The sequence below is a fragment of the Flavonifractor sp. An10 genome (genome assembly GCF_002161215.1).
Classification (GTDB): domain Bacteria; phylum Bacillota; class Clostridia; order Oscillospirales; family Oscillospiraceae; genus Flavonifractor; species Flavonifractor avistercoris.
In genome coordinates this window covers 55,987-113,657 of the sequence record NZ_NFMB01000011.1, presented here as the reverse complement: position 1 = coordinate 113,657, position 57,671 = coordinate 55,987, and the positions used below count along the sequence as shown (strand labels likewise).

General features: G+C 59.4%; 49 protein-coding genes and 1 tRNA gene (1 of these 50 running past the window's edge). 33 read left to right on the top strand and 17 right to left on the bottom strand.

Features of this window, described 5'->3' with window-relative positions:
* Positions 1-370 precede the first annotated feature (370 nt).
* Together B5E42_RS17685 and B5E42_RS17680 are read left to right on the top strand one after the other, a co-directional pair.
* Positions 371-1,711 (top strand): DUF4143 domain-containing protein, encoded by a 1,341-nt coding sequence (locus B5E42_RS17685; protein WP_087242078.1) that lies wholly within the window; start codon positions 371-373, stop codon positions 1,709-1,711.
* A gap of 157 nt (positions 1,712-1,868) precedes the next feature.
* A complete protein-coding gene (locus tag B5E42_RS17680; RefSeq protein ID WP_087242076.1) occupies positions 1,869-2,396 on the top strand; it encodes an N-terminal phage integrase SAM-like domain-containing protein in 528 nt (175 codons plus the stop codon).
* Between the two features lie 25 nt (positions 2,397-2,421).
* Here B5E42_RS17680 and B5E42_RS17675 read toward each other — a convergent pair whose 3' ends face one another.
* Positions 2,422-3,612: an IS256 family transposase gene (locus B5E42_RS17675; RefSeq protein ID WP_087237682.1), complete on the bottom strand. Its 1,191-nt coding sequence runs from the start codon at positions 3,610-3,612 to the stop codon at positions 2,422-2,424.
* A gap of 317 nt (positions 3,613-3,929) precedes the next feature.
* Here B5E42_RS17675 and B5E42_RS17665 point away from each other — a divergent pair, with 317 nt between their 5' ends.
* The 15 genes from B5E42_RS17665 (at position 3,930) to B5E42_RS17595 (ending at position 19,018) form a co-directional block, all read left to right on the top strand.
* Positions 3,930-4,898, top strand: coding sequence for a tyrosine-type recombinase/integrase (locus B5E42_RS17665; protein ID WP_087242072.1), 969 nt, complete (start codon positions 3,930-3,932; stop codon positions 4,896-4,898).
* A 387-nt stretch (positions 4,899-5,285) separates the two neighbouring features.
* The gene (locus B5E42_RS17660) at positions 5,286-5,471 is read left to right on the top strand and encodes a helix-turn-helix domain-containing protein (RefSeq protein WP_087242070.1); all 186 of its coding nucleotides are present in this window, start codon (positions 5,286-5,288) and stop codon (positions 5,469-5,471) included.
* A gap of 38 nt (positions 5,472-5,509) precedes the next feature.
* Positions 5,510-7,072, top strand: coding sequence for a type I restriction-modification system subunit M (locus B5E42_RS17655; protein WP_087242068.1), 1,563 nt, complete (start codon positions 5,510-5,512; stop codon positions 7,070-7,072).
* Complete coding sequence (locus tag B5E42_RS17650) at positions 7,069-7,818, top strand: hypothetical protein (protein WP_087242066.1); 750 nt, start codon at positions 7,069-7,071, stop codon at positions 7,816-7,818. Before B5E42_RS17655 ends, B5E42_RS17650 begins: the two co-directional genes overlap by 4 nt.
* Positions 7,815-8,972 carry a restriction endonuclease subunit S gene (locus tag B5E42_RS19790; RefSeq protein WP_087242064.1) on the top strand — a complete coding sequence of 386 codons (1,158 nt, stop codon included), beginning with the start codon at positions 7,815-7,817 and terminating at the stop codon, positions 8,970-8,972. The genes B5E42_RS17650 and B5E42_RS19790 overlap by 4 nt, the downstream gene beginning before the upstream one ends.
* A gap of 2 nt (positions 8,973-8,974) precedes the next feature.
* On the top strand, positions 8,975-9,763 hold the full coding sequence (locus B5E42_RS17640) for a hypothetical protein (protein WP_087242062.1): 789 nt from the start codon (positions 8,975-8,977) through the stop codon (positions 9,761-9,763).
* Positions 9,760-12,876, top strand: a complete 3,117-nt coding sequence (locus B5E42_RS17635; protein ID WP_087242060.1) for a type I restriction endonuclease subunit R — start codon at positions 9,760-9,762, stop codon at positions 12,874-12,876. Before B5E42_RS17640 ends, B5E42_RS17635 begins: the two co-directional genes overlap by 4 nt.
* A gap of 251 nt (positions 12,877-13,127) precedes the next feature.
* On the top strand, positions 13,128-13,517 hold the full coding sequence (locus B5E42_RS17630; protein WP_162614016.1) for a sigma-70 family RNA polymerase sigma factor: 390 nt from the start codon (positions 13,128-13,130) through the stop codon (positions 13,515-13,517).
* Between the two features lie 149 nt (positions 13,518-13,666).
* On the top strand, positions 13,667-14,029 hold the full coding sequence (locus tag B5E42_RS17625; protein ID WP_087242056.1) for a hypothetical protein: 363 nt from the start codon (positions 13,667-13,669) through the stop codon (positions 14,027-14,029).
* Positions 14,026-14,235: a helix-turn-helix domain-containing protein gene (locus tag B5E42_RS17620; protein ID WP_087242054.1), complete on the top strand. Its 210-nt coding sequence runs from the start codon at positions 14,026-14,028 to the stop codon at positions 14,233-14,235. The genes B5E42_RS17625 and B5E42_RS17620 overlap by 4 nt, the downstream gene beginning before the upstream one ends.
* The gene (locus B5E42_RS17615; protein WP_087242053.1) at positions 14,232-14,663 is read left to right on the top strand and encodes a helix-turn-helix domain-containing protein; all 432 of its coding nucleotides are present in this window, start codon (positions 14,232-14,234) and stop codon (positions 14,661-14,663) included. Before B5E42_RS17620 ends, B5E42_RS17615 begins: the two co-directional genes overlap by 4 nt.
* A 349-nt stretch (positions 14,664-15,012) precedes the next feature.
* Positions 15,013-15,432 carry a hypothetical protein gene (locus tag B5E42_RS17610; RefSeq protein ID WP_087242051.1) on the top strand — a complete coding sequence of 140 codons (420 nt, stop codon included), beginning with the start codon at positions 15,013-15,015 and terminating at the stop codon, positions 15,430-15,432.
* On the top strand, positions 15,420-17,378 hold the full coding sequence (mobP3, locus tag B5E42_RS17605; protein WP_204244431.1) for a MobP3 family relaxase: 1,959 nt from the start codon (positions 15,420-15,422) through the stop codon (positions 17,376-17,378). The genes B5E42_RS17610 and mobP3 overlap by 13 nt, the downstream gene beginning before the upstream one ends.
* 72 nt (positions 17,379-17,450) lie before the next feature.
* Positions 17,451-17,669, top strand: coding sequence for a helix-turn-helix domain-containing protein (locus B5E42_RS17600; protein WP_087242049.1), 219 nt, complete (start codon positions 17,451-17,453; stop codon positions 17,667-17,669).
* 119 nt (positions 17,670-17,788) lie between these two features.
* Positions 17,789-19,018, top strand: a complete 1,230-nt coding sequence (locus B5E42_RS17595) for a site-specific integrase (protein ID WP_087242047.1) — start codon at positions 17,789-17,791, stop codon at positions 19,016-19,018.
* A gap of 86 nt (positions 19,019-19,104) precedes the next feature.
* On the opposite strand, the gene B5E42_RS17590 is transcribed toward B5E42_RS17595, so the two are convergent.
* From B5E42_RS17590 to B5E42_RS17575, 3 genes are all read right to left on the bottom strand, one after another.
* Positions 19,105-20,889: an ATP-dependent helicase gene (locus tag B5E42_RS17590; protein ID WP_087242045.1), complete on the bottom strand. Its 1,785-nt coding sequence runs from the start codon at positions 20,887-20,889 to the stop codon at positions 19,105-19,107.
* Between the two features lie 5 nt (positions 20,890-20,894).
* Complete coding sequence (locus B5E42_RS17585) at positions 20,895-23,117, bottom strand: AAA family ATPase (protein WP_242967224.1); 2,223 nt, start codon at positions 23,115-23,117, stop codon at positions 20,895-20,897.
* Positions 23,118-23,437: 320 nt separating this feature from the next.
* Positions 23,438-23,513: transfer RNA gene (locus tag B5E42_RS17575), tRNA-Pro, on the bottom strand.
* Between the two features lie 333 nt (positions 23,514-23,846).
* Between B5E42_RS17575 and B5E42_RS19025 the strand changes: the two genes are divergently transcribed.
* From B5E42_RS19025 to B5E42_RS17565, 3 genes are all read left to right on the top strand, one after another.
* Positions 23,847-24,116: a hypothetical protein gene (locus B5E42_RS19025; RefSeq protein ID WP_162614015.1), complete on the top strand. Its 270-nt coding sequence runs from the start codon at positions 23,847-23,849 to the stop codon at positions 24,114-24,116.
* 79 nt (positions 24,117-24,195) lie between these two features.
* Positions 24,196-24,711, top strand: a complete 516-nt coding sequence (locus B5E42_RS17570; RefSeq protein WP_087242039.1) for an NAD(P)H-dependent oxidoreductase — start codon at positions 24,196-24,198, stop codon at positions 24,709-24,711.
* Positions 24,693-25,301 carry a hypothetical protein gene (locus B5E42_RS17565; RefSeq protein ID WP_087242036.1) on the top strand — a complete coding sequence of 203 codons (609 nt, stop codon included), beginning with the start codon at positions 24,693-24,695 and terminating at the stop codon, positions 25,299-25,301. Before B5E42_RS17570 ends, B5E42_RS17565 begins: the two co-directional genes overlap by 19 nt.
* 33 nt (positions 25,302-25,334) lie before the next feature.
* Here the strand turns inward: B5E42_RS17565 and B5E42_RS17560 are convergent, their stop codons facing one another.
* From B5E42_RS17560 to B5E42_RS17525, 8 genes are all read right to left on the bottom strand, one after another.
* Positions 25,335-25,712, bottom strand: a complete 378-nt coding sequence (locus tag B5E42_RS17560; RefSeq protein WP_087242034.1) for a hypothetical protein — start codon at positions 25,710-25,712, stop codon at positions 25,335-25,337.
* On the bottom strand, positions 25,709-26,236 hold the full coding sequence (locus B5E42_RS17555; protein WP_087242032.1) for a YcxB family protein: 528 nt from the start codon (positions 26,234-26,236) through the stop codon (positions 25,709-25,711). The genes B5E42_RS17560 and B5E42_RS17555 overlap by 4 nt, the downstream gene beginning before the upstream one ends.
* Positions 26,237-26,279: 43 nt before the next feature.
* On the bottom strand, positions 26,280-27,473 hold the full coding sequence (locus B5E42_RS17550) for an ABC transporter permease (RefSeq protein ID WP_087242029.1): 1,194 nt from the start codon (positions 27,471-27,473) through the stop codon (positions 26,280-26,282).
* Entirely contained in the window at positions 27,470-28,171 is a 702-nt protein-coding gene (locus B5E42_RS17545) for an ABC transporter ATP-binding protein (protein ID WP_087242027.1), read from the bottom strand. The genes B5E42_RS17550 and B5E42_RS17545 overlap by 4 nt, the downstream gene beginning before the upstream one ends.
* 11 nt (positions 28,172-28,182) lie before the next feature.
* Complete coding sequence (locus tag B5E42_RS17540; RefSeq protein ID WP_087242025.1) at positions 28,183-29,922, bottom strand: HlyD family efflux transporter periplasmic adaptor subunit; 1,740 nt, start codon at positions 29,920-29,922, stop codon at positions 28,183-28,185.
* Between the two features lie 27 nt (positions 29,923-29,949).
* Positions 29,950-30,738, bottom strand: coding sequence for a hypothetical protein (locus B5E42_RS17535; RefSeq protein ID WP_087242023.1), 789 nt, complete (start codon positions 30,736-30,738; stop codon positions 29,950-29,952).
* A gap of 403 nt (positions 30,739-31,141) precedes the next feature.
* Positions 31,142-32,428, bottom strand: a complete 1,287-nt coding sequence (locus B5E42_RS17530) for a HAMP domain-containing sensor histidine kinase (protein WP_087242021.1) — start codon at positions 32,426-32,428, stop codon at positions 31,142-31,144.
* On the bottom strand, positions 32,421-33,125 hold the full coding sequence (locus tag B5E42_RS17525) for a response regulator transcription factor (RefSeq protein WP_087242019.1): 705 nt from the start codon (positions 33,123-33,125) through the stop codon (positions 32,421-32,423). Before B5E42_RS17525 ends, B5E42_RS17530 begins: the two co-directional genes overlap by 8 nt.
* A 197-nt stretch (positions 33,126-33,322) precedes the next feature.
* Here B5E42_RS17525 and B5E42_RS17520 point away from each other — a divergent pair, with 197 nt between their 5' ends.
* The 4 genes from B5E42_RS17520 to B5E42_RS17505 all read left to right on the top strand — a co-directional run bounded on the left by B5E42_RS17520 (position 33,323) and on the right by B5E42_RS17505 (position 36,069).
* Positions 33,323-33,721, top strand: coding sequence for a serine proteinase (locus tag B5E42_RS17520; protein WP_087242017.1), 399 nt, complete (start codon positions 33,323-33,325; stop codon positions 33,719-33,721).
* A 130-nt stretch (positions 33,722-33,851) separates the two neighbouring features.
* Complete coding sequence (locus B5E42_RS17515) at positions 33,852-34,226, top strand: BlaI/MecI/CopY family transcriptional regulator (RefSeq protein WP_087242015.1); 375 nt, start codon at positions 33,852-33,854, stop codon at positions 34,224-34,226.
* Positions 34,223-35,092 (top strand): M56 family metallopeptidase, encoded by an 870-nt coding sequence (locus B5E42_RS17510; protein ID WP_087242013.1) that lies wholly within the window; start codon positions 34,223-34,225, stop codon positions 35,090-35,092. The genes B5E42_RS17515 and B5E42_RS17510 overlap by 4 nt, the downstream gene beginning before the upstream one ends.
* The gene (locus B5E42_RS17505; RefSeq protein ID WP_087242011.1) at positions 35,092-36,069 is read left to right on the top strand and encodes a hypothetical protein; all 978 of its coding nucleotides are present in this window, start codon (positions 35,092-35,094) and stop codon (positions 36,067-36,069) included. The genes B5E42_RS17510 and B5E42_RS17505 overlap by 1 nt, the downstream gene beginning before the upstream one ends.
* 79 nt (positions 36,070-36,148) lie before the next feature.
* On the opposite strand, the gene B5E42_RS17500 is transcribed toward B5E42_RS17505, so the two are convergent.
* The gene (locus tag B5E42_RS17500; protein ID WP_087242009.1) at positions 36,149-37,060 is read right to left on the bottom strand and encodes an SH3 domain-containing C40 family peptidase; all 912 of its coding nucleotides are present in this window, start codon (positions 37,058-37,060) and stop codon (positions 36,149-36,151) included.
* A 71-nt stretch (positions 37,061-37,131) separates the two neighbouring features.
* Positions 37,132-37,422: a hypothetical protein gene (locus B5E42_RS17495; RefSeq protein ID WP_087242007.1), complete on the bottom strand. Its 291-nt coding sequence runs from the start codon at positions 37,420-37,422 to the stop codon at positions 37,132-37,134.
* 246 nt (positions 37,423-37,668) lie between these two features.
* On the opposite strand from B5E42_RS17495, the gene B5E42_RS17490 reads away from it, so the two are divergent.
* Positions 37,669-38,802, top strand: coding sequence for a DUF4317 domain-containing protein (locus tag B5E42_RS17490; protein WP_087242005.1), 1,134 nt, complete (start codon positions 37,669-37,671; stop codon positions 38,800-38,802).
* A gap of 76 nt (positions 38,803-38,878) precedes the next feature.
* Here the strand turns inward: B5E42_RS17490 and B5E42_RS17485 are convergent, their stop codons facing one another.
* The 3 genes from B5E42_RS17485 to rpoB form a co-directional block, all read right to left on the bottom strand.
* The gene (locus tag B5E42_RS17485) at positions 38,879-40,222 is read right to left on the bottom strand and encodes a glycosyltransferase 87 family protein (RefSeq protein WP_141242566.1); all 1,344 of its coding nucleotides are present in this window, start codon (positions 40,220-40,222) and stop codon (positions 38,879-38,881) included.
* A gap of 302 nt (positions 40,223-40,524) precedes the next feature.
* Positions 40,525-44,328 carry a DNA-directed RNA polymerase subunit beta' gene (rpoC, locus tag B5E42_RS17480; RefSeq protein ID WP_204244430.1) on the bottom strand — a complete coding sequence of 1,268 codons (3,804 nt, stop codon included), beginning with the start codon at positions 44,326-44,328 and terminating at the stop codon, positions 40,525-40,527.
* Between the two features lie 22 nt (positions 44,329-44,350).
* Entirely contained in the window at positions 44,351-48,055 is a 3,705-nt protein-coding gene (gene rpoB / locus B5E42_RS17475; RefSeq protein WP_087242003.1) for a DNA-directed RNA polymerase subunit beta, read from the bottom strand.
* A gap of 328 nt (positions 48,056-48,383) precedes the next feature.
* On the opposite strand from rpoB, the gene B5E42_RS17470 reads away from it, so the two are divergent.
* The 8 genes from B5E42_RS17470 to tuf all read left to right on the top strand — a co-directional run.
* Positions 48,384-49,742: a sigma 54-interacting transcriptional regulator gene (locus B5E42_RS17470; protein ID WP_087242001.1), complete on the top strand. Its 1,359-nt coding sequence runs from the start codon at positions 48,384-48,386 to the stop codon at positions 49,740-49,742.
* Positions 49,743-49,957: 215 nt separating this feature from the next.
* Complete coding sequence (locus B5E42_RS17465) at positions 49,958-51,547, top strand: amidohydrolase (RefSeq protein ID WP_087241999.1); 1,590 nt, start codon at positions 49,958-49,960, stop codon at positions 51,545-51,547.
* 64 nt (positions 51,548-51,611) lie between these two features.
* Positions 51,612-52,943: a branched-chain amino acid transport system II carrier protein gene (locus B5E42_RS17460; RefSeq protein ID WP_087241997.1), complete on the top strand. Its 1,332-nt coding sequence runs from the start codon at positions 51,612-51,614 to the stop codon at positions 52,941-52,943.
* Positions 52,944-53,187: 244 nt separating this feature from the next.
* The gene (locus B5E42_RS17455; protein WP_087241995.1) at positions 53,188-53,430 is read left to right on the top strand and encodes a ribosomal L7Ae/L30e/S12e/Gadd45 family protein; all 243 of its coding nucleotides are present in this window, start codon (positions 53,188-53,190) and stop codon (positions 53,428-53,430) included.
* A 74-nt stretch (positions 53,431-53,504) separates the two neighbouring features.
* Positions 53,505-53,927 carry a 30S ribosomal protein S12 gene (gene rpsL / locus B5E42_RS17450; RefSeq protein ID WP_087241993.1) on the top strand — a complete coding sequence of 141 codons (423 nt, stop codon included), beginning with the start codon at positions 53,505-53,507 and terminating at the stop codon, positions 53,925-53,927.
* Positions 53,928-54,126: 199 nt separating this feature from the next.
* Positions 54,127-54,597, top strand: a complete 471-nt coding sequence (gene rpsG, locus B5E42_RS17445) for a 30S ribosomal protein S7 (RefSeq protein WP_191402890.1) — start codon at positions 54,127-54,129, stop codon at positions 54,595-54,597.
* Positions 54,598-54,611: 14 nt separating this feature from the next.
* Entirely contained in the window at positions 54,612-56,717 is a 2,106-nt protein-coding gene (gene fusA / locus B5E42_RS17440) for an elongation factor G (RefSeq protein ID WP_087241989.1), read from the top strand.
* Positions 56,718-56,933: 216 nt separating this feature from the next.
* Positions 56,934-57,671 carry the 5' portion of an elongation factor Tu gene (tuf, locus tag B5E42_RS17435; RefSeq protein WP_087241987.1) on the top strand. The gene runs 465 nt beyond the window's last position, so the window shows 738 of its 1,203 coding nt (coding positions 1-738); it begins with the start codon at positions 56,934-56,936; its stop codon lies off the right edge, out of view.

Sequence of the window (57,671 nt, the reverse complement as noted above, 5' to 3'; positions counted from 1 at the left end):
CCTCTTTGGCCCTTTCCTCTGCTTGGGCAATTCCTCTTTAGAACTTTCTTGCCCTGCTTGTTTCAAGAAACCCTTTCGTCTTTTGGGATTTGTGTGGGATTGGATTCTGTGTATTAAAAGATGTTCCGCCCGGTTTGAGGGGGCGATGACAGGCCAATCACCTCAAAACAGTGGCGCAGAAACTGCGCCGCATAAAACAAAGAAATACGCCCCGGCATGATATGGCTCGCTCGGAAACTGAAAATGTGTATTCGGACCAACAACTCGCTCATAAAATGTGCAGCGCAAAAGAAAACTCGCTCATTTTTTGTGATTTCGATTGATTTCTCCATCGGGTATCGGTATAATGGTGGCGAAGGAGGCGGGTGAAATGCTCTATTTGAAACGAAAGATCGATGCATTCCTGGCCGAATGGAAGGCGAACCCCGACAGAAAGCCGCTGATCGTCAAGGGGCCCCGACAGGTGGGGAAGACCGAGTCGATCAAGCGGTTTGGTGAGATGAATTACCAGAGTGTGATCACCATCAACTTCGTGGAAGAACCAAAGTATAAAATGATCACAGCGGACGGATATAAGGCGGATGATATTATCAAGAATATCTCCAGAATGGATCCGTCTAAACGGTTTATTGAGGGCGAAACCCTGATATTCTTTGATGAACTGCAGGAGTTTCCGGAAATTGCAACAGCGCTGAAGTTCTTCAAGATTGACGGCAGATTCGATGTGATCTGCAGCGGTTCCATGCTGGGCATCAATTACCGGAAAATCGAGAGCAACAGCGTGGGCTACAAGTCTGACTACGAGATGTTCTCGCTGGATTTCGAGGAATTCCTGTGGGCCAAAGGCTATGACGATGCCTTCATCGAAGATATGCTGGAGCATATGCGAAATCTCACGCCCTTCAACGAGGTACAGATGTCGGTGTGCAGCTCGCTCTTCCTTGACTACTGCATCCTGGGTGGAATGCCCGCTGTTGTTCGTGAATTCATTGTAAAAGGTACCTTTGAGGGGTCGCTTGAGATACAGAGACAGCTGATCGCAGACTACAAGGAGGACATTCGCAAATATGCCGAGGGCATCGACCAGACCAGGATCTTGAATGTATTCAACCACATTCCCGTGCAGCTTGCCAAGGACAACAAGAAGTTTCAAATCTCCAAAGTTGCCTCCGGCGCTCGCTTCCGTGACTATAGAGGCTGTGTGGAATGGCTGGATGATGCGGGAATGGTCAATATCTGCTACTGCCTGAATTTCCCGGAGCTGCCGCTTCAGGGCAACTATGACGATACCAAGTATAAAATCTACTTTGCCGACAGCGGCCTGCTTGTGGCCATGCTGGACGAAGAAGCGCAGGAGGATCTGCGGACCAACAAAAATCTCGGCGTCTATAAGGGCGCGCTTTACGAAAATGTGGTTGGCGAAGCACTGGTCAAGGCGGGATACAAACTCTATTACTATAAACGGGACGATTCTACGCTGGAACAGGATTTCTTCGTCCGAACGGCAAGCGCCCTGATCCCTGTTGAGGTGAAGGCCAAGAACGGGACTGCCAAGTCCATGAGGACCCTGATCAGCAGTGAGAAGTATGCGGATATTCACTGCGGCATTAAGTTCACCGGCGGAAACATCGGGTATAGTGATAACATCTATACCTTCCCCTACTTCTGCGCTTTCCTGCTGAAACGCTATTTGGCTGGAGCCAATATCTGATCCCGAATCGAATTCTTGTCATGTGATGAGTATATGACAAGAAGGTCAACAAGCGGCATCGTTTGGAGCGGCCATTCTTCTGCAAACATTCCATTCTTTCCAGTGGCTATTTCTCTCTTTCTGTGGTATTGTTCGGTTGCCAAAAGGAGGCAACAATATGCAGAAAGAAAGTAATCTCACAGTAGGCCGGTGGTGCGACCGCTGGTTCTGCGAGAATCGGGGCAGATGGAGCGGCAGCACCGTGGGCGGATACCGCAACCTGATCTACCGCCACATCCTCCCCGGAATCGGGGGCATCCCGCTGGCAGAGCTGTCAGAAGGCACCGTCACCAGCTTCTATGACAGCCTGCGGAGCCAGGGACTCAGCGCCAGAAGCGTTTGGTGCATTCATCTGCTCCTGCGGCGCTGCATGGATGAAGCAGCCCGTGACCAGCGCGTCCCCTACAACCCGGTGCAGCTCTGCCAGGAGCCACAAGCAGAAGCATATCGAACAACTCCCTTGCGTCTGGGGCAGCTCCAGCGGTACCTGAACGCGGCGGAACAGTTGGGCGCACTCCCCCTCATCTACACAGGACTTTCCAGCGGCCTGCGGCAATGTGAACTCATCACCTTGTCGTGGGCCAATTTTTATATCCGCTGCCGGTACATCCTCAAGGGGTCGTGTCAAGAATTTTTCGCACTTTAGTTCGCAGACTCTGCCGTAAATGAAGTCAGCCAGCAATGGAGGCATCCTCCAAGGTCGCCTCCAGGTGCTTCATGTTCATGTACTTCTTGTTGCCCCACTGAGTACCGGCTACATGGCGCAGCCGGGCACAAACCAGCATTAGAGCTGAGTTGCCGTCCGGGAAGCTGCCAACCACACGGGTACGGCGGCGGATCTCTCGGTTCAGCCTCTCAATCACATTATTGGTACGGATACGGGTCCAGTGCTCACTGGGAAAATCGCAATAGGTCAGCGTTTCCTCAATGCCATTCTCCACCTTCTGGGCGGCCTCTTTCAGTTTCATGGAGCGCAGTTCCTCCACCACGGCCTTGGCCTTTTCCCGGGCAGCTTTCTTGCTCTCCTGAGCATGGATCGCCTTGAGCATTTTGGCTACCAGCTTCACCTTAGAGCGAGGTGTGACCGAGAACACATTACGGTAAAAGTGGACGGTACAACGCTGGTATTTGGCCTCAGGAAACACTTCTCCCACAGCTTCCAGCATGCCAAGGCACTTGTCGCCAACAATGAGCTTCACGCCATCCAGGCCACGGCTATGCAGCCACTGGAAGAAACTGACCCAGCTGGCTTTGTCCTCCTTCATACCCTCGGCAGCGCCAAGAACCTCACGATATCCGTCCTCATTGACCGCAATCGCCACCAGAATAGCCACATTTTCAAACTCTCCACCCCAGTTACGGCGCAGGTAGATCCCATCCACATAGACATACGGATAGCGTCCGCCCTGCAGAGGGCGGTTCCGCCAATCCTCAATGTGGACATACGCTTTCTTGTTCAGCTCACTGATGGTGGAGGGTGAGACCTTGCTGCCCCAGAGGGCCTCGGTGATGTCCTCCACGCGCCGGACGGATACGCCGGCCAGGTACATCTCAATGAGAGCCTCTTCCACGCTGCTTTCCCGGCGGCGATACCGCTCAATGATAGCCGTTTCAAAGGAGATCCCTTTCAGCTTAGGCACCTTGAGGGTGACATCCCCGGAAGTGGTGGTGAGGTTGCGGTTGTAGTGGCCGCTGCGGTAGCCCTGGCGCTGCTCATTACGCTCGTACCGGGCTGCTTGAGTCAATTTCTCTGCCTCAGCCTCCAGCAGCTCGTTGAGGGTTTCCTCTACACTTCCGCGTACAAGTTCCTTGAGCTGCCCCTTGATAACTTCTTCGTTTAGCTGTACAATTTTCTCGGACATGGTTTGCTGTCTCCTTTCGAATGGTGTGTCGCGACTTCATTCTACCAGAGATCTGCAAACCATGTCTCTTTTTATTTTTGCGAAATTTATTCTACCTGACCCCTCAAGGGACAGCGTCTGCTATCCCTCAACAGCAGAGCGGAGCATCTGCTGGAACGGGTACCGGAAACCGGCCGCTATGTGTTCCTCAACCCCAAGACCGGAGCGCCGTATCAGCTCCACGAGTTCTATTATCTGCACAAGCGGATACTCAAACAGGCTGGCTTGCCGTGGGTGGCTTTTCGGAACCTGCAGCGCCAATGCAGGGAGGTGGGGATATGACGTTGCGAGAGTACGTCCTCCGTTGGCAGGAGGTCTACGACAAGAACCAGAGCAGGCCGACTACCTACGCGGCCCATGGTTATCTCTTCAAGAACCACATCCTTCCCGGACTGGGAGAAATCCCGCTCTCTGAATTGACCGTGGAACAGGTGGGAGATTTTCTGGAGGAGCGCAGGCGCTTTGGCGGTCACCGCCCGGAAAGCCCCGAATACCCAGGGCTGGGCGAGCATACCATGCGGCACATCCACCGGCTGCTCCAGCAATGTCTGGACCAGGCGATCCGGGATGGCCTGATGACGGAAAATCCCGCCCGAGCGTTTCACTACCCAAAGCCCAAGAAGGTCAACGCCAATGTGCTGACGCCCGCGGAGGTAGAGGACTATCTGGACGCGGCGGAGCGGCTGGGCCACCTTCCCATGTTCCTGCTGGCACTGACAGCAGGACTTCGGCAATGCGAACTGATTGCTCTGAAATGGAGCGACCTGGATGTAAAAGAGCGGACGCTGACCATCACCGAGAAACGCGCCGTGGAGCGGCGGGAACTGGTGGAGTACGAGGGCGGCACCAGGATCGTCAGTCTAACCCAGGAAGCGGTTGAACTCCTGCGCCTGGAACACGCCAAACACCCAAGAAGTCCGCTCATGTTCATGCACCCAGCCACCCAGAGGCCCTACTCGCCCCAGATGGTGCGCCGGCTACACAATGAGATCATCCAAGAGGCCGGGCTGGATCACATTCGGTTCGCGGATCTCCGGCACACCTGCGCCGTCCTGTCTCTGCAAAATGGCATGGACACGAAAGAGGTTTCTCAGATGCTGGGCCACTTCAGGACCGCAATGACCCGGCAGAACTATGCCCCCTATCTGGCCTGCCCAGTTGCCAAGGACGAGAACAAACCCGCCGAAGCGTCTCAGGAGGAGCTGCGGCAAGCGGCAGATATTCTGGATCACCTCCTGAAATTCTGATGGATATACTGCGGGAGGTGTGGTATAGGTTTGTGTCGCAAGGAGGCGATGACAATGGAAAACGAACTGCTCAAGGGGCTGTATGACTGCTTCTATACCCCTCCGGAGCTTTCCGAACAGTAGAACGGGCGCTCGTTTCGTATCTGAGGAACCGGAATGAAAGAACGAATTGCCACAGCAGCGGCGATTACCGCCAGTTTTGCCCTGTGGGCCGCTGTGTCGTTCTAAACTACAGTGCCACCCGCAAAAAATGCACCGCATAATCAAAGAATACGCCTGTTTATGGGACAACAAGATTTCTATACTCTTATACGAAAAAATATCTTGTCTATATTCAGATAACAGAATATACTATTTGGTAGAAATTTGCGTATAGAGGGATGCTCTATGGAATTTTTAACGACAAAGCAGGCGGCGGAACTGTGGGGGATCTCACCTCGTCGGGTGGCCTTGCTCTGCGCTCAGGGGCGAATCCCGGGGACGGTCAAGGCAGGAAAGACCTGGCTGTTGCCGCCGGATGCGAAAAAGCCCCCTGATCCGCGGTTCCCGAAAGGGGAAAAAGGAAGTCGCTGATCCAATGTGCATCAAAATAAATTTGGGAGGACACCACTGTGGCTGATATCAGGAAAGAGCAGGAGCGGGACGAGCTGCACCGGGCGATCTGGGCCATCGCGGATGAGCTGCGGGGCGCGGTGGACGGCTGGGATTTCAAGAACTACGTGTTGGGCACCATGTTCTACCGCTACATCTCGGAAAACCTCTGCAATTACATCAACGCCGGCGAGATCGAGGCCGGTAATGCCGACTTTGACTACGCCAAGCTGTCCGACGAGGAGGCTGAGGAGGCCCGGGAGGGGCTGGTGCAGGAAAAGGGCTTCTTCATCCTGCCCAGTGAGCTGTTCTGCAACGTCCGCGCCAGGGCGGCTGGGGACGAGAACCTGAACGAGACGCTGGAGACGGTCTTCCGTCACATTGAAAGCTCCGCCCAGGGCAGTGAGTCCGAGGGCAGCTTTGCCGGACTGTTTGACGACTATGACGTGAACAGCAACAAGCTGGGTGCCACCGTGTCCAAGCGGAACGAGAAGTTGGTGAAGCTCCTCAACGGTGTGGCCGATATGAAGCTGGGCGACGTGAAGGACCACCAGATCGATGCCTTTGGCGACGCCTATGAGTACCTGATGACCATGTACGCCAGCAACGCCGGAAAATCCGGCGGCGAGTTCTTCACACCGGCGGACGTGTCCGAGCTGCTGACCCGCCTGGGCACCGTGGGCAAGACCGAGGTCAACAAGGTCTACGACCCCGCCTGCGGCTCCGGCTCTCTGCTGCTGAAGGCGGTGAAGGTGCTGGGCCGCGATGCCGTCCGCAGTGGCTTCTACGGCCAGGAGATCAATATCACCACCTACAACCTGTGCCGCATCAACATGTTCCTCCACGACATCGGCTTTGACAAGTTCGACATCGCCTGCGAGGACACTCTGACCAATCCCCAACACTGGGACGATGAGCCCTTTGAGCTGATCGTCTCCAATCCCCCCTACTCCATCAAGTGGGCTGGGGACGACAACCCCCTGCTGATCAACGATCCCCGCTTTGCCCCCGCCGGGGTGCTGGCCCCCAAGAGCAAGGCAGATCTGGCCTTTATCATGCACAGCCTCAGCTGGCTGGCGTCCAACGGCACCGCCGCCATCGTCTGCTTCCCCGGCATCCTGTACCGGGGCGGTACGGAGAAGAAGATCCGCCAGTACCTGATCGACAACAACTTCATCGACTGCGTGATCCAACTGCCCAGCAACCTGTTCTTCGGCACCAGCATCGCCACCTGCATCATGGTGCTGAAAAAGAACAAGGCGGACAGCAAGACCCTGTTTATCGATGCCTCCGGCGAGTGCGTCAAGGTGACCAACAACAATAGGCTGACACCGGAGAACATCAAGCGCATCGTGGACACTTTCGCCGTCCGCGCCGAGGTCGCCCACTTCTCCCACCTGGCCGCCTATGAGGAGATCCGGGAGCAGGAGTACAACCTGTCCGTCTCCACCTATGTGGAGCAGGAGGACACCCGGGAGGTCATCGATATCACCGCGCTGAACGCCGAGATCGAGAGGATCGTGGCCCGGGAGCAGGTGCTGCGGGAGGAAATCGACAAGATCATTGGAGAGATCAAAGCATGAGAGGTGAGCAGGAAATCAACTGCCTCACAAGGGTAAAGCAAAATTTGGGCAGAAATTCGGTGCATTACTTTTGCAGTGACCCGCAAAAGATTATTCGTATTTTGAAAAGTGCAAGGCCCAATCCCGCACAGAGCAACTTTCCGGACTTTTTGTTTGAAAACGGCTTTATTGAGCACTTTCAAATCAACGCGTCGAGAGAAACAAGGAAAGGCGCGGAACATAGACAGAGGCAAGCACAGTTTTGTAAGGAGGCGGAACAGCGATTCCAAAGAATGGGCCGCGAGTTGAACGATGCCCCGCCCGCAAATAGCCTGACTCGTGAAATTTGTGAAATGGAAGCGCCGCCATACAGTTATGAGATGTATGAAGCATCGTTTCGAAAAAACTGGCAGCATCATATTAATTCACTTCAAAAGTATATCGGTTGCCGTGATGTCGGTATTTTCCTGGTGGAGTATCAGGGGCCGCTTTTTAAGACAATGCAGTACGGCAGGTTCACAGGCTTTTATCATTTGCATCAAGATGCCCCAATGCTGCGGTATACGGCAGCGTACCAAGACATGCTTTCCTATGTGATTTTTACGGATGGTCAAAATTGTGAAGTGATCGAATTAGAACTTATACCCGTTTTACTGGAACAAGTGCCTTGCGATATTCAATTTGAACCGGGGCGATGGAAAGAACATCATATCAATCTGGCCATCGATATGACGATAGATGGAAGCGAGCAGGAGGCTCTTACATGAGTAGATTGGAAGAACTGATCCAGCAGCTTTGCCCGGATGGGGTGGAGTATAAATACTTAGGCGATGTATGTTCCTATGCCACGGAGCGGATTGATGCGGCAGAAGTAAATGCGGACAATTATGTTGGCGTTGAAAATTTGTTGCCAGATAAGCAAGGGAAAACAGTTGCCAGTTATGTGCCAAGCGACGGGCGTTGGATTCATTTCAGGAAAGATGATATCCTGATTGGCAATATCCGGCCTTATTTGAAAAAGATTTGGCTTGCCACACATGATGGCGGCACAAATGGGGATGTTTTGGTCATACAGATAAAGAACAAAAATATTCTGCGGCCGCAATTTCTATACTACATTCTTTCGTCTGATTCTTTCTTCAACTATGATATGCAGAATGTAAAAGGTGCAAAAATGCCGCGAGGGGATAAAAGTGCAGTGTTGCGATACTCCATCCCCCTCCCCCCGCTCCCTGTCCAGCAGGAGATCGTCCGCATCCTGGATTCCTTTACGGAACTCACGGCGGAACTCACGGCGGAACTCACGGCGGAACTCACGGCGAGGAAGAAGCAGTATGCGTATTATCGGGACGAGTTATTTAGAACCGCTAAAGATGCAAGCGTTCATTATCTAAATGAAATTTCAGATAACTGCGATAATCAAAGGAGACCAGTGACAAGCGGAAATCGAATCGCCGGAAAATATCCCTACTATGGAGCATCCGGAATCGTCGATTATGTTGATGATTATATTTTTGATGGAGATTATCTGCTGATTTCGGAAGACGGAGCCAATCTTTTAGCAAGAAGTACGCCGATTGCCTTTTCGATTGCGGGAAAAAACTGGGTAAACAATCACGCTCATGTCCTTCATTTTGATACATACGATACACGAAGATATGTCGAAATTTATTTGAATTCTATTGACTTGTCGTCATATATCACTGGAGGGGCACAGCCAAAATTGAACCAGAAAAACTTAAATAAGATACCGATTCCCCTGCCTTCACCGGATGAACAACACCGTATTGTCTCCATCCTCGACCGCTTTGACGCCCTCTGCAACGATCTGACCAGCGGCCTTCCCGCCGAAATCGCGGCCCGGAAAAAGCAGTATGAATACTACCGGGACAAACTGTTGAGTTTTAAGGTGAAGACATGACGATGCAATATGAAAATATGAAAATCGGCAGTCTGCCAGCCGGCATGATTATAGATAACTTTATTCACGGAATTGATCCCTATCGCTACAGCGACTATCTGCTGGAAATCGTCAATGCGACACCTTTCTTTTTAGAAAGATCCAAGGGCGAAGTCTATGTCAGCCCTTCCAGCGAGGCCCATGGAGAATGTGACTGCATTTCTCCGCATTATCAACTGGATTTCAAATTGATTGCCAGCGGATCAAAATTGCAGGAGAAAAGTATTTTTTCTTCTCAAATCTTTTATGAGGCCGGTGTAACCTATTACTGCGGTTCCAGAGTTGATGACAACAGTAAAAATTATCACCCAATCCAGTCCACAAGGATTTTTGCCGCGCTGCGTCCGCTGTCTCTGGATGATCTGCTGCACATTCGGGGGCAGGAGTTTTGCGATGATCAAGTGGAGCGTGACATTGTTCAGTTGATGAAAACTCTGGAAACCAATAAAAATCTGTTTCTATTCTTCCCTTACAATATCTATTTCGATAAAAACGATAATATTTTGTTGGGACAGAATATTGCCATACAGGCCATAGAAGCAGATTTTCGCCAGGTGTTGACATACCGTGCCCAACTTCGCCCAACCAAGGATACCTATGTTTGTTTTCTCTATGCGCATCGATTCATTTTAACCACTTGGAAGGATGGCTCTCTGCTTTTTCTTGATGCGGTTCCCATAGAAAAAAGTCCGCTTTTTATGAAACTGAAGGACTTTTCGGAAGATATGCTCTCTGGAGATATGTTAAAATGACTTCTTTCAATATTGTTGCCGCCACAACCGAAAACACCGTGGTCACCTCCTATGAGCCGGTGAAAAAACGCTCCGACCGCTACCAGAGCGAGGCGGCGCTGGAGCGGGAGTTCATCCAGCTACTCACCCAGCAGGGCTATGCGTATCTGCCAATCCACCAGGAGGCCGACCTGATCGCCAATCTGCGCCGTCAGCTGGAGGCTCTGAACGATTACCAGTTTACCGACAGCGAGTGGGAGCAGTTCTTCCAGAATGCCATTGCCAACCCCAACGAGCACATCGTGGAGAAGACCCGGAAGATTCAGGAGGACTTCGTGCAGGTACTCCGCCGGGACGACGGCACCTCCAAGAACATTTCCCTCATCGACAAGAAGAACATCCACAACAACCGCCTCCAGGTCATCAACCAGTATGAGGTGAACCAGGAGCAGGGGGCCAAGCATGACAACCGCTACGATGTGACGGTGCTGGTCAACGGCCTGCCCCTGGTACATATCGAGCTCAAGCGCCGGGGCGTGGCCATCCGGGAAGCCTTCAACCAGATCAACCGCTACCAGCGGGACTCCTTCTGGGCGGGGTGCGGCCTGTTCGAGTATGTACAGATCTTTGTCATCTCCAACGGCACCAACACCAAGTACTACTCCAACTCCACCCGGTTCAACGCCATCCGGGAGGCGTCCTCCGGCAAGGCCAAAAAGCAGAAGACCAGCAACAGCTTTGAGTTCACCTCCTTCTGGGCGGACGCCAACAACAAGGTGATCCCCGACCTCATCGACTTCACCCGCACCTTCTTCGCCAGGCACACCCTTCTGAATGTGCTGACCCGGTACTGTATTTTTACCTCTGAAAATATGCTGATGGTCATGCGGCCCTATCAGATCACCGCCACCGAGCGGATCTTGAACCGCATCGAGATCGCCAATAACTACAAGAAGTACGGGACCATCCAGGGCGGCGGCTACATCTGGCACACCACCGGCAGCGGTAAGACGCTGACCTCCTTCAAGACGGCCCGGCTGGCCTCCCAGCTGAATTATATCGACAAGGTGCTGTTTGTGGTGGACCGGAAGGATCTGGACTACCAGACCATGAAGGAATATGACCGCTTTGAAAAGGGGGCCGCCAACAGCAACACCTCCACCGCCATCCTGAAAAAGCAGTTGGAGGACGACAACGCCCATATCATCATCACCACCATCCAGAAACTGTCCACCTTCATCAAGAAATACCCGGCCCACGAGGTCTATCAGAAGCATGTGGTCATCATCTTCGACGAGTGCCACCGCAGTCAATTCGGAGATATGCACACGGCCATCGTGAAGAATTTTAAGAAATACCATCTGTTCGGCTTCACCGGCACCCCTATCTTTGCTACCAATACCCGGGCCGCCGGCGGGGCGCAGTTCTTCACCACCGCCCAGACTTTCGGCGACCAGCTCCACACGTACACCATCGTGGACGCCATCAACGACAAGAATGTGCTGCCATTCCGGGTGGACTACATCCAGACTATGGACGCCGAGCCGGACATTGACGACAAGGCGGTCTGGGACATCGACCGGGAAAAGGCCTTCATGGCGCCGGAGCGCATCGAACTGGTGACCCGGTACATCCTGGAACACTTCGACCAGAAGACCTATAGAGGGGACAAGACCTATCTGTTCCATACCCTCACCAACATCGCGGAGGTGGCCTCCAGCAAAAATGGCGCGGTGGATGAGATCAAGCAGAAACAGCGCCTCAGCGGCTTCAACTCCATCTTCGCGGTGGCCTCGGTGGACATGGCCAAGCTCTACTATCAGGAGTTCAAAAAGCAGATGGCAGCCGACCCCACAAAGAAACTGCGGGTGGCGACGATCTACAGCTACGGGGCCAACGAGGAGGAAACGGACGGCATCCTGGACGAGGAGAACAGCGAGGACACCAGCGCCCTGGATCAGAACAGCCGGGACTTTCTGGACGCCGCTATCCGGGACTACAACGAGATGTTCCACACCAACTACTCCACCGACAGCGACAAGTTCCAAAACTACTACAAGGACGTCTCCCTGCGGATGAAGAACAAGGAGCTGGATCTGCTGATCGTGGTGAATATGTTCCTCACCGGGTTCGACGCCACCACTCTGAACACCCTCTGGGTGGACAAGAACCTGAAGATGCACGGTCTCATCCAGGCCTTCAGCCGCACCAACCGTATCCTGAATTCCATCAAGACCTTCGGCAACATCGTCTGCTTCCGCAACCTGCAAAAACGGGTGGATTCTGCTATTGCGCTGTTTGGCGATCGGGAGGCCGGCGGCATCGTCCTGCTGCACAAGTTCGATGATTACTACTACGGCTACACCACCCAGGACGGGAAGGACAAGCCGGGCTATGTGGATATGATCAACGAACTGACAGAAAAGTTCCCGCTGTCCGAGCCAAGAATCGAGGGGGAACAGAATCAGAAGGATTTCATTGCCCTCTTTGGGGCCATCCTTCGGATGCGGAACCTGCTGCTATCCTTTGACGACTTCAAAGGCAGGGAAATGATCTCCGAGCGGAATCTGCAGGACTATCTGGGCCGCTATCAGGATCTGCGGGACGAGTGGGTAAACCGTGCAAAAGGCGAGAAAGAAGACATTACCGATGATATCGTCTTTGAGATCGAGCTGATCCGCCAGATCGAGATCAACATTGATTATATCCTGATGCTGGTGAAGAAGTACCACGATTCCCACTGTGATGACAAGGAGATCCTTGTTACCATCCAGAAGGCGGTGGATGCCAGCCCCGAACTGCGGAGCAAGAAGCAGCTCATTGAGACGTTTATCGCCGGTATCAACGACGTGGATGATGTGATGGCGGAGTGGCAAGGCTTTGTGGCAGCAGAGCGGGAGAAAGAACTGGTCCAAATCATTCAAGAAGAAAAACTCAAGGATCCGGAAACGCGAAAGTTTCTGGAGAATGCCTTCCGTGACGGTGAGATCAAGACCACCGGTACGGACATTGATAAGCTGATGCCGCCAGTATCCCGGTTCGGCGGAGGCGGCGCCAGAGCCAAAAAGAAGCAGGGGGTGATTGAGAAGTTGCAAAAATTCTTTGAGAAGTTCTTTGGGCTGGGAAAAGGATAGCAATTGTCTATTGAATGTCCCCCTGCGCTTGACAGGCAAGAACATTTGTTCTATACTAAGCATAGGCGAAAGCCAAAACTCGCAGCTTTCCGGTGAGGTCCACACCCCGGTGGGACCTCAGACATTCATGGGCCTCGTAGGGCACCACAACCACCCTAAACGAAGGGAACCTTCCATGAAGGTCTTCAGTATTTGGCGCTGTGCCGGCAGCGCGGGTGTGCGCCTTTCCGTGGAAAGCGGAAAGGATGCAAATGAACGACTCTGTCGTGATTACCTATAGTGGCCAGCAAGTATCAGTGCCAAGGGAGGTCGCAGACTTCCTGGAGCAGGATCGGAAGCGGGAACAGGCGCAGGATAAGCAGGACCAAAGGCACCTGAGTAAAAGTGAGTTTGAAACGGTGCTGTCCGGCTCGGAATGTGTCAGGCGTCCCGTGGAGGATACTGTACTCCGGAACCTCCAGCTGGAATGTCTGCGGAAAGCCGTCGATGGTCTTGGCACTCAGGGCCGGGATCTGGTCGAGCTCCGATATGGCCAGGGATTGACTGTGGAGGAGATCGGGACGATCTACGGCGTGTCCAAGGCGGCGGTATCAAAGCGGCTGAAAAAGCTCCACGAACAGCTGAGGGGCTCTGTCATTTGACAGAGCCCCTCAACTTTTTTTATTTTTCTGGTTTACAAACCGCCTGTGAGTGTCCTGATAAGTAGAGGGTGATTTTCCGGTACTCGGAAACCTGACCTTGGCCGTAGTCAGGAAAGCCCAGATCAAAGTACACAGGAGGAGCGATGACGATGAATTTATTTGGTGCAAGGCAAAAACAACTGCTTAGTTTCCTGACCGCCAACGCGGAGAGAGAAACGCTGGACTATGTCCTTCAGGGGATGAAGGAAGTCTTGAGAGAGGACATGCCGGAGGAGGACGTGGTGCGGGCTTATCTGCAAAATCCGGACGAGCCCATCTCACTCAGCGCGGAACAGCAGATCGTGGCGATGGACAAGCTGCTGGAGTGTGCGGAGGTCAATCTCCGAATGCTCTGCGACCTGATCCGCTACCAGCAGCTGAAGGACGCCAGGGTGGTCAACTCCGTGGAGGAGTTTCTCTGTCTGGTACGTCCTGACGCTGCCCGTGATGTCCAAGAGGAGGATGCTGATTGAAAGAATCCGAATACAGATCCTACGATGACCTGCCGCTGTTCCTGAACTCGGCAACGGTGGCAAAAGTCCTGGGCGTGTCTCCGTCCAGTGGGTATGAACTCATGCACCAACCGGATTTTCCTGTACTACATGTAGGCAACTGCATGGTGGTGCCGAAGGACAAATTCATTCAGTGGGTGGAGGAGTATACAGGAGGTGCTATATGAAGTTCCACCAGTGGCCTAAACGAGATCCCGACAAAAACTATTTCAAGGTCCCCAATGAAGTATTTCACATTGGTCTCAGTTACCCGGAGATCTCCATCTACTGCTATCTGCTGAGCATCGAGGACAGAGAAACCTACCAGTGCTACCCCAGCTACAAGACCATCGGCAAGGCGCTGGGTATGAGTGAGAACACTGTGAGCAAGTATGTGCGCAGCCTGGAGGAGAAAGGTCTCATCCGCACCGAGCCGACGATGGTGCGGAGCAAAGACGGCAGGCCCCTCAACGGAAACCTGCTTTACACCATCCGTCCAATCCAGACGGCAATCGAATTGTTCTACGAGCGGCAGTTCCAGCAACTGGAGGAGGATGCCGCCCGTCAAAGAGCGGCGGAACGCCTCGCAGAATTGGCCCGTGAAAGCCCCGCGTGAGCGCCTGTGGGCCGCTGTGTGGCCTCCTTCGAGGAGGGGCAGAGTCCCTGCCCCCTCCCTGCTGGTTCGGGCCGGCGTGGGCCGGTTGTGGGAGGCGCTGCGGCACAAGGCTTCCGGCCCTTTTTGCACGGAACCGAGGGACGAAAGAAAAAGCAGGATAAACGCCGGGGTCGCCGGTGGCTCCTCCGGCCGGTTACTTCGCCCCGCAGTGCGGGTCGTTACGGGGTTTTGCGGTGTATCAAAAGTGGGGTCAAAAACAGCCAGCGGGGATCACGTTTGTGGTCACAATCCCCAAACCCCTACTGCCATAACGAAAAAATAGGGGTCACGCCCCGGAAAGGAGCAGTTTATGGGCAAAAAAGAGAGATTCGCCTTCTATCTCACCCCGGAAAAGAAAGCCATTCTGGAGCGCCGGTTTCAGGAGGACGGGAGCCGGAGCATGACCGCCTTCGTCGAGCGGGCGGTGGACTTCTATCTGGACTACCTCAGCGCCAACGATGCCGGTCTGTTTCTCCCAACGTCTATCAAGTCGTACCTGGACGGGCGGCTGGGACAGCTGGAGGAGCGGCTGTCCTCCATCGCTTTCCGGCAGGCGGTGGAGCAGGACATGGTGGCCGGTATCCTCGCCGACGCGTATCAGTTCAGCGGCGATGATCTGCGCCGGCGGCGGGCGGAGAGCGTCAACAACGTGAAGAAAACCAATGGCCGTGTCTCGCTGGAGCAGCGGGTGCGTGGTGCCTGGGAGGAGGGCGATGAGTGGCAGGATTGATTCTGAAAAGCCCTTACCTGAAGTGTGACGGCGGAAACTCTGTCAGCGGTTATCTGCGGTACATTGGGACCAGAGAGCGAGTGGAACTGCTCCCGGATGACCGTCCTCCCACCAGAAAGCAGGAGCAGTTGGTCAGAAAATTGGTGAAGGATTTCCCGGCGGCGAAGGAGCTGGGTGAGTATTTGGACTACGAGGCAAAGCCCACCAAAGCCCACGCCTCCGCCTTTATCACTCGAGCATTGGAGGAAAATTGGTCCCAAGTTCAGCAATCAGACGGCTACATGAAGTACATTGCCACCCGGCCTCGTGCGGAACGGCTGGGTGACCACGGACTCTTTGGTGATGAAGATGCTGTTGATTTGGAGAAAGCCATGCGGGAGTTGGATCAGTACACCGGGAATGTGTGGACGCACATCATCTCCCTGAAACGGGAGGACGCCGCACGCCTCGGTTACGACAATGCCAAGGCGTGGATGAACTTGCTCCGGGCCAACCGCAACGACATTGCCGCCGCCATGAACATCCCGCCGAACCACTTCCGCTGGTATGCCGCCTTCCACGACGAGGGGGAACATCCCCACGTCCACATGATGGCGTGGTCAACGGTGCCCGGTGAGGCATACCTGACGCGGGATGGCATCCGCAAGATCAAATCCACATTGACTAACCAGATCTTCCGCCAGGAGATGCTCCACACCTACGAGCAGAAGTCACAGTCGAGGGACGAACTGGTGCGGGAAGCCCGCCGGGCCATTCGAAAACTCACACAAGAGATGGCCAGGAGCATCTGCACAGAGCCTGCCATCGAGCAGAAGATGGAGCAGCTGGCCGGACAGCTGGAAACGGTCAAGGGCAAAAAGTCCTACGGATACCTCCCCAAGTCCGTGAAGAAAACCGTGGATGAGGTAGTGGACAATCTGGAGGAAATACCAGCGGTGAAAGCCTGCTACGAACAGTGGTGTGTCCTCCAAAATGCAGTCGACAGCTACTACCACGACAAACCCAGAGAGAAGAAAAAGCTGTCCCAAGAGAAAGAATTCCGGCAGATCAAAAACGCTGTCATCCGGGAGGCGGAGCGCATCCGGCTGGGGGAGATCACCTTCGAGGACGCTGACCTGACCGGCCACGACGAACCGGAGCAAGTACGAAGCGAATCCTATGCCTGCCGGGAACTGCGACATATTGTCCGTGATGACACTCTCTCCCTGGGCGACCGGGACGGAGCAGTGGAGGAATTGGAGCGGCTGGCAGAGCGCGGCGACGCCCACGCCCAGTACCTCATGGGGCAGCTCTATCGGGACGGCCCTCTGCTGATCCCGGACAGCAGCAAGGCAAAGCACTGGCTCACCCGGGCGGCAGAGCATGGTTTGCCGGAGGCACAGTACGCCCTTGGCAAGCCGCTCCTCTCCGACGATTGGGAGGTGCGGGACACGGACGAGGGCATCCGTTGGCTGAGACAGGCGGCGGAAAACGGAAGCCACTTCGCCGCCTACCAGCTGGGGAAAGAATATCTGACCGGCCAGGCAGTGACCGAGGATACCTCCAAGGCAGCGGAGTGGTTTACCCGGTCGGCGGAGGCGGGCAACCAGTACGCCCAATACATGCTGGGCAAGTTGTACCTGACCGGGCAGGGAGTAGCCCAGGATCAAGCCCAGGCAATGGCGTGGTTCAGCCGCTCCGCCGCCCAGGGGAACCAGTACGCGCAGTTCTTCCTGGAGCACCAGAACAGTCTCCGTCCACCCTCCGTCATGCTGGCGGTCACCCGTCTGCTCTACCACATGAGCCGGATCTTTGAGGATCACTCCCTGCCCCATTCCAGTACCGGCCTGCAGGTGGACAGCAAACTGAGAAGAAAAATCCAGGCAAAGAAAATCGCTATGGGCCACAAACCGGATGACCACGAGGAGGAGCAGAACCAGGGCGGGATGGTCATGGGCGGGATGTGAGTCCCCTCCAAGAATTGCGCCGCAAATCAAAGAATAAAACCCCTTCCGCCGGAAGGGGTAGAAAGGAATCCGATGAAACGATCCAAGTACAGCTCATTCAACGAACTTCCCCTGATGCTGACCGTGCAGGATGTGGCCGATGTGCTGGGCATCGGGCTGGCCCACGCCTATGAGGTGGCCCACCGGAAGGATTTCCCCACCATCACCCTGGGCAGCCGGATCATCGTCCCCCGTGATAAGTTCATGGCGTGGATCGACGAACAGGCAGCCAAAAAGACGGAAATATTTTAGTGGCTATTTCAAAGATTCTATGGTATTTGTTTGTGTTGCAATAAGCGCCCGCAGGCGCAATACATGCGAGCAACCGAGCGCAGCGAGGCGTTTAGCGAGTCGTAAAGGAGGGATGAACGATGGCAAAGAAACGAGCAAACGGCGAGGGCAGCATCCGTAAAAAGCCTAACGGCCGCTGGGAGGGCAGATACACCCAGGGCATCGACCCCAGCACCGGCCGCGCCATCCAGAAAAGCGTGTCCGCCCGGACGCAGGCCGAGTGCAAGGAGAAGCTGGCGAAAGCCATCCGGGACAACCGGGGTATCCCGGTGAACCACAACGGAGACTACACCGTGGCGGAGTGGTGCAGGCTGTGGTTTGAAACCTACAGCAAGCTGGTGATCCGGCCCAACACCGCAAAGACCTATGAGAACATGATCGAAAACCACATCGTACCAGCTATTGGAGGAGTCAAGCTCAAGCGGCTCACCGCCATCCAGATCCAGAAGATGTACAACGATTCCAAAACCAGCGGGCGGGTGCAGCGCTTCGGGAAAGCGGCCGACACGGCCCTGTCTGGAAGCACGGTGCGGCGCATCCACATGGTGCTCTCCTCGGCGCTAAAGCAGGCGGTCAAGGAGCGGATCATTCCGTATAATCCCTGCGACAACTGCCGCATCCCGCCCAAGGAGAAAAAGGAGATGGTCATCATCCCGCCGGAGAAGCTGGGGGTATATCTCAGCGAGGCGGAGAAGTACGGCGTCCTGCCCATGTTCTATCTGGAGCTGTCCAGCGGCTTGCGGCGTGGGGAGCTGCTGGCCCTCCGGTGGGACGACCTGAATGTGAAGGACCGCATCCTCTCAGTAAGCAAGCAGGTCACCCGGATCGACGGGGAACTGGTGGTGACGGAGCCGAAAACCAAGAACTCCGTCCGCAAGGTAGCGCTGTCCCAGCAGGCCGTGGATATGCTGGTGCAGGAGCATGAACAGCACCCGGACAACCCCCTCCTGTTCCCGTCGCCCCGCACCGGCGGGTACTGGAGTCCGGACGCGGTGTCCAGGATCAACCGGAAACTGCTGGCGCAGGCCGGCATCGAGGAGCGCGTTCGCTTCCATGATCTGCGCCATACTTTTGCCACGATGGCCCTCTCCAGCGGTGTGGATGTAAAGACCCTGTCCAGTATGCTGGGCCACTACAGCGCCGGGTTCACCCTGGACACCTATACGCACATCACCAACGATATGCAGCGAGGAGCAGCGGAGAAGATCGGTGGTTTCATGGAAATGGCTACAGCCAAGCCGATGCCGGAACCGACTGACCCGCCGGAGGAGAGCCGGTGCAAGGTGATACCGTTCGAGAGAATTGGATAGGTAAGAAAAGGGGTTCCCTGGATCACTTGTGTGATCCAGGGAACCCCTTTAAGAGGTGGTAAAGAATGTGGTAACTGGAATGGAATTTATTCATCATTTCGACTATTTTGGAATTCCTGCAATGCAACCCAGAATGGTGAAGGCTCTTTACTAAACCATCGACCATACTTATCTTGCAAGTTTCTTGAACGAATGAGAATGCACGCTTTCCTTGCACGACTAACTGACACAAAACAAAGCCTTCTGGCTTCTGCAAGTTTTCTTGGAGTTTTATCATAGTAAATTGGAAAGCTGTCTTTTTCCATTCCAGGCAAGATTACAACATCAAATTCGAGTCCCTTGGAACTGTGCCTTGTCGTTAATATAACTTGATTTTCTGGAATGCCAAGCCGTGTTAGAAACATTATTGTTAGCTGTTCATCGTGGCTTTGTGCTGTTTCAAGTAACTTGTTGAAATTATCAATCTCATCAGGATATCGTTCTGAACCAGTAAAAGTAGTAGTAATGCCCACTGCTTTGTCAAGATAGAGTAGCCATTCTAATAGATTGTCCGTATAAATCTTACTCGCAGTTAAAGCTTGATAAATGGCCTTTTTAAACAAGATGTAGTCATCTTTGCTAATAATCCGCTTTTCAGAAATGAAAGAATTCCAAGCTGAGCAAATCTCATCAAATGAGACAGAAGCCTTATCCGAAATCCACTTTGCACAGTTTTGAATCCAAACAATAAGATCTGTTAATCTAAAAGTCTGACGAGCAATATATACAGGGATATTTTTCCTGGAACATTCCTGCGCTAATTCTGCTATTTGTTTGTTATTAGCGAGCAAAACTGCTATTTCATGGTACGGAGTACCTTCCGCACGAAACTGACATATCTGCTCAATTACTTTGTCATATTGTTCATCCATCCCAGCTGAACATTCGACAAATTCCAATTTGGCATGGTAGTCTCGAAGTTTTCCAGAAGCAATATATCCCCGGCTACTGTTGAGGATGTATTCTGAGGCATCCACTATTGCCTGTGAGCTTCGATAATTATTTTTTAGATGAATGCAGGAAACATCTTGTCGTTGACTTAATTCTATTAGGTAATCTGGAGCTGCTCCTTGGAAGTCATAAATTGATTGATCTGCGTCCCCAACAGCAAAAACCTTGATTTTTGTGAGATTTAACAGTGTTAAAATAAGTTCGTGGAGAGGTTTGCCTAAGTCCTGATATTCGTCGACAATAATCCAAGGATACTTAGCCTCAAGTGCTTTGCGGATATAAGGCTCATTGTTAATGAGTTCTACAGATTTTTTTACCATACTGATAAAATCAAGATAGCCGTTTTCTATCAGTAGTTCTTCAAAAGAGATGGCGGCCTTTAGAGCAATATCGTAGCTTTCTATCGCAACGCGACTAATTCCTTTGATGTTTCTTGTGCGCTCTTTATCTACATCATCGAGTTTTGGATTCCCCTCATAATTTTGAGCGTTAAAAAGATGACTCTTTTCGGCTTTGGAAATGATTCGGATAGGCAGAGGTATTTTGTATTGAGGATATAAAGCTGCGAAAGGAATAATGATCTCCGAAAGGCAAAAGCTATGAACCGTACCAAGAAAAACGTTCTTGCGCTTTTCCAACCCTAACTTTACCAACCGGCTTTTGAATTCTCGGACAGCCTCTGTACTATATGTTAAGCATGCAAGTCCACGAGGGGAATAAATTCTCTCAGATAATAGTTGTATAACTTTTAGGGTCAGAACAGTTGTTTTTCCGCTTCCGGGTCCGGCAATCACAACTGTGCTTTTTTCGGCTTTATATGCTGCAAATTGCATATGGTCTTTGCTTATTTCATGTAATTTCGTTTCAAAATAAGCATTCACTACATTCACCTGACTTTTGCAACAATCGTATCGATCGCATTTGATACATAATCTGGAACCATTGATGCAGATACATAATTAGCCAACCGTTGAGAAAAACGGCCTTTTCCAATCCCACTATAGGTTGACTCTATTTTGGAAAGGCATTTGTCATACCTGCCAGCGCGGAGTTCAGTGGCGAAATTATCCCTCTGAGTCTGGCCACCTTTTGTTAGTTGATCAAAAACAGAACATAAAACAGTTTGGTCTTGTTCAGTGGACTTTTTGAAAATATCCACCTCAAGTGTGTATTCGCCAATAAAGGTGCCAAAGGTTTCGAAGTATTTGCGTTGATGATTGTAATCCCAATTAGTATACTCAGGATCAACATCGCTTCGATGCAGTTGATAAATACGATCGAGCCCATCAAACCCTTTGCCTACATGGCTTGCATCTTCGATATCACTAAAATGCTTTTCTTTATCAACCATATGATAATAATCACCATCTGTAATAATTACATATGGGATACCAAGCACATCGGCAAAGTGACAATATGGTGCAAAATTTGTAGAGTTTATGTTGCAAACCACTACACCCAGACGATCGAGGTCGTATCCTTTGGCTTTTGAAAAACCGGGAACCAAATATTCTTCGGAAATTCCTTCCACAAAAATGATGCCTTTAGCGGTATAAAGCTCTCCTCGTTTGACATCAATGTAGCGCGTCAGATCTGAATAATCGTCTGCAGATAAAGCAATGTTCGCTGTTGTGTTTACCTTGGTTCCATCTTTTGTAGTAATCAGATGAACAAGAGATGTAATAGGTGCAACTGAAGATATATGCGTTGAGTGAGTTGTAATCATCACGGAGGTATTAGTTTTATTCATAATATGGCGATAGAGGAGTCGTTGATAAATCGGGTGGAGATGCGATTCGGGCTCCTCAACCGCAAGAATGGTGGTACCATTCGCGGTTGGAACACAATCCGAAAAGAATGCATATAAACTATCATATAATGTTGCATCTTGTAGAGCCGTCAGGTTTAAGGTGTAGCCATCAGGGCTGGCGGATTTTTCATAACTTCTTTCAAGTAACCCCTCATGATCCTGTTCTAACAATTCATGGTACAAATCGCCAGATAGAAAAGTCCTAATTGTATCATCTTCTATAAGTAGTAAAATCAAAGCTACATAAAGGATATTATTGATTCCTAAGCTGGTGTTGCCTGTTTCTCGGCTGTTAATAAGAGGTCGTAGTGCATAAAGAAGTTTAGTCGCATCAATATTCATTGTTTTTAACGAAACATTAAATTCATCTGCACTAAAGGACACCATGTCATTCAATAACCGCTGCAATCTACTCTCCAAATCATTTACTTGACCAATTTGTAAAGTATCTGCGCCTTTTTCATCAAGAGCCTTCGATATCTCTGAAAGCACATCTTTGCTAATGGTATATTTTTGTTTAATAATTTGAGTTAGAGGGGAAGTTCGGGAACTTTTCATCTCTGCCTCAACATCACGGATGGCTTTTATCACACGAATGTTAAGTATTTTTCGATCTTCATATGTAAAAGCTCGATTTTCATCATTTCCCTTATAGATGATGTAACTATAGTCTGGTTTCGTAGCGTCTTTTTTGAAAAATTTATAGCTGATTTTTAGCGTTTCTTTTCCGCCTACTATTACCGACGCATCAGCCAGCTGAGCAAGTAAATTTTTGTTGTCCTCAAAATTTGCGAGATAAATCTCGATTAATATATGTTGGCCATCATCCATAGGGTTTTCTATGCCATCCCAAAAATCAGATTCTTCAAGCATTCGGTCTTTTTCGGAAAGCGTTGGATCAAGAATCAATTGAAGTGCATAAAGAAGATTGCTTTTACCAACTGCGTTTTCGCCAATTAATACCTGCTTTTCGCCAAGAGAAAAATCCACTGAATGAAAATTTCTGAAGTTTTCGATATGAACTCGACAAATATACGGTTGTGTTTTCATCCTGTTTACCCTCTTTTGAACGATTCTCCAATTTCTTATTCCAGCAGAAGTATCAATAAAGTACTTCCTACTGCATATGTCACAGTGAAGATATACACTATGATCTCTAAAGCCCGGAATATTGTCATGTTCTTCAATGATTGTTCCTTTTCCACAAGGACATTCGTATTCATAATATTCGGTGTCACCGACACCTGCACCGTATCCTGAATGCTGTTCATATTTAGCAATAATTCTCTTGGTCCGCATATACATTTGCCCCTTTTTGCAAAAAAGCCGCATAGGAATACACCCATACGGCTACCTTGGTGGCGCAAAGGATCACCGTAGAACTATTATAGTGGATAAGGCTGGAAAACTCAAGAATTTGTCGTATCCACAACGAGAAAACAGCAGTCACGCCAATTAGGGATGGGTTAGGGATTTGGCGGTTTCAGCGGCTGTCCTCGTTCGTGTGTCCACCGCATTTCCGCCCCTTGAACCGTCGCTGAACAGCAATCGGCAAAACTGCAAAAGCAGAACAAAAAGTGCAGAAAAACCGCCTGAAAAGGCGGTTTTTCTGCCAAAGATGGTCGGAGTGCGGGGACTCGAACCCCGGGCCTCCTGCTCCCAAAGCAGGCGCGCTACCAACTGCGCAACACCCCGATATGAAGTTGTGGGACTGTCCGGGCGGTTTCTCCCAAAGCAAGCGCGCTACCAACTGCGCTACACCCGGTTATGGAATTTTCTGATTGTGGTCAAATATGGGGTCAACGCCGGTTTTTGACCAATTCCCGGCGAGGGGTAAAACTCCGTCAGACTTAGCGTCCCAGAGTTTTCCGGGATTTTAAGAAAGTGCGGCTCGAACTCCGGCCTCACGCTCCCAAATCACGTGCGCTACCAACTGCGCTACACCCGGTTATCTGTTTTTGGCAGAAAAGCAGAATTTAGCAGTACCTGTGAAAAATACCTGTGGAACATGGACAGGGGCACCGCGGCATGTACGCCGGAGGCGACATGTTGACTGGGCGCTTTCAATATCATAGCATGGAAGAGAAGAAAAAGCAAGGATTTCCACCTGCAGACCACAGTAGATTAGAAAAAGCCGGATCCGCGAACAAAAAAGCGGCGCGTGCCGGCAGACAACCCTGCCGCACCCTGCGCAAATATGCGGCCAAAGCCGGAGGAGAGGTCAGCGGCCCGGGTTCAAAAAGAGATGAGCCGAAAGATTTGTGCAATACGCAGGGAAGGCGTGATCTGGGATATTAGGCCCCATAAGGGCGCGGTTTTATGATATACTAGATGACAGACGGGGTGCCGGAAGAACCCACGGGAAAAAGGAGCGGATATGAAACTGATTTTAAGCGACAGAACGCTGGCGCTGCCGGAGTGCGGCTCCGACGTGGAGTGGATCGATCTCTCCAAGCTGGACATTGCAAACTGCGTCGGCTGCTTTGGCTGCTGGACAAGGACGCCTGGGAAGTGTGTGATCCGGGACGACGCGGTGAGGGTCTACCCCCGCATCGCGGAGAGCGGCCAGGTGATGTATATCAGCCGGATCCGGTACGGGGGCTATGACACGCCCATGAAAACCATGCTGGAGCGGGCCATTCCCATCCAGCAGGCCTTTATCCGGCTGGTGGAGGGGGAGACTCACCACGTTCAGCGCCGGGTGGTTCCCAAGCAGGCGGTCGTCATCGGCTATGGGGCGCGGTCTGACACGGAGCGGGCGCTGTTCCGCCGGCTGGTGGCGCGCAATGCCCGGAACATGAATTTTGCGCGCCACCGGGTCGTGTTTGCCGCGGAGCAGGATCTGGAGCAGACCGTCAGGGAGGAGGTGATGGCATGGGAAGCGTCATGCTGATAAACGCAAGCCCCAGGGCGCCCAAATCCAACTCCAGGCGGTATGCCGAGCTGTTTGTCCAGGCCTGGCCGGGTGAGAGCGCCTGCTTTGCCCTCACAAAGACCAACCACCCGGAGCTCTGCGGGGAGCTGGAGCACTATTCCGACCTGCTGCTGGTGTTTCCCCTCTATGCGGACGGCATCCCCGTGACGCTGCTGAACTTCCTGAAAACGCTGGAGGAGCATCCGCCCCGGCACAGGCCCACGGTGTCTGTCCTCATCAACTGCGGCTTCCTGGAGCCCGGTCAGAACGACGTTGCGGTGCAGATGGTGGAGCTGTTCTGCGGGCAGAACGGGTACCCCTTCGGCTCTGTCCTGAAAATCGGCGGGGGAGAGGCCATTCTCGACACCCCCTTTCGGGGGCTGGTTCGCCGGAAGCTCCGGAAGCTGGCCGGCGCCATATCCGCCGGGCGGCACCGGAGCCTCCAGGTGACCATGCCGCTCCCCAAGCGGCTGTTCCTCCGGGCTTCCACGGCCTACTGGACGGACATGGGGGGGCGCGGCGGCGTCACCAGGGAGCAGATGGCGACCATGGAGATTGAAGGAAGATAGTCAAAACCTCCGGCTTAGCCGGAGGTTTTGACTTTACTGTGGAAGCGGGCCCACGGAGACTGTAAGCTCCTCCTGAGGGCGGTTCAGGTACTGCCGGGACTCCTCCAGGCGCCGCTCCATGCGGGCGGTCTCGATCTGGAGGGTTCTGCGGTTCTTCCCCCGGTTCATGGACAGGTAGAGGCGGTACCGATAGTGGAGGGACTCGGCCTTGGGGGGAAAGCGGATCTCCTCCCCGCCGATGATGTTTCCCTCCAGCTCGTTCCGGCAGATCTCATCATCCAGCAGCGCCATGTACAGGGCCCGCCGGGTGTACTCCTTCAAGGGCATGCGGTAGGTTCGCCTGTACCAGGCCAGCCCGCCCAGGCAGAGGGCCAGCGCCCCCAGGCAGACGGCTTTTTTCCCACGGCTCATCGCTCGTTCCACCTCCTGACCCGCTGGACGGGCTTGCCGGTCTTCTCCGCCAGGAAAGCCCGGAACTGCTCCGGGGCGGCGCCCTCCAGGCCGGCCTTGGGAAGCGCGTGGGCGTTGGCCTTCCCCAGGAGCAGAATGAAGTAATCCCGGGTCTCTAGGGGAAGGAGGATCTTGTCATACTGCCACTTTGCCTCCGCGCCGAGGAAGGTCACCACGTAGCAGTCGGGGTAAAAGACGGTGCGGCTCACCTCGCATCCGGGAACCTGGCGCCGATGGGCGAAAAAGGCGTTGATCGCGTCCTGCCGGAGCTGAATCACTACCAGCAGGGCGATGAAGACCGCGTAGAGGGCGGCGCTCGGCGGCTCGTCCAGGGAGAGCCAGAGGGAGACCGCCATCAGCGCCACCACCACCCAGAGGTAGATGCGCACCAGCCGGTCGAAGCGTCGGCGGAGGGTCTTGCGCGCCGCCAGGGACATGGCGGCCAGGGTCTTGCGGTCGTAGTTGGTTTTACACGTGATTTCCATAAGCATCTCCTGTCTGTCTTTGTTGGAGAAAAATTTGCCGGGCTCAGTCGGCCCGGAGGGCCACCACGGGCTGGAGCTTGGAGGCCTTGGCGGCCGGATACATGCCGAAGCCCACCCCCATTGCCACGGAGAACAGGAAGGCGCCGGCGGACATGGGCAGATCCGGCAGGATCACCGCCCGCAGGATGAGCTGCCCCGCGATCAGGGTGCCGGCCACGCCGAGGGCGATGCCCAGCAGGCCGCCGATGCCGCACACCACCGAGGCCTCGATGAGGAACTGGGCCAGAATGGACTTGCGGCGCGCGCCGATGGCCTTGCGGATGCCGATCTCCCGGGTACGCTCGGTGACGGTGACCAGCATGATGTTCATGATGCCGATGCCGCCCACCAGCAGGGAGATGGAGGCGATGCCGCCCAGCACCATGCTCATCATCCGGTTCTGATCGTCGGAGGCCTTGGCGTCCTGGTTCTCCGAATAGACGCTGAAAAAGCCCCGCTCGGTGTCGATCTGCCCCTTGAGGAAGCCGGACACCCGGGAGGAGACCTCTGCGGTGGCGGCACTGCTGGCGGCCCGGACGGTGAAGGCGTCCAGGGTGCTCTGGCGGTTGAGCAGGCGGTTCAGGGTGTAGGGCACCACCGCCATGTTGTCCATGGAGTACTCTGAGTCGGGATCCTTGGCCCTGTAGACCCCCACCACCTCAAAGGGGTGGCCGTGGAGGAGCACCGTCTTGCCCACCGGGTTCTGATAGTTGAACAGGTACCGGGCGGCCCGCTCTCCCAGCACCACCACCTGCTGGCCGGACTGGACGTCCATCTGGCAGAGATCCCGGCCCTTCTCGATCTGGAAGTTGTTGCACAGGGAGAACTGGGCGCTGCCCAGCTTGATGGTGGGGGAGCCGTTCTCCATGTCCTCGGTGTTCTTGTCCCGGTAGATGATGGGCCCCTCGGTGGTGGCGTCGGGGGTCACCCCCAGCACCAGGGGCCCCAGGCTGAGGCAGTAGTCATAGAGGGTCTGGGAGATGTCCCTGCCGCCCCACTGCTGGGCGGAGACGGTGATGCGGTTGTTGCCCAGCCGCTCATAGTAGGCTCTGAGCTGCTGGTTGGAGCCCCGCACCACCGAGACCATGATGATCACCGCCGCCACGCCGATGATGATGCCCAGCATGGTGAGCAGGGAGCGCACCCGGTTGGAGCGGATGGACTTGAAGGCCATCCGGAAGGACTGTTTCAGGTTCATAGGGCGATCTCCTCTCTGGGGCAGTCCACCACGATCTGCCCGTCGGCGATGCGGATCACCCGCTCCGCGGCGGCGGCCACCTTGTTGTCGTGGGTGATGAGCAGGACGGTGGTGCCCTGCTCCTTATGGAGCTGGCGGAGGATGCCCAGCACCTGCTCCCCGGTTTTGGAGTCCAGGGCGCCGGTGGGCTCGTCGGCCATGAGGATGGGGGCGCCGGTGGAGATGGCCCGGGCGATGGCCACCCGCTGCTGCTGGCCGCCGGACATCTGGGAGGGGTAGTTGTGCACCCGGTCGCCCAGGCCCACCCGCTCCAGGGCCTCCCTGGCGATCCTGGCCCGCTTTTCCGCCCCGACTCCCTGGTAGATCAGGGGCAGCTCCACATTTTCCAGGGCGTCCAGGGCGGGGATCAGGTTGTAGCCCTGGAAGATGAAGCCGATCTCCACGTTGCGGATGTGGGAGAGCTCGTCGTCGTTCATCCTGCTGGCCAGCTTGCCGTTGAGGTGATAACTGCCCCGGGTGGGGAGATCCAGGCAGCCCAGCACGTTCATCAGGGTGGACTTGCCCGAGCCGGAGGCGCCGATGATGGACACGAACTCCCCCCGGCCGATGGACAGGGTGACGCCGTTGAGGGCCCGCACCTCGTTCTCCTTCCCCTCGTTGTAGATCTTGTAGATCTGTTCCAGCTGGATCAGGCTCATGGGGCACCTCCTCACATCATGTCGAAGGAGCTGCCCGACTCCACCAGCTTCTGGGTGAAGACCTCCATGCCCTCCTCCACGCCGCTCTTGATCTCCACCTGGGCGCTGTTGGACAGGCCGGTCTCCACCGGCACGGCGTAGAAGCCCCGGGGGATCTCCACCCCGTCGCCCAGATCCACGGCGTTGTCCGGGCGGCGGTCGGCCTTCACGAAGAGGCAGCTGCCCTGCTCGGTGTACTGCACAGCCTGGGCGGGCACCACCAGGCAGTCCTCCGACTGGGCCAGCACCAGCTCGTACTCGATGGACATGCCGTTGAGCATGGCGCCGTCCCCGTTGTCCACCTTCACCACGGCGGGGAAGAAGGAGACGCCGTTTTCCGACTTGCCGGTGAGGCTGACGCTCTCCACCGTGCCCTCGAAGGTGTTCTCCTCACCGCCCAGGCCGGTCTGGGTGATGGTGCAGGTCATGCCGGTTTTCACCCGGCTCACATTGCGCTCGTCCACCTGGATATCGATGCGCATCACCGACGTGTCCGCCAGCAGGATGCCCAGCTGGCCGGCGTCCGCCTTCTCCCCCTGCTCCAGCAGGCAGGTGAGCACCGTCCCGGTGATGGGGGCCTTGACGGCCATGTCCGCTTCCTGCTCCAGGGCCTTTTTCACCTTGTCCCGGGCGGAGGCCAGGGTCTCCTGGGCGCTCTCCACGGCGGTGCGGGCGCTGTCCACGCTCTCCCGGGCGGAGGTCACGGACTCCCGCTTCTCCTCCAGCTGCTTGTCCAGCTCATCCGGGCCCAGCACCAGGATGGCCTGGCCCTTCTTCACCGGCGCGTGGTTGTGGAGGAAGCTGGTCTTGAGGGGGCCGGGCACCTTGGCGGTCACCTCCCGGGTCTCCTGGTAGGCCAGCTTCCCGTTCTGGTAGGGATAGACGGCCTGGCCGCCCACGGTCAGCCCGGCGGAGGCCGCCATGCCCTCGGTGAGGGTGCCGGGGTTGTCCAGGGCCACCACCACCTCAAAGCACTTGGAGCCCTCGGGGGTGACAAATTCCACCTTGTTGATCTCGCTGATCTTCCCCGGTACGGAGGCCATCACCGCCGGGATGGACACGGCGGCCTCCTGGCCCACCCGGAGCTGATCCAGATAGGCGTAGCTGTAGTACAGGGACAGCTTGAGCCGGTTGGAGCTGACCAGGGTGGCGATTTTCTGCCCGGCGGTGATCTCCGCGTCGGGCAGGAGGGAGGCGGCCTCCACCAGCTTGCCGTCAAAGGGGGCGGTGACCGTCAGATCGGCCTTGGACGCCAGGAGCTTCTGGTACTCCTCCTCGGTCTCGGAGAGCTGCTTCTGGGCGGCCTGGAGGCGCTCCGCCGCGGCGGTGACCCCCTTCTCCGCCTCGGTCAGGCTCTTCTTGGCCTCCTCGGTGGCCTTCTGGGCCTCGGCGGGATCCAGCTCGTAGAGCACCGTCCCCTTTTCCACCCGGTCGCCCTCCTTCACGTGGAGAGCCAGCACGGTGGCGCTCACCGGCGGGTTGAGGGACACCGACTCCCGGGCGGAGGCCGCGCCGGAGCCCTTTACCGTGCTCTGAATGGTGTCCCGGGTCACAAGATCCGTGACGATCTGCTCCCCGCCTCCGCCGCCGCCCAGCAGGCGCACGGCGCCGAAGCCCCCCGCCGCCAGTACGGCGGCGGCCAGGGCCAGGGGGAGAATCCGACGGGGCAGCCCCTTGGCCGGGGCGCCCTCCTTCTTTTGCAATAACCGCATTGCGTATCGTCCTTTCTGTATGGTCTGTCAGGCGGGCTGTCCGCCCTGTGCCTCGGCCTCATACTGGGCGAAGAAGGCCTCGGCATGCTGGAGGCGGTACTGGTGCCCCTGGCGGATGAGCAGCAGGGGGCTGGAGCGGGCGGGATAGCGGAACAGGTGGGGGAGATCCACAAGGCCGTCCCCGTCGGCCAGGCCGCTCCTGACGCAGGTCTCATAGGGGACAGAGGCGATCTCCCCGCTCCACTTGACGGAGAAGGCGGGCTCCACCATCCACATGTCCTCGCCCAGGCCGGGATAGCGGTGGAAGAAGCCCCGGCACCAGGCCCGCAGCTGTGCCTCCGTCCGCTTGTTCAGCTCCCGGGTGCCGCAGCGGGCCAGGGCCCGCTGTATGATCTCCTCCCGGTTCAGAAGCCGGGGCTCCCCCACCTTGAAGTCCAGCAGCTGATAGCCCTCCCCGGCGCTGTTGGCCCGGATGTAGTGGAGCATGCCGTGAATGGCCTCCCTGGCCGCGGCCTCGGGGGTGAGGCTCCGGGAGCCGTCCACCAGGAAAAAGGGCTCCGGCGGGGAGAGGGGCTGGGCCACGGGACGGACGGCCTGGTCTGCCAGCCGGGGGTCTGTCCAGTCGGGGCTGGGGCGGTGCAGAAGCTCCCACCCCCGCCAGCTGGAGGGCTGCTCCGCCACCTGGCGGATGATCCCGGCCTGGGCCTCCTTGTCCAGGGGACGGGGCTCCCACTGGCCCCACACCACCCACAGGCATACCCCCAGCAGCACCGCCAGTATGGCGGGGAGCAGGAGGAAATAATCTCTGCGTTGCATCTTCTACGCACCCTTTCCCAGGTATTCTCCCGGGACACGCCGCCCCGGTATGGCAACAGAATACATGCAGAATCTTAAATCCCGGTGGGGTGCAAATCTTAAAAAACCTTAATTGTGGGCAGAAAAACAGCGTCCCCGCCGGGAACCCGGCGGGGACGCACAGCGTGCCGAAAAGGCCTCGCAGAGTTCGCGCCCGCAGGCGCGAAAAATTGAAATCTGTTTTCTCCGGCGACATGTGCGTCGGAGAAAACACTTCTCAGGCCGCAAGTGTGGAATTTGTCCGCTTGAAGCGGACAAATCCTGCGCGCGGCGGACTGCATCCCTCTCGAAAAAGTGGCAAAGCCACTTTTTCGACAGTCTCCAGCGTCCCCGTCGGAAACCCGGCGGGGACGCTGACGTGGTTCTATTCTGCTGAATCTGCCTCCCGGGCCGCCTTGGGCAGCCAGACGGTGGTGCGGTACTCCTCCCCCTGCCGGGTGATCTCGATCCGGCCGCCGTTGCGCTCCAGCAGGGCGCGGACGGTGGGCAGGCCGATGCCCCGGCTGTCGGAGCGGCGGATCTTCCCGGGCCGGTTTGCCAGCTCCACCGCCACCAGCTCCCCCTCCTCCCGTACCGCTAGGCGGATGGGGGCGGCGGGATCGGCGTATTTCTTCAGGTTGGAAAACAGGTTGTCGAACACCCGGCAGATGTCCTCCGTTCGGATGTACAGCCGGTAGTCCCCGTCCGGCACCGGCGGCTCCAGCGCGAAGCCGGCATCCGCCAGATCAAAACACTGCTCGGCCAGCAGCTGGCCCAGAAACACCGGGCCGTCCACGGCCTCCCGCCCCTCCTCCGGCGCGGGTTCCTCCCGCACCTGGAAATGGCGGAACATCTCGTCGGACAGGGCGCGCATCTGCAGGGCCTTGTCAGCGGCCCGCCGCAGGTACTCCGCCCGCTCCCCCTCGTCCCGGAACTTGCCGTGCTGGAGGATGTCCAGATAGCCCATCAGCTTGGTCAGGGGGGTGCGCAGATCGTGGGAGAGGGAGGTGATCAGCGTGCTGTTGGCGCGGATGGCCTGGTTTTCCCGCGCCATCTGCTCCAGCACCGCCAGGCGCATCTCCTCGATGCTGCGGCCCAGCTCGGCCAGCTCGTCCCGCCCCCTGGACACCACCTGGTAGGACAAATCGCCGCCGGCCAGCACCTCCATGTCCCGGGACAGCCGGGTGATGCGCCGGATGAGCAGGGCGGTGTAGGGCATCAGGATCACAAAAAAGCACAGGGCCGCGCACAGCAGGGAGAGGAGGCGGCATGCCCCGTCGTAGTAGAAGTAGTTGGGCATGGGGTAGGCGTAGAGCAGCCCGTCGGCACAGGCGATCACCCGCCCGCCGTAGCCCTCCAGCGCGTCGGTGTCCAGGCTGGAGTCCGCCAGGCCCTCCAGGTAGAGCTCCACCTGGGGATGCTGCCGCGTCCAGTCGGTGTCCCGCAGGGCCTCCTGCACGCTCAGGCTGTGGGCGCTCACATAGCTCTGGAAGTCCTCCGCCGCGCCGCCGTAGCGGTCGTACCAGTAGGACTCGAAGCCGGCGGACTGGAGCAGCCCGGGCAGGGCCGTGTCGTACAGCAGGGCGCGCAGGGCCAGGGCCGCCGCCAGGGCCGCGGCCGCCACCGCCAGGAATTTCAGCCCCAGGCGGGAGGGGCGGTGCCGCTTAGTCAATGCGATACCCCTTTCCCCATACGGTCTTGATCAGCTCCGGGTTCTGGGGATCCTCCTCCACCTTTTCCCGCAGCTTTCGGATATGCACCATCACCGTGTTGCTGGAAGGGGCGAAATAGGGCTCCTCCCACACGCTCTCATACAGATTCTGGGCGGAGAAGATCTTCCCGTGGTGGAGCAGCAGCAGGCGCAGCAGCCGGTATTCCTTCTCCGTCAGGTTGAGCTGCCGCCCGGCCCGCCACACCTCGTTGCGCGTCCGGCACAGCCGCAGGCCCCGCCACTCGGCGTACCCCTCGGCCTCGTCCTCCGCCTTCCCCTTGTACACGTGGTAGCGGCGCAGCAGGCCCTTCACCCGGGCCATCAGCTCCGGATAGGAAAAGGGCTTGGCCAGGTAGTCGTCCCCGCCGGAGGAGTAGCCCATGGTGAGATCCGAGTCCTGGGTCTTGGCGGTGAGGAACAGGATGGGCACATTCCACCGCTCCCGCAGGCGCAGGCACACCTGGTAGCCGGAGATGCCCGGCATCATCACGTCCAGGATCACCAGATCCGTATCCGGCACAAATTTGGCCAGGGCCTCCTCGCCGCTGGCGGCCTCCGTCACCAAAAAGCCCTCGCTCTCCAGCAGCACCCGGAGCACGTGGCGGATCTCCTCCTCGTCGTCCACCACCAGGATGCTGGTCTGCCGATCAGGTGCCATGGCGCCCCCCTCCTCCGTCCGAATTGGGGCGGGACAATCCCGCCCGCCCCATTGTACTGGATCCGGCGGAGCAAATCAACGCCGGGCAAGATTAAAAATCCGTTAAATCGCCTTCGTCCCCTTGCGCCGCCGGGCAAAACGGGGTAGAATAAGGCCAGCAAAACCAAGCGAGCCACACCGTAAGGAGGTTTTTGAATATGGCTTTTTTGGATGAACTGCGAGACCGCGCGATGGATCTGGGCCGGGCCGGCGTGGCCAAGTCCAAGCAGCTGGCGGAGATTACCCGCCTCTCTCTGAACAACGCCAGCGAGGAGGACGCCATCAAGAAGGCGTATGTGGAGATCGGCAAGCTCTACTATGCCGAGCGGGGCATGGCCCCCGAGGCGGCCTACGTGTCCCTGTGCGAGAAGATCACCGCCGCCAAGATCAATATTGAGGAGAACAAGGCCCGCATCGCCGAGCTGAAGGCGGAGAGCGGCGTGTCCGACGCCGATGTGCCGCCGGTGAAGACCGACGTGCCCCCTGAGGAGCCGGTGGAGAGCGACTTCGTGCCCCCCGCGGACGAGGCGTCCGACGACGACAAGCCCCAGGAGTAAAGCGTATCACGCAGGGCGCCCGCCAAAGCGGCGGGCGCCCTGCTTTTCCTGTAACCAAACTGTAACTGGACAAAGATCCACTTCAAATGTAGTATATTCTTATCTACTACATTTGAAGTGAGGAATCACCATGAGACGACTGCCGGACACCGAGCTGGAGGTCATGAAGGCCCTGTGGGCCTCCGGGCCGGATACGCCCAGAGCGGCGCTGGAGGCCGCCCTGGCCCCCCGCCGCTGGGCCAGCAACACCATCAACACCTATCTCACCCGCCTGGCGGACAAGGGCTTTGTGGCCGTGGAGCGGGCGGGGCGGGGCAACCGCTACACCGCCCTGGTAAGCCGGGAGGACTACCTGGCCTACGACAGCCAGGCGGTGCTCTCCCGGCTGTACGGCAGCTCCCCCCGCAACTTTGTGGCGGCCCTGGCCAGGGGCGGCCTGAAACGGGAGGACGTGGCCCAGCTGCGGGAGCTGCTGGATCAGCTGGAGGGGGAGGAGGGGAAATGACGGAGTTTCTCGTCCGGCTGGCGTGCCTCACCCTGGGGGGCGGCGCGGCAATCCTGCTGCTGCTCCTGCTCGCCCGGCTCACCGGACGGCGGTACGGCGCCCGGTGGCGGTGCTGGATCTGGCTGCTGCTGGCCCTGCGGCTGGCGGTGCCCGTCCCTCTGCTGCCCAACCGGCCCGCCCAGGCCGCCCCCATCCAGTTCACCGCGCCCCGGGATCCGGTGATCTACCACTACGCGCCCACGGCGGCGGAGACAGGGCAGGGGCAGACGCCGCCCGCTGCCACGCCTCCGGCGGGTACGGCCGCCGATGCGGCAGCGCCGGCGGAGGGCTTCTCCCTCACCCTGGGGCAGGTGCTCTTCGCCCTCTGGCTGGCGGGCGGACTGGCGGTGCTGGGGTGGAACGGGCTCTCCCATCTTCGGTTCCGGCGCTGGCTGGCCCGGTGGGGCCGCCCCGTGGAGTCGCCGGAGCTGCTGCGGGCCTACAACGCCCTGGGGGATGCGCTGGGGCTGAACCGCCGCCCTAAATTGACTGTGTGCCCTGGGCTGGGGGCGCCCATGCTGGCCGGGCTGTTCCGGTCGGCGCTTTTGCTGCCCGAGGGACAGGTGTCGGGGGAGCTGCTCCACTACGCGCTGCTTCACGAGCTCACCCACTACCGGCGGCGGGACATCTGGCTCAAGGCCCTGATGCTGTGGGTGTGTGCCGTCCACTGGTTCAACCCCCTGGTGTGGCTCATGGCCCGGGCGGTGGAGCGGGACACCGAGCTGGCCTGCGACGAGAGGGCCGCCGGCCGCCTGACCGCCGGGGAGCGGGCCGAATATGGCCGGGCCATTCTGGAGGCCGCCGCGGCCGGAAAGGAGCGTATGTGATGGGCATACCCAAAACCGTTCTCTCCACCCGCATGACCGGGTCGGCGCGGGAGACCGAGGGCCGCATCCGGGCCCTGTATCAGCGCCGCCGGAGGCCCGCCGCTGCCCTGGTGGTGCTGGCGGCCCTGGCCGCCGCCCTGTGCGGCGCTCTGGTGAGCTGTCAGACCCCGCCGGACAGCCCCTTCGCCTTCCGCGTGGGGGGCCGGTGGCATGAGCTGGGCACCACGGCTGACGGGCTGCTGGGCGGAGATGCGGAGGTGACCGAGGATGCCGCCTATGATCTGGCGGGACAGCCCATCGGCCGCCTGCTGCGCTATGAGGACGACGGGAGCACCCGGCTGATGTACGTCTATGCCCCGGCCAACGGGGAGTGGCGGCTGCAGTCCCTGGACACCGCCGACCCGTCCGTCCGGCTGGCGGGCGGCATCGGCGTGGGCTCCACGGCGGAGGAGGTGCGCGCCGCCCGGCCGGAGCTGGAGGAGAATCCAGACGGCTTCCTGTTCCAGACCCCGGTGGAATTTTACCGGGGCGGCCCGCTGGACGCCGTCTGCCGCCTGTGGACGGCGGACGACGTGGTGACTGAGCTCAGGCTGGATCTGCCCAGTGTGCAGACCGAGTATGAGGTGGGGGTATCCGTGGGCCTGGCCGGCACGGAGCTCATGGCCATCCCCTGCGGCCTGCCCCGCATGGAGTGGGGGGAGGCACCGCAGTCTGACACCGGGGACTCCTTCTCCATGGAGGTGGAGGCGGCGGCGGGGATGCCCCTCCCCCTGAACTGGGGGGACGCCGTGGAGCAAACCCTGCTCATCTACCGCTGGACGGACGGCGAAAACCGCCTGTACCGGCAGCTGGAGGCCCCGGAGGAGGTGCCGGGGCTGGAGCCCGGCACCTACCTGCTCCGCCTGTGGTTTTCCCTTCCTCAGCCGGACGGGCTCAGCTATCCCTGCGCGGTCTCCTATGTGCTGACAGTCCGATGACAGCAAACCGCCCCGCTTGCTTTGCAAGCGGGGCGGTTTCTCTCTCTTTCCCGTTTTCTGATCCAGCCTGCCAAGGAGATCAGAAGATCCGGCGGGCGCCCACGTAGACGTTGGCGTAGTGGCCGCTGGTCAGGGTGTCAATCTTAACGGTGTATGTATTGGTGGAGGCGTGGATGAACTGTCCGCCGCCGATGTAGATGCCCACGTGAGAGGCGGCCTTGGAGGTGTTGTAGCGGAAGAACACCAGGTCGCCGGGCTGGAGCTCGCTCTTGGACACCGAGGTGCCGTTGGAGAGCTGGCCGGAGGCGGTGCGGTTCAGGGTGTAGCTGAAGTGGCGGTACACATAGCTGGTGTAGCCGGAGCAGTCGAAGCTGCTGGGGCCGTTGCCGCCGTACACATAGGGGGTGCCCAGATACTGCTTGGCGTAGTCCACCACCTGCTGGCCCAGGCCGCTGCTGGCGGCCACGGCGGTGCTGTCGCCGCGGGAGCCGGCGGAGTCCTTGCAGGTGACCATGTAGTCGCTGCTGACATAGCCGGACAGGCCGCCGGAGGTGGTGATCTTGTACCAGCCGTTGTCAATGCCCACAATGTTGACCACGGAGCCGTCGTTCAGGGGATAAACCACATCATAGTCGGTGCCAGGCCCGCTGCGGATGTTCAGGGTCGCGCCGTCGGTCTGAACCAGGCCGTAGCCGATGGTCACATCGGCCTTGGTGGCCACGTCCAGGTACTCGCCGGACATATACCCCTCCACGGAGTTATAGTCCACCTTGTACCAGCCGTCGCCGGTATCCTCCAGCACCACCACGGTGTCGCCCTTGGCGGCGGTGGCCAGGATGGTGGAGTCGGTGGTGGCCTCATCCCGGAGGCGGAGGGCATCGGTGTTGACGGTGCCCACGCCCACGCTGGCGGCGGAGGCGGAAACCACACAGACGGTGGAGATGGCAACGGTAAGCAGCGCGGTGCGCAGCAGCTTGGCAGGCGTTATCATGGGTAGATTCCTCCACTTTCAAAGCTTTCCCCGCCGGAGCGGGGCTTTGTCTTTTCTTTCGTGAGGGGGCCTCAGGCGCTGGCCAGGGCCCGATCCAGCCAGACAGAGGCCACATCCATGGCGGCGTACAGGCTGTCCTTCTCGGTTTTCTTCACCACCCGGTCCCGGCTCTTCAGATCGGGATCGGTGAGCTGGAGCTGGACGGACACCTTGGTGGCCACGTCCATGTCCTTCTCCTTCTTCTGGGAGAGAATCTGGAGCATGATGATATATTTCTGGGCCATGCTGCCGTAGTAGATCAGGCTGTCCTTCCGGCGGAGGGGGTGGCCCTTGTAGGTGAGGGTATTGTTCTGATTTGCCATTGCGGCCTCCTTTGAGGATTTGTTACGATTCTTAAAAACTGTAACCAAATTGTAACACATTGTTTCCGTTCCGTCAACCGCTTTCCCGGAGTTTTTTCAGGAAATGTCTCCTAAAAGCGGACAAGCCGGGGTTCTGTCCGGGATCGGGGGACAGCGTGTCGAGGGAGAGAGGGCTGACAAACGGGAACAGATGTGCTATAATCGGGGCTGTCGGACTATTCTGAGGAAACAAGCGAGGCGATACCGATGAATCAAAAGGAAGTCAGCGAGCTGCGCCGCCGGTTCAAGCCGGAGAAGAGCGCCATCAGCCGCATCTACGGATGTTATGTCAACAGCAGCCGGGAGATCATCTCCTATCTGGACGCGCCCCTGGGCACCATGCCGGAGGAGGAGGCGGAGAAGTACCTGGGCCTGCTGAAGAAGGCCCTGTCCGGCGCCCTGGGCCGGAACCTGATCGACATCGTGTTCTCCACCCGGCAGGTGGCGGACAGCGAGGAGCACCGGCTGCTCACCGCCCTGCGGGACTGCCAGCTGAAGGACAGCGCCCTGCGGCAGAGTTTTTATGAGAAGCTCATCGGCACCCTGGAGCTGGAGGAGAGCAACTACCTGATCCTGCTGGCCCACGACGTCTACGACGTGCCCCACCGGGCCAAGGACGACACCGTGGACGGCTCGGACACCGTGTTCTCCTACTTTGTCTGCTGCGTCTGCCCGGTGAAGGAGGGCAAGCCGGAGCTGGGCTACTTCTCCGGCGACAACGAGTTCCACACCTGCACCCCCTGCCGGGTGGTGGCGCCGCCGGAGCTGGGCTTCCTGTTCCCGGCCTTCGACGACCGGGCGGCCAACCTCTACAACGCCCTGTTCTACGCCCGCAAGCCCGATCAGCTCCACCAGGAGGTGATCGACGCGGTGTTCCATACCGAGCCGCCCATGTCCGCCGCCGAGCAGCGGGAGGCCTTCCAGGGTGCCCTGACCGACGCCCTGGGGGAGGCGTGCAGCATGGAGGTGGCCCAGGCCGTCCATGAGGGCCTGCGGGAGCGGATCCTGCGGCACAAGGAGGAGAAGGATCCCGAGCCCCTGACCATCTCCCCCGGCGAGGTGGGGGCGCTCCTGGCCGACTGCGGCGTGGGGGAGGACAAGGTGTCCGCCTTCCTGGAGCAGTGCGGCCAGCGCTTCGGGCAGGGGGCGGCCCTCAGCCCGGCCAACCTGATCGACAGCGGCAAGTTTGAGCTCAAGACCGCCGCCGCCACCCTCTCCATCGACCCGGAACAGAGCTATCTGGTGGAGCGGCGTACCATCGACGGGCGCAATTATCTGCTCATCCCCGTGGAGGGGGACGTGGAGCTCAACGGCTTCGGCGTCCGCACCGCCCGGGACTGATCCACAGCCATTTCTATTATATAGGTAAGGATAGCACGGCGCGCCCACCGCTTCAAGCGGTGGGCGCGCCGATTTTTCAGGTTTCCGGGGCAGGGGGCCGCCGGCGGAGCTGCACGGCGAAGGCGGCGGCGGTGAACACCAGGGCCCCCAGCATGAGGCTGCCCTCGCACAGCATGGGATAGAGCTTCCCGCCCAGGGCAATGATGCGGGTGTAGGCCTCCCGCAGCACCACCACATAGGCGCCGAAGGAGGACAGCTGCACCAGCAGGGCGGCGGGGGAGAAGCGGGGGGCGGCGCAGGCCCAGGCCAGGGAGAGCACATCGGCCAGGAAGAAGTACCGCTCGTGCATGTGGGGCAGGAAGAAGGGCACCCCGACGGCCAGAAGCACGGCGGCGGTGAGGAGCACCCGGTCGTCCGCCCGCCGGCGGAGCAGCCACAGCGCGGCAATCACCGCCAGCGCCAGGGCGAAGGCGATGAGGATGCCCAGCCGGGCCGCGGCGGCGGTGTCCACCTGGGCGTCGTAGGGGAGGAAGGCGTATAGGTTGGGGGCGTTCAGGTTCAGGTAGTCGGAGTACTCCGAGGCCTGGCCGAGATACACCCCCAGAATGTCCCCCAGGGGCTTGCCCAGCAGCAGGGCGGGCACGCAGGTGGCGGCATAGGCGGCGGGGAAGCAGAGCAGGGCGCGCAGCGGCACCCGCCGGAGGAGCACCAGTGCCCCCCACAGGGGGAGGATAAAGACGGTCTGGAGTTTGCAGGAGAAGGCCACCCCCAGCAGGATCAGGGAGGTATAGGGATGTCCCTCCAGGGTGGAGGAGAGGGCGTGGAGCACCAGGGCGCCGTACAGGGCGTCGCACTGGCCCCAGAAGGCCCCGTTGGTCACCACCGTGGGCAGCAGCAGGAGCAGGCAGAAGCACAGCAGGGGACGGTTCTTGTCCCCCGGGGTGAAGTGGCGCACCAGCCGGAAGCCGCCCCAGGCCAGAATCCCGTCAAAGAGGATGGAGAACAGCTTGATCAGATACAGATCCGGGATGGGCAGGTAGGAGATGGCGGCCAGGAAGTAGAGGTAGGGGGCGTTGTAGTTGCCGATGGGCAGCTTCACGGCGGCAAAGCCGCCGCTGTCCCGGAACGTGGCTGCCCACTGGGACAGGAACATCTGGTAGTCGGCGGACTGGTAGTCCAGCAGCAGGGCCCGCAGGAAAACCGCCAGCCCGATGGGCAGCAGGGCGGCCAGCATCTGCTCCCGGCCCAGGCCCAGGCGGCGCAGCAGCCAGAGGGCCAGCCCGGCCAGGGCCAGCAGGAGGAGATATACGGCGGTGTGGGCGGCCGGCCCGCCCAGGGATAGCGCCCCGGCGGGCAGCAGGCCCAGCCCCAGCAGAAACAGCCCGGCCCCCGCCCAGGGGAGCACGGTGGATCGGTTCATAGACAGAATACCTCCCGGCAATAGGAGAATGAGGCTGTCGAAAAACCCTCCCGCCGAAGGATGCGGAGGGAAGAATAGTGTGAAAGGCTGCCCCGCAGGGCGTTTCGGAGCGCAACCGCCGCAAAGCGGCGGCACTTGGCGCGGAGATGAACCGTCAGGGTTCCCTTTCGCGTTGGATCAAACAACTTTTTGAAACTTTCTTTAAAGTTTCAAAAAGTTCAGCAGCCTGTCGAAAAGACTTTTTCGACAGGCTGAGTGGCCCGGGGCGTGCCCCGGGCCACTTGAAACGGATGGGATCGGAATCAGAACTCAGGCTGCTCCTCGATGACGGAGTCCCCGGTCTCGGCCAGAGGCTCGACAGCCTCAGCCTCCACCACGTCCTCCTCCTCCGGAGCGGCCTCGCCGCTCTGGGCATCGCCCTCGTCGTCCATCTGGTCGTATTTGCGGTAGATGGACAGGCCGGAGCCGGCGGGGATCAGCTTGCCGATGATCACGTTCTCTTTCAGGCCCAGCAGGTGATCCACCTTGCCCTTGATGGCGGCCTCGGTGAGCACCTTGGTGGTCTCCTGGAAGGAGGCGGCGGACAGGAAGGAGTCGGTGGCCAGGGAGGCCTTGGTGATGCCCATCAGCAGGCGGGTGCAGGTGGGCAGCTGGAGCTCCATGCCGTCGTTGGTCTCCCCCGCCTCGATGCGGGCCCGGACGTCGGCCACGGCGTCCTCAAACTCGATGAGATCGATGGTGGAGCCGGAGAGCAGCTGGGAATCGCCGGCGTCCTCCACCCGCACCTTGCGCATCATCTGGCGGCAGATGACCTCGATGTGCTTGTCGTTGATGTCCACGCCCTGCTGGCGGTAGGGCTTCTGCACTTCCTGAATCAGGTAGTCGTACACGGCGTGGATGCCGCGCACCCGCAGCACGTCCTGAGGATAGAGGGCGCCGTCGTTCAGGGCGAAGCCCTTCTCGATCACGTCGCCGTCCTTCACCCGCAGGCCCGCGTAGGGCAGCAGATAGGTGACCACCTCGCCGTCGTCGGCGGTGATGGTGACGTTGCACATGGAGTTGCGCTTGGCCTCCTCCAGGGTGACCCTGCCGCCCACCTCGGCCAGCTGGGCCATCTTCTTGGGCTTGCGGGACTCGAACAGCTCCTCAACACGGGGAAGACCCTGGGTGATGTCGCCGCCGGCCACGCCGCCGGTGTGGAAGGTACGCATGGTGAGCTGGGTGCCCGGCTCGCCGATGGACTGGGCGGCGATGATGCCCACGGCCTCGCCCTCGCCAACGGGCTCGCCGATGGCCAGGTTGATGCCGTAGCACTTGGAGCACACCCCGCTGCGGGCCCGGCAGGTGAGCACGCTGCGGATCTTCACAGAGTGGATGCCGTGGGCCTCCAGCAGCTTGGCGTCGGCCTCGGTCATCATGGTGTGGTGGTCGATGAGCACCTCGCCGGTCTGGGGATCGCAGATGTCCTCCACCGGGTAGCGGCCCTTGAGCCGCTCGCCGAAGGTCTCGATCACCTGGCCGTTCTCCACGATCTCGCTGACGGTGATGCCGTCGTCGGTGCCGCAGTCGTGCTCGCGGATGATGACCTCCTGGGACACGTCCACCAGACGGCGGGTCAGGTAGCCCGAGTCGGCGGTACGCAGGGCGGTATCGGCCATGCCCTTCCGGGCGCCTCGGGAGGAGATGAAGTACTCCAGCACGGACAGGCCCTCACGGAAGTTGGACTTGATGGGGATCTCGATGGTGCGGCCGGAGGTGTCGGCCATCAGGCCGCGCATGCCGGCCAGCTGACGGATCTGGGCGGAGGAGCCGCGGGCGCCGGAGTCGGCCATCATCCAGATGGGGTTGTACCGGTCCAGGCCGGCCATCAGGGCGTCGGTCACGTCCTTGGTGGTCTTCTCCCAGGCCTCCACCACCAGGCGGTACCGCTCCTCGTTGGTGAGGAAGCCACGCTTGTACTGCCGCTCGATCTTGACGATCTCCTTCTCGGTGTCGGCGATCAGGCCGTACTTCTTCTCGGGGATGGTCATGTCGTAGATGGAGACGGTGAGGGAGCCGCGGGTGGAGAACTTGTAGCCTCGGTTCTTAATGGTGTCCAGCACGCCGGCGGACACGGTGAAGCCGTGCTTGGTGATGCACTTGTCGATGATCTTGCCCAGCTGCTTCTTGCCCACGATGAAGTTGACCTCGGGGTCAAACATCTGCTCGGGGTCGCTCCGATCCACAAAGCCCAGATCCTGGGGGATGCCCTCGTTGAAAATCAGACGGCCCACGGTGGTGCGCACCAGCTTGTGGCGGGTGACGCCGTCCACCTCGGCGGAGCGGCGCACCAGGATGGGCACGTGGAGCTCCAGCTCGCCCTCGTCGTAGGCCAGGCGGGCCTCGGTGTCGTCGGCAAAGACGTGGAGCACCTCCCGGGGCAGCTGGCCGTCCTCGGTGTCGGCGCAGATGCCCGCGTAGGTGGGGATGTCGTCCAGAGAGCCGGGGTTCTTGACCCAGATATAGGAGTCGGGGGTGATGGTGCCCTCGGCCAGGGCGGCCTTCACCGCCGCCACGTCGTCGTAGGTCTCCTCGGCGGTGTGCTCGGGATACTTCTCATAGGTCAGGTAGTAGGAGCCCAGCACCATGTCCTGGGTGGGCACGGTGACAGGGCCGCCGTCCTGGGGCCGCAGCAGGTTGTTGGCCGAGAGCATGAGCACCCGGGCCTCGGTCTGGGCCTCGGCGGACAGGGGCACGTGGACGGCCATCTGGTCGCCGTCGAAGTCGGCGTTGAAGGCGGTACACACCAGGGGGTGGAGCTTGATGGCCCGGCCCTCCACCAGCACCGGCTCGAAGGCCTGGATGCCCAGGCGGTGGAGCGTAGGCGCACGGTTGAGCATGACGGGGTGATCCTTGATGACAAACTCCAGGGCGTCCCACACCTCGGCCCGGCCCTTGTCCACCATCTTCTTGGCGGACTTGATGTTGTTGGCCAGGCCGTCCTCCACCAGCTTCTTCATGACGAAGGGGCGGAACAGCTCGATGGCCATCTCCTTGGGCAGGCCGCACTGGTAGATCTTCAGCTCGGGGCCCACCACGATAACGGAACGGCCGGAGTAGTCCACGCGCTTGCCCAGCAGATTCTGGCGGAAGCGGCCCTGCTTGCCCTTGAGCATGTCGGACAGGGACTTGAGGGCACGGTTGTTGGCGCCGGTGACGGCCCGGCCGCGGCGGCCGTTGTCGATCAGGGCGTCCACCGCCTCCTGCAGCATGCGCTTCTCGTTGCGCACGATGATGTCGGGGGCGTTGAGCTGGATGAGGCGCTTGAGGCGGTTGTTCCGGTTGATCACCCGGCGGTACAGGTCGTTCAGGTCAGAGGTGGCGAAGCGGCCGCCGTCCAGCTGCACCATGGGGCGCAGCTCGGGGGGGATCACCGGCAGCACGTCGATGATCATCCACTCCGGCTTGTTGCCGGACAGGCGGAAGGCGTCCACCACCTCCAGCCGCTTGACGATGCGGGCCTTCTTCTGGCCGGAGGCGTCCTTCAGCTCGGCCCGCAGGGAGGTGGACAGCTCCTCCAGATCGATGTCCTGGAGCAGCTTCTTCACCGCCTCGGCGCCCATGCCGGCCTCGAAGTCGTCCTCGTACTTCTCCCGCATGTCGCGGTACTCCTTCTCGGAGAGGATCTGGTTCTTGGCCAGGGGGGAGAAGCCGGGATCGGTGACAATATAGCTGGCGAAGTAGAGCACCTTCTCCAGGATCCGGGGGCTGATGTCCAGCAGCAAGCCCATGCGGGAGGGGATGCCCTTGAAATACCAGATGTGGGACACGGGGGCGGCCAGCTCGATGTGGCCCATGCGCTCCCGGCGCACCTTGGCACGGGTGACCTCCACGCCGCAGCGGTCGCAGATCTTGCCCTTGTAGCGGATCTTCTTGTACTTGCCGCAGTGGCACTCCCAGTCCTTGGTGGGGCCGAAGATGCGCTCGCAGAACAGGCCGTCCCGCTCCGGCTTGAGGGTGCGGTAGTTGATGGTCTCCGGCTTCTTTACCTCACCGTAAGACCACTCGCGGATCTGTTCCGGGGAGGCGATGCCGATCTGGATGGCTTCAAATTCAGCGTAACTCATGTGTTTGCTCGTCCTCCCTTACTTATTCCATATCGTCGTCATCGGAGTAGTCGTCCGAATAGTCGTCGTCCAGCCCCTCGTCGTCGGAGACGGCCAGATCGTCGTCGTCGCTGCCCTCCTTCAGGGTGTAGCCCGCGGCGGCGAACTCCGACTCCCCGCCGGCGTTGTAGCCGTAGTAGTCGTCATCGTCGTCGTGGTACTTGCCGCCCTGGTAGTTGTCATCGTCGTCGTCCTTCAGCTCGATCTCGTTGCCGTCGTGATCCAGCACCTTGATGTCCAGGCACAGGGACTGCAGCTCCTTGACCAGAACCTTGAAGGACTCGGGCACGCCGGGCTTGGGTACGTTGTGGCCCTTGACAATGGCCTCGTAGGTGCGCACGCGGCCGGTGACGTCGTCGGACTTGACGGTGAGGATCTCCTGCAGGGTGTAGGCCGCGCCGTAGGCCTCCAGGGCCCACACCTCCATCTCGCCGAAGCGCTGGCCGCCGAACTGGGCCTTGCCGCCCAGAGGCTGCTGGGTGACCAGGGAGTAGGGGCCGGTGGAGCGGGCGTGGATCTTGTCGTCTACCAGGTGGTGGAGCTTGAGGAAGTACACATAGCCCACGGTGACGGGGTTGTCAAACCGCTCGCCGGTGCGGCCGTCGTACAGCCAGCTCTTGCCGTCGGGCCGCAGGCCGGCCATCTTCAGGGTCTCGGCGATGTCCTTCTCGTCGGCGCCGTTGAAGACGGGGGTGGCCACCTTCCAGCCCAGGGTCTTGGCCGCGTAGCCCAGGTGAACCTCCAGCACCTGACCGATGTTCATACGGGAGGGCACGCCCAGGGGGTTGAGCACGATGTCCAGGGGGGTGCCGTCGGGCAGGAAGGGCATATCCTCCTGGGGCAGGATGCGGGAGACCACGCCCTTGTTGCCGTGGCGGCCGGCCATCTTGTCGCCCACGGAGATCTTCCGCTTCTGGGCGATGTAGACCCGAACCACCATGTTGACGCCGGGGGAGAGCTCGTCGCCCGCCTCCCGGGTGAAGACCTTCACGTCCACGATGATGCCGCTCTCGCCGTGGGGCACCTTCAGGGAGGTGTCGCGAACCTCCCGGGCCTTCTCGCCGAAGATGGCGCGCAGCAGCCGCTCCTCGGCGGTGAGGTCGGTCTCGCCCTTGGGGGTGACCTTTCCCACCAGAATGTCGCCGGCGCGTACCTCGGCGCCCACGCGGATGATGCCCCGCTCGTCCAGATCCTTCAGGGCGTCCTCGCCCACGTTGGGGATGTCCCGGGTGATCTCCTCGGGGCCCAGCTTGGTGTCGCGGGACTCGGTCTCGTACTCCTCGATGTGGATGGAGGTGAACACGTCCTCCTTCACCATCCGCTCGTTGAGCAGGATGGCGTCCTCGTAGTTGTAACCCTCCCAGGTCATGAAGCCCATGAGGATGTTCTTGCCCAGGGCGATCTCGCCGTTGTTGGTGGAGGGGCCGTCCACGATGACCTCGCCCTTCTCCACCCGCTGGCCGGCGTTGACGATGGGCCGCTGGTTGATGCAGGTGGCGTGGTTGGAGCGCAGGTATTTAATGAGCTTGTAGTCCCCGGTGCGGCCGCTGTCATAGCGGACGGACACGGAGGTGGCGTCCACCTTGGACACCACGCCGTCCTCTTCGGCCAGGATGGCCACCTCGGAGTCGATGCAGTTCTTGTGCTCCTGGCCGGTGGCCACGATGGGGGCCTCGGTGGTGAGCAGGGGTACGGCCTGACGCTGCATGTTGGCGCCCATCAGGGCACGGTTGGCGTCGTCGTTCTCCAGGAAGGGGATCTGGGCGGTGGCGATGGAGAACATCATCTTGGGGGAGATGTCCATGTAGTCCACCTGATCCCGATCCACGTCGATGATCTCGTTGCGGTGGCGGCAGGTGATACGGGGGTTCTTCAGGCAGCCGTTCTCATCCAGAGGCTCGGTGGCCTGGGCGATGGTGTACTCGTCCTCCATGTCGGCGGTCATATACTCCACCTGGCCGGTGACGCGGCCGGTGGCCCGATCCACCTTGCGGTAGGGGGCCTCGATAAAGCCGTACCGGTTGATGCGGGCATAGGCGGACAGGTAGGAGATCAGGCCGATGTTGGGGCCTTCGGGGGTCTCGATGGGGCACAGGCGGCCGTAGTGGCTGTAGTGGACGTCACGCACGTCGAAGGAGGCCCGGTCACGGCTCAGGCCGCCGGGGCCCAGGGCGGACAGGCGGCGCTTGTGGGTCAGCTCGGCCAGGGGGTTGGTCTGATCCATGAACTGGCTCAGGGGGGAGGAGCCGAAGAACTCCTTGATGGCGGCGGTGACGGGGCGGATGTTGATGAGGCTCTGGGGGGTGACGATGTCCAGATCCTGGATGGTCATCCGCTCCCGGATCACCCGCTCCATACGGCTGAAGCCGATGCGGAACTGGTTCTGCAGCAGCTCGCCCACGCAGCGCAGGCGGCGGTTGCCCAGGTGGTCGATGTCGTCGGCGGAGCCCACCCCGTGGGCCAGGCAGTTGAGGTAGTTGATGGACGCCATGATGTCGTCCACAATGATGTGCTTGGGGATGAGATCGTCCATGCGGTCGCGGACGGCCTCCTTCAGCTCCTCGCCGGAGAACTCCTGCAGCAGCTCCTGCAGGACGGAGAAGCGCACCCGCTCGGTGACGCCGCACTCGGCGGGGTCGAAGTCCACAAAGTGCTTCATGTCCACCATGTGGTTGGAGAACACCTTGATCTGCGTGCCCTCCAGATCCAGCACGGCCTCGTTGACGCCCTTGGCGTCCAGCTCCCGGGCCTTCTCCCGGGTGAGCACCTCGCCGGGCTCGGCCAAAATCTCGCCGGTCATGGGATCCACCACCGGCAGGGCCAGGGTCTGGCCCGCCAGCCGGGCCCAGATGGCCAGCTTCTTGTTGAACTTGTACCGGCCCACCGCGGACAGGTCGTACCGCCGGGGGTCGAAGAACAGGGCGTTGAGCAGGCTCTCGGCGGAGTCCACCGTGGGGGGCTCGCCGGGGCGCAGCTTGCGGTAGATCTCCAGCAGGGCGTCCTCGTAGGTCTTGCAGGCGTCCTTCTCCAGGGTGGCCACCAGCCGGGCATCCTCGCCGAACAGCTCCAGAATCTCCGCGTCGGTGCGGGGGCCCACGGCGCGGATCAGGCAGGTGATGGGCAGCTTGCGGTTCTTGTCGATGCGCACATAGAACACGTCGGAGGGGTCGGTCTCATACTCCAGCCAGGCGCCCCGGTAGGGGATGACGGTGGTGGCATAGGTGACGGCCCCCGCCTTGTCCTCGGTGCGGGAGTAGTAGATGCCGGGGGAGCGGACGATCTGGGAGACGATGACCCGTTCGGCGCCGTTGATGACGAAGGTGCCGCCCTTGGTCATCAGGGGGAAGTCGCCCATGAAGATCTCCTGCTCCTTGATCTCCTCGGTCTCCTTGTTGCGCAGGCGCACCCGCACCTTGATGGGGGCGGCGTACGTGGCGTCCCGGGCCTTGCACTCCTCCACGGAGTACTTGGGGGGCTCATCCATGGAGTAGTCGATGAAAGACAGCTCCAGGTTGCCGGCGTAGTCGGTGATGGAGGCCACATCCTTGAACACCTCCCGCAGTCCCGTGTCCAGGAACCACTGGTAGGAGTTCTTCTGCACCTCCAGGAGGTTGGGCATATCCAGGATCTCCTCGTGGCGGGCAAAGCTCTTGCGGAGGGTCTTGCCGTAGTAGACGTCCTTGACCATCTTAGAAACAACACCTCGTTTTCGTAATGGGGAGTCCGCTGGGGGGCAGGGGCTCCCGGCTGCTGCGGCTGCTTCGTGCGTCCGTGTCCGGGCGGCGGAGGGAGATACACACCCGGCTGCGTGGATAAAACGTGAAAAATTTCTCTTGCGCTTTTCCGGAGCCCGTGGTATAGTGGGTACAACATGGGGCAGGATCGGGAAAACGCCTTTGAAACATAAGAGCGTTTCAGTATACCATGTATGTATTGGAAAAGTCAACTGCTTTTTAAGAAAATCTGGAGGAATCCAGATTTTTTTCTTATTTTCTCCGGGCAGGGAGGCGAAGCGCATGCCGGAACCGTACAGAGACCCGTATATGGATCAGATCCGGGCGATCATTCAGGTGTGTGAGGACACCGACGGGATCCTGATTGTGGATCGGAACGGGATCATCCGGGATCACCGCATTGCCATGAACTACTATTGGAAGGCGGAGGAGACGGTGGGCCGCCACATCCGGGAGCTCTATCCGGAGCTGGACGAGGAGAGCAGCACCATCCTCCGCGCCCTGCGCACCGGCCGGGCCATCTACGACCAGCGGCAGGAGATTGTGAACAGCCGGGGGGAGCGGGTGGTGCTGGATGCTACCACCATCCCCATCTCGGTGGACGGACAGGTGGTGGGGGCGGTGGACTGCGCCCGCTTCTATGTGGTGGGGCAGCGTATTGTCCGCGGCGGCCGCCGGGGCGGCCTGTCCACCCTGGATCGGATTGTGACCTGTTCGCCGGTGATGGAGGAGCTCAAGCGCCGCGTCCGCTCCGCCGCCCAGCTGGACTCCCCGGTGCTCATCTATGGGGAGACGGGCACCGGCAAGGAGCTGGTGGCCGAGGCCCTCCACACCGAGGGGCGGCGGTGCGGCCAGTCCTTCGTGTCCCAGAACTGCGCGGCCATACCCACCAACCTGCTGGAGAGCATGTTCTTCGGCACGGAGAAGGGCAGCTATACCGGCGCGGTGACCCACAAGGGCCTCTTTGAGGAGGCCAACGGCGGCACCCTCTTTCTGGACGAGATCAACTCCATGGACATCTCCCTCCAGGCCAAGCTGCTCAAGGCCCTGGAGGAGAAAAAGGTGCGCCGTCTGGGCGGCAGCCGGGACATCCCCTTTGACGTGCGCATCGTGGCGGCGGTGAACGAGCCGCCGGAGGAGCTGCTCCGCACCGGCCGCCTGCGGGAGGATCTCTTTTACCGCCTTGGGGTGGTGCGCCTGCTCCTGCCGCCCCTGCGGGAGCGGCCGGAGGACATCCCGCTGTTGACAAACCATTTTCTGGAGCAGTATAACCGTTCCATGAAGCGCACCATCCGGGGGGTGACCCCGGGGGCCGACCGAATGCTCCGGCAGTGCCGGTGGCCGGGCAATGTCCGCCAGCTGCGCAACGCGGTGGAGGGGGCCTTTGCCGTGGCGCAGGGGGAGCTGCTGTGCGAGGCGGATCTGGCGGAGAGCCTGGGCACCCGTCCGGAGCCCCCTTCGGAGGCCGCCGGCGCGGCCCTGCCGGACGGCCCCATCTCCCTGAGCCGGGAGGTGGAGCGGTACGAGCGGGAGCTCATCCGCCGGGCCATGGAGCAATACGGTTCCATCTCCGCCGCGGCCCGGAACCTGGGCCTGTCGCGGCAGAATCTGAAATACAAGCTGCAAAAATATGACCTGTAAAAAATTTTGCAGGTGCAAAAAATTTTGACAATTGAGTACGCAGGAGCGGCATCGAACGGGCCGCCGGAAATCCAGCGCCAGAGCGGGACAGCCTGAGCTGTCCCTAGGGGCGGAGGATTTCCGGCGGCTTTTTGTGTGGATTGCCCAACTTTGGCATCCTGCTTGCTAATGAATATCAGACAGATTTGCCCGACGGGCGGAAAGGAAGCGTGGAAATGAGGAGACTTTGGTACAACGGAAAGGTCGTGTCCATGGACGGGGCCATGACCCGGTACGAGGCGGTGGGGGCGGAGGACGACAAGATTGTCTTCCTGGGCACCAGCGCGGACGCCCTGGCCCAGAGCTGGGACGAGAAGAAGGATCTCCAGGGGGCCATGGTGCTGCCCGGCTTCAACGACACCCATCTGCACATGCTCTACTACGCCATGTTCCAGAAAAACGTGGCCCTGTTCGGCGTGGACTCCATCGAGACCATCGTGGAGCGCTGCCGGGAACGGATTGAAAAGAACCATCCCGACTACCTGCTGGGCATGGGCTGGAACCAGGAGACCATGAAGGAGGGCCGCATGCCCACCCGGGAGGACATGGATCGCATCTCCACTGAGATCCCCGTGTGCATGCTGCGCACCTGCGCCCACATCGCCGCCTGCAACACCGTGATGCTGGAGCGCATCCGGGAGCTGAAAAATGTGGATCCCGAGACCATCAGCCACGTGGACTTCATCAACGGCCTGTTGCGGGAGGACGCCATGCGGCTGTACATGGACGTGATTCCCAAGGCGGACGATGCCTACGTGCGGGAGCTCATTGAGATCGGCCAGCGGGATCTCAATGCCGCCGGCATCACCTGCGTCCACTCCGACGATCTGAAGGTGATTGCGGGGATGGATCCCATTCACCTCATCGACCTGTTCCGGGAGATGGAGGAGGAGGGGAAGCTGACCGTCCGGGTGTACGAGCAGTGCCTGGTGGATCAGCCCGACTTCGGCCGCCTGCTGGCGGCGCGCAGCGACCCGGACGACCGCACCAGCCTCTTCCGCACCGGCCCCCGCAAGCTGCTCCAGGACGGCTCCCTGGGCGCCAAGTCCGCCGAGATGATCGACGGCTATGTGGACGACCGGAGCAACCACGGCATCCCCATCTATACCGAGGAGGAGCTGTGCGCCTGGATCAAGGCGGCCCACGACCAGCACATGGACGTGGCCGTCCACGCCATCGGCGACCTGGCCTTCCAGAAGGTGTGCGACGCCATCTACAAGGCCCAGGAGGCCAACCCCTGGCCGGATCACCGCCACGGCATTGTCCACGCCCAGACCACCTCCCCGGCCCTGCTGCGGCTGATGAAGGTCATGGGCCTGCAGGCCTATATCCAGCCCATCTTCATCGACGCGGACATGAACATCATCGAGGAGCGGGTGGGGGAGCGCCACGCCAAAGACTGCTACAACTGGAAGAGCATGGAGGATCTGGGCATCCGGGTCAGCGGCGGCTCCGACTGCCCGGTGGAACCCTTCGACGTGCTGGACAACATGCGCGCCGCCATCACCCGGAAGAACCGGGCGGGCACCAAGACCTACCTGCCGGAGCAGGCCCTCTCTGTGGAGCAGGCGGTGCGCCTGTTCACCTCCGACGCGGCCTGGGCCAGCCGGGACGAGGCCGTCCGCGGCACGCTGGAGACCGGCAAGCTGGCAGATCTGGTGGTGCTTGATCAGGATCTGTTCGACATCGAGCCGGACACCTTCCCCCAGGTGAAGGTGCTGGAGACCGTGCTCAACGGAACGACCGTCTACCACGCGGAGCAGTGAGCCCGCTCTGCGCTGTGGAAGAAAAGAGAGGATCTGATTCCATTCATGCTTGGGAGGTAAGAAGATGAACAAGAAAAATTTCTGGAAGGACACTATCATCGTCGGCCTGGCGCTGTTCTCCACCATGTTCGGCGCCGGCAACCTGATCTTCCCGCCCCAGATCGGCCTGTTCAGCGGCGATCAGTGGATGTGGGGCGCCCTGGGCCTGCTGCTGGGCGGCATCATCCTGCCGGTGCTGGCCCTGTGGGCGGTGAACAACGTGGGCGACAAGGCCCAGGATCTGATGGGCCACGTGTCCCCCTGGTTCTACAACGCCTACTACCTGATCGGTTGCTCCTTCATCGCCATGGGCTCCACCCTGCCCAAGAGCGCTGCCACCACCCATGAGATGGCCATCCAGCCCCTGTTTCCCAACGTGCCCATCTGGATCACGGTTATCGTGTTCTTCGTGCTGGTGTACTTCTTCGCCTGCGACCCCAACTCCGTTATCGACAAGCTGGGCAAGTACATGACCCCCATTCTGGTGGTGCTCCTGGCCATCGTGCTCATCAAGGGCGTCATCTCTCCCGTGGGCACCCCCGTGGACACCGGCATTGATAACGCCTTCGGCGATGCCATCCTCACCGCCTATAACACCGGCGACCTCACCGTGGGCATCATGTTCGCCAGCGTGATCCTGCTGGATCTCCGCCGCCGGGGCTACACCGGCGCGGAGAGCAAAAAGGGCGGCTACATGGCCGGCGTCGTCAGCATCGTGGTGCTCTTCGCCGTCTACGGCACCCTGACCTACATCGGCGCCTGCGCCAGCGGTGTCTATCCCCAGGACACCCCACAGACCGCCCTGCTCTCCGGCATCATCCAGTCCATCATGGGTCCTGTGGGCATGGCCTGCCTGGGCGGCGCGGTGGCCCTGGCCTGCCTGACCACCGCCGTGGGCATCGGCACCACCTGTGTCGGCTTCTTCTACGACTTCTTCAAGCGGAAGATCCCCTACAAGGTTCTGGTGCTCATCGCCTGCCTCATCGGCATCTTCATGGGCATCACCGGCGTGCAGAACATCGTCAACTACGTCACCCCCATCTTCCTGGTGGTCTATCCGGCCCTGATTGTGAACACTGTGCTGGGCCTGCTCAACAAGTACCTGCCCAACGACGGCTTCTACAAGGGCGGCGTGCTCATGGCCGTGGTGGTGAGCCTGGGCGACGCGGTGCTCAGCGTCAACCCCAACATCGGCTGGCTCCGGAGCTTCATGGATCTGTTCCCCTTCTCCGGCCTGGGCTTTGCCTGGGTGGTTCCCACCATCATCGGCATGGTCGTGGGTGCCATCATCTGCCGCGGCAAGCCCAAGTACCAGCCCCTGCCCGACCCTGCTGAGGTGTCCGCGCAGGAGAAGTAAGCCAGTCCCGGGGTGCCCGGGAACCGCTCCTCTCGGGAGGCGGAGACGCATTTGTCTCCGCCTCCCTGTCATTTCTGACGGGAGAGGGGCCCAAAGCCTTGCAAATTCTAGCAAAATTCTGCTTGACTTCAATTTTTCACTATGATATAATCCCAAATTGCGCAGGTGTGCCTGCCAAAGGAAAAATTCTGCCCTGAAACAGGGCGCTTTTTCCGAGAAATCAAGGGATGGGAGGCGTTGCCGTATGCTGTCGGAGCTCAAGCAGGGCGCCAGGGTGGCCGGGGTCAAGCAGACCAGAAGGGCCATCGAGGACGGCAGGGCCGCCCGCGTCTTCCTGGCGGAGGATGCCGATCCCCGGGTCACCGGCCCGGTGGAGGAGCTGTGCCGGGAGAAGGACATCCCGGTGGAGCGGGTGTCCCAGATGAAGGAACTGGGCTCCGCCTGCGGCATCGCCGTGCCCAGCGCGGTGGCCGCTCTGTTGGCCTGATTTTAGCGAGGCGGTATAATTCACCACCGTTTCGTTAAAATATATTCTTTAGAAACCAAGAAAGGAGGAAAACCATGCCTACGTTCAACCAGCTCGTCCGTAAGGGCCGTGAGGTGGCCGTCACCAAGTCCACCGCGCCCGCCATGCAGAAGGGCCTGAACACCCTGCAGAACCGCATGACCGACCTGCCTTCTCCCCAGAAGAGAGGTGTGTGCACCGCGGTTCGTACCGCCACCCCCAAGAAGCCCAACTCCGCGCTTCGTAAGATCGCCCGTGTGCGTCTGACCAACGGGATGGAGGTCACCGCCTATATCCCCGGTGTCGGCCACAACCTGCAGGAGCACTCCGTGGTCATGATCCGCGGCGGCCGTGTCAAGGATCTGCCCGGCGTCCGCTACCACATCATCCGCGGCACCCTCGATGCCCAGGGCGTCAACGGCCGTATGCAGGGCCGTTCCAAGTACGGCGCCAAGCGTCCCAAGGCCGGCAAGAAGTAATGCCCTGAGGACTTGCACAACCCATTGAAGAAGAACTAACGCGCATCAAGCGCAAGGCAGTTGTCCTTGCGGAAGCGCTTACCTATATAACAGGGGCGTTTTCAGCGGGGCACTGGACAAGCAGGCACTTGTCTTACACGGGGGCTTTTGAACAGCCTTCGAGTACCTATGAAATCATACTATGAAGGAGGGAAGCAAAGTGCCCAGAAGAGGAAACGTACCCAAGCGGGAGGTTCTGCCCGATCCTATCTACAACTCCGTCCTGGTGACCAAGCTGGTCAACAGCATCATGCTGGACGGCAAGAAGGGCGTGGCCCAGAAGGTCGTCTACGGTGCTTTCGACATCATCAAGGAGAAGACCGAGAAGGATCCCCTGGACGTGTTCACCGCCGCTCTGGAGAACATCATGCCGTCCCTGGAGGTTAAGGCCCGCCGCGTGGGCGGCGCCACCTATCAGGTGCCCATCGAGGTTCGTCCCGAGCGCCGCCAGACCCTGGGTCTGCGCTGGCTGACCAACTACTCCCGCGCCCGCAGCGAGAAGACCATGAAGGAGCGGCTGGCCGGCGAGATCATGGACGCCGCCAACAACCTCGGCTCCGCAGTGAAGAAGCGCGAGGACACCCACAAGATGGCCGAGTCCAACAAGGCTTTCGCGCACTATCGCTGGTAATAAGGAGTTAGAGTATGCCTAGAAAAGTATCTCTGGAGAATACGCGCAACATCGGCATCATGGCCCACATCGACGCCGGTAAGACGACTACCACCGAGCGTATTCTCTATTACACCGGCGTCAACTACAAAATCGGCGAGACCCACGACGGTACCGCCACCATGGACTGGATGGCTCAGGAGCAGGAGCGCGGCATCACCATCACCTCCGCCGCCACCACCTGCTACTGGAAGGGCTCCAAGAACCAGTTCCCCCAGACCCGCATCAACATCATCGATACCCCGGGCCACGTGGACTTCACCGTGGAGGTGGAGCGCTCCCTGCGCGTGCTGGACGGCTCTGTGACCGTCATGTGCGCCAAGGGCGGCGTGGAGCCCCAGTCCGAGACCGTCTGGCGCCAGGCCGACCACTACAAGGTTCCCCGCATGATCTACGTCAACAAGATGGACATCATGGGCGCCGACTTCTACAACGTGCTCAACATGATCCACGACCGTCTCAAGTGCAACGCCGTGCCCATCCAGCTCCCCATCGGCAAGGAGGATACCTTCAAGGGCATCATCGACCTGGTGGAGATGGACGCCGACATCTACTACGACGAGATGGGCAAGGACATGCGCGTGGAGGAGATCCCCGCCGACATGATGGAGCTGGCCCAGGAGTACCGCACCAAGCTGGTGGACGCCTGCGCCGACCTGTCTGACGAGGTTATGGAACTGGCCCTGGAGGAGAAGCCCATTCCCCAGGATCTGCTGCGCAAGGTGATCCGTCAGGGCACCATCGACAACAAGCTGGTTCCCGTCACCTGCGGCACCTCTTACCGCAACAAGGGCGTGCAGAAGCTGCTGGACGCCATCGTGGACTTCATGCCCTCCCCGCTGGACATCCCGGCCATCCAGGGCGTGAACCCCGAGACCGAGGAGGAGGACGAGCGTCCCGCCGACGACAACGCCCCCTTCTCCGCCCTGGCCTTCAAGATCATGACCGACCCCTTCGTGGGCCGTCTGTCCTTCGTGCGTGTCTACTCCGGCAAGCTCACCACCGGTTCCACCGTGCTCAACAGCACCAAGAACCAGAAGGAGCGCATCGGCCGCATCCTGCAGATGCACGCCAACCACCGGGAGGACATCGAGGAGATCTACTCCGGCGACATCGCCGCCGTTATCGGCCTGAAGAACTCCACCACCGGCGACACCCTGTGTGATGAGAAGCATCCCATCATCCTGGAGTCCATGGAGTTCCCCGAGCCCGTTATCCGGGTCGCCATCGAGCCCAAGACCAAGGCCGGTCAGGAGAAGATGGGCATCGCCCTGGCCAAGCTGGCCGAGGAGGATCCCACCTTCAAGACCTACACCGACGAGGAGACCGGCCAGACCATCATCGCCGGCATGGGCGAGCTGCACCTGGAGATCATCGTGGATCGTCTGCTCCGCGAGTACAAGGTGGAGGCCAACGTGGGCGCGCCCCAGGTTGCCTACAAGGAGACCATCCGCAAGGCGGTGGATCAGGACACCAAGTACGCCCGCCAGTCCGGCGGTAAGGGCCAGTACGGCCACGTCAAGATCCACGTGGAGCCCAACGAGTCCGGCAAGGGCTACGAGTTCATCAACAACATCGTGGGCGGCGCCATCCCCAAGGAGTATATCCCTGCGGTGGACGCCGGTATCCAGGGTGCCATGCAGGCCGGCGTGCTGGCCGGCTATCCCGTGGAGGACGTGAAGGTCACTCTGTACGACGGCTCCTACCACGAGGTGGACTCCTCTGAAATGGCCTTCAAGATTGCCGGCTCCATGGCCTTCAAGGAGGCCTGCCGCAAGGCCAACCCCGTCCTGCTGGAGCCCATCATGAAGGTGGACGTCATCGTGCCCGAGGATTACATGGGCGACGTGATGGGCGATCTGAACGCCCGCCGCGGCCAGATCCAGGGCATGGAGGCCCGCCCCGGCGCCCAGGCCATCAGCGCCCTGGTGCCTCTGAGCGAGATGTTCGGTTACGCCACGGATCTGCGTTCCCGCACCCAGGGCCGCGGCCAGTACTCCATGGAGCCCCACAGCTACGTGGAGATCCCCAAGAGCATCGCCGAGAAGATCATCGCCGAGCGCGGCCGCAAGGACGACTAAGTTTAGCGCGGAGGGCGTGCGCGCGGGGAATCCGGGCTCAGCAGCCCGGCCGTGCCCGCGGCCCGCAGCGTGACGGCCACGCATTCCCTGAGCTTTCCGGCTGGAAAGAATCAGAAAAGGTATTGCTTTTTTCCATGCAATGCTATACAATATTTTCGCGTTTATTGCGGAAATGAGGACTATCCTACTATCAGATTTTAAGGAGGAACATCCAAAATGGCTAAGGCTAAATTTGAGCGTACCAAGCCCCATGTCAACATCGGCACCATCGGCCACGTTGACCACGGCAAGACCACTCTGACCGCTGCTATCACCAAGTATCTGGCTCTGAAGGGTCAGGCCCAGTACGAGGACTACTCCAGCATCGACAAGGCCCCCGAGGAGCGCGAGCGCGGCATCACCATCAACACCGCCCACGTGGAGTACGAGACCGACAAGCGTCACTACGCCCACGTTGACTGCCCGGGCCACGCCGACTATATCAAGAACATGATCACCGGCGCTGCTCAGATGGACGGCGCCATCCTGGTCATCGCCGCCACCGACGGCCCCATGGCTCAGACCCGTGAGCACATCCTGCTGGCCCGTCAGGTGGGCGTGCCCGCCATCGTGGTCTTCCTGAACAAGTGCGATCAGGTGGACGACGAGGAGTTGCTGGAGCTGGTGGAGATGGAGGTTCGCGAGCTGCTGACCAAGTACGAGTTCCCCGGCGACGACATTCCCATCATCAAGGGTTCCGCTCTGAACGCCCTGACCTGCGAGTCCGGCGACGTGAACGACCCCGACTTCGCCTGCATCAAGGAGCTGATGGACGCCGTTGACGAGTATATCCCCACCCCCGCCCGCAACGACGACCTGCCCTTCCTGATGCCCGTCGAGGACGTGTTCACCATCACCGGCCGCGGCACCGTCGCCACCGGCCGTGTGGAGCGCGGCGTCATCAAGATGAACGAG

Coding starts and splice junctions, on each gene's coding strand:
- B5E42_RS17685 (WP_087242078.1), top strand. CDS start 371: ATGCTCTATTTGAAACGAAAGATCGATGCATTCCTGGCCGAATGGAAG.
- B5E42_RS17680 (WP_087242076.1), top strand. CDS start 1,869: ATGCAGAAAGAAAGTAATCTCACAGTAGGCCGGTGGTGCGACCGCTGG.
- B5E42_RS17675 (WP_087237682.1), bottom strand. CDS start 3,612: ATGTCCGAGAAAATTGTACAGCTAAACGAAGAAGTTATCAAGGGGCAG.
- B5E42_RS17665 (WP_087242072.1), top strand. CDS start 3,930: ATGACGTTGCGAGAGTACGTCCTCCGTTGGCAGGAGGTCTACGACAAG.
- B5E42_RS17660 (WP_087242070.1), top strand. CDS start 5,286: ATGGAATTTTTAACGACAAAGCAGGCGGCGGAACTGTGGGGGATCTCA.
- B5E42_RS17650 (WP_087242066.1), top strand. CDS start 7,069: ATGAGAGGTGAGCAGGAAATCAACTGCCTCACAAGGGTAAAGCAAAAT.
- B5E42_RS19790 (WP_087242064.1), top strand. CDS start 7,815: ATGAGTAGATTGGAAGAACTGATCCAGCAGCTTTGCCCGGATGGGGTG.
- B5E42_RS17640 (WP_087242062.1), top strand. CDS start 8,975: ATGCAATATGAAAATATGAAAATCGGCAGTCTGCCAGCCGGCATGATT.
- B5E42_RS17635 (WP_087242060.1), top strand. CDS start 9,760: ATGACTTCTTTCAATATTGTTGCCGCCACAACCGAAAACACCGTGGTC.
- B5E42_RS17630 (WP_162614016.1), top strand. CDS start 13,128: ATGAACGACTCTGTCGTGATTACCTATAGTGGCCAGCAAGTATCAGTG.
- B5E42_RS17625 (WP_087242056.1), top strand. CDS start 13,667: ATGAATTTATTTGGTGCAAGGCAAAAACAACTGCTTAGTTTCCTGACC.
- B5E42_RS17615 (WP_087242053.1), top strand. CDS start 14,232: ATGAAGTTCCACCAGTGGCCTAAACGAGATCCCGACAAAAACTATTTC.
- B5E42_RS17610 (WP_087242051.1), top strand. CDS start 15,013: ATGGGCAAAAAAGAGAGATTCGCCTTCTATCTCACCCCGGAAAAGAAA.
- B5E42_RS17600 (WP_087242049.1), top strand. CDS start 17,451: ATGAAACGATCCAAGTACAGCTCATTCAACGAACTTCCCCTGATGCTG.
- B5E42_RS17595 (WP_087242047.1), top strand. CDS start 17,789: ATGGCAAAGAAACGAGCAAACGGCGAGGGCAGCATCCGTAAAAAGCCT.
- B5E42_RS17585 (WP_242967224.1), bottom strand. CDS start 23,117: ATGCGGACCAAGAGAATTATTGCTAAATATGAACAGCATTCAGGATAC.
- B5E42_RS19025 (WP_162614015.1), top strand. CDS start 23,847: ATGTACGCCGGAGGCGACATGTTGACTGGGCGCTTTCAATATCATAGC.
- B5E42_RS17570 (WP_087242039.1), top strand. CDS start 24,196: ATGAAACTGATTTTAAGCGACAGAACGCTGGCGCTGCCGGAGTGCGGC.
- B5E42_RS17565 (WP_087242036.1), top strand. CDS start 24,693: ATGGGAAGCGTCATGCTGATAAACGCAAGCCCCAGGGCGCCCAAATCC.
- B5E42_RS17560 (WP_087242034.1), bottom strand. CDS start 25,712: ATGAGCCGTGGGAAAAAAGCCGTCTGCCTGGGGGCGCTGGCCCTCTGC.
- B5E42_RS17555 (WP_087242032.1), bottom strand. CDS start 26,236: ATGGAAATCACGTGTAAAACCAACTACGACCGCAAGACCCTGGCCGCC.
- B5E42_RS17550 (WP_087242029.1), bottom strand. CDS start 27,473: ATGAACCTGAAACAGTCCTTCCGGATGGCCTTCAAGTCCATCCGCTCC.
- B5E42_RS17545 (WP_087242027.1), bottom strand. CDS start 28,171: ATGAGCCTGATCCAGCTGGAACAGATCTACAAGATCTACAACGAGGGG.
- B5E42_RS17540 (WP_087242025.1), bottom strand. CDS start 29,922: ATGCGGTTATTGCAAAAGAAGGAGGGCGCCCCGGCCAAGGGGCTGCCC.
- B5E42_RS17535 (WP_087242023.1), bottom strand. CDS start 30,738: ATGCAACGCAGAGATTATTTCCTCCTGCTCCCCGCCATACTGGCGGTG.
- B5E42_RS17525 (WP_087242019.1), bottom strand. CDS start 33,125: ATGGCACCTGATCGGCAGACCAGCATCCTGGTGGTGGACGACGAGGAG.
- B5E42_RS17520 (WP_087242017.1), top strand. CDS start 33,323: ATGGCTTTTTTGGATGAACTGCGAGACCGCGCGATGGATCTGGGCCGG.
- B5E42_RS17515 (WP_087242015.1), top strand. CDS start 33,852: ATGAGACGACTGCCGGACACCGAGCTGGAGGTCATGAAGGCCCTGTGG.
- B5E42_RS17510 (WP_087242013.1), top strand. CDS start 34,223: ATGACGGAGTTTCTCGTCCGGCTGGCGTGCCTCACCCTGGGGGGCGGC.
- B5E42_RS17505 (WP_087242011.1), top strand. CDS start 35,092: ATGGGCATACCCAAAACCGTTCTCTCCACCCGCATGACCGGGTCGGCG.
- B5E42_RS17500 (WP_087242009.1), bottom strand. CDS start 37,060: ATGATAACGCCTGCCAAGCTGCTGCGCACCGCGCTGCTTACCGTTGCC.
- B5E42_RS17495 (WP_087242007.1), bottom strand. CDS start 37,422: ATGGCAAATCAGAACAATACCCTCACCTACAAGGGCCACCCCCTCCGC.
- B5E42_RS17490 (WP_087242005.1), top strand. CDS start 37,669: ATGAATCAAAAGGAAGTCAGCGAGCTGCGCCGCCGGTTCAAGCCGGAG.
- B5E42_RS17485 (WP_141242566.1), bottom strand. CDS start 40,222: ATGAACCGATCCACCGTGCTCCCCTGGGCGGGGGCCGGGCTGTTTCTG.
- rpoC (WP_204244430.1), bottom strand. CDS start 44,328: ATGAGTTACGCTGAATTTGAAGCCATCCAGATCGGCATCGCCTCCCCG.
- rpoB (WP_087242003.1), bottom strand. CDS start 48,055: ATGGTCAAGGACGTCTACTACGGCAAGACCCTCCGCAAGAGCTTTGCC.
- B5E42_RS17470 (WP_087242001.1), top strand. CDS start 48,384: ATGCCGGAACCGTACAGAGACCCGTATATGGATCAGATCCGGGCGATC.
- B5E42_RS17465 (WP_087241999.1), top strand. CDS start 49,958: ATGAGGAGACTTTGGTACAACGGAAAGGTCGTGTCCATGGACGGGGCC.
- B5E42_RS17460 (WP_087241997.1), top strand. CDS start 51,612: ATGAACAAGAAAAATTTCTGGAAGGACACTATCATCGTCGGCCTGGCG.
- B5E42_RS17455 (WP_087241995.1), top strand. CDS start 53,188: ATGCTGTCGGAGCTCAAGCAGGGCGCCAGGGTGGCCGGGGTCAAGCAG.
- rpsL (WP_087241993.1), top strand. CDS start 53,505: ATGCCTACGTTCAACCAGCTCGTCCGTAAGGGCCGTGAGGTGGCCGTC.
- fusA (WP_087241989.1), top strand. CDS start 54,612: ATGCCTAGAAAAGTATCTCTGGAGAATACGCGCAACATCGGCATCATG.